Origin of the sequence: Streptomyces resistomycificus (genome assembly GCF_001514265.1) — a bacterium.
GTDB classification, from domain to species: domain Bacteria; phylum Actinomycetota; class Actinomycetes; order Streptomycetales; family Streptomycetaceae; genus Streptomyces; species Streptomyces resistomycificus.
Genome location: NZ_KQ948988.1, coordinates 230042 through 287098, shown reverse-complemented (window position 1 = coordinate 287098; position 57057 = coordinate 230042). Strand labels below are relative to the sequence as shown.

50 protein-coding genes (1 of these 50 running past the window's edge) are annotated in these 57057 nt (G+C 72.4%); 24 read left to right on the top strand and 26 right to left on the bottom strand.

Annotated elements, in window-relative coordinates:
* Nucleotides 1-63: 63 nt before the first annotated feature.
* From AQJ84_RS01180 to AQJ84_RS01170, 3 genes are read right to left on the bottom strand one after another with little or no spacing between them, the layout of a single operon-like run.
* Nucleotides 64-1350: an ABC transporter substrate-binding protein gene (locus AQJ84_RS01180; RefSeq protein WP_030045617.1), complete on the bottom strand. Its 1287-nt coding sequence runs from the start codon at nt 1348-1350 to the stop codon at nt 64-66.
* Nucleotides 1350-2183, bottom strand: coding sequence for a carbohydrate ABC transporter permease (locus AQJ84_RS01175; protein ID WP_030045616.1), 834 nt, complete (start codon nt 2181-2183; stop codon nt 1350-1352). Before AQJ84_RS01175 ends, AQJ84_RS01180 begins: the two co-directional genes overlap by 1 nt.
* A complete protein-coding gene (locus tag AQJ84_RS01170; protein ID WP_053192740.1) occupies nt 2180-3115 on the bottom strand; it encodes a carbohydrate ABC transporter permease in 936 nt (311 codons plus the stop codon). Before AQJ84_RS01170 ends, AQJ84_RS01175 begins: the two co-directional genes overlap by 4 nt.
* A gap of 241 nt (nt 3116-3356) precedes the next feature.
* Here AQJ84_RS01170 and AQJ84_RS01165 point away from each other — a divergent pair, with 241 nt between their 5' ends.
* Complete coding sequence (locus tag AQJ84_RS01165) at nt 3357-4220, top strand: phosphotransferase enzyme family protein (RefSeq protein ID WP_030045614.1); 864 nt, start codon at nt 3357-3359, stop codon at nt 4218-4220.
* A gap of 80 nt (nt 4221-4300) precedes the next feature.
* Here AQJ84_RS01165 and AQJ84_RS01160 read toward each other — a convergent pair whose 3' ends face one another.
* Nucleotides 4301-5212 (bottom strand): LysR family transcriptional regulator, encoded by a 912-nt coding sequence (locus AQJ84_RS01160; RefSeq protein WP_053192742.1) that lies wholly within the window; start codon nt 5210-5212, stop codon nt 4301-4303.
* A 94-nt stretch (nt 5213-5306) separates the two neighbouring features.
* On the opposite strand from AQJ84_RS01160, the gene AQJ84_RS01155 reads away from it, so the two are divergent.
* Nucleotides 5307-6329, top strand: a complete 1023-nt coding sequence (locus AQJ84_RS01155; protein WP_030045613.1) for a DMT family transporter — start codon at nt 5307-5309, stop codon at nt 6327-6329.
* A complete protein-coding gene (locus AQJ84_RS01150; protein WP_030045612.1) occupies nt 6275-6796 on the top strand; it encodes a YbaK/EbsC family protein in 522 nt (173 codons plus the stop codon). The genes AQJ84_RS01155 and AQJ84_RS01150 overlap by 55 nt, the downstream gene beginning before the upstream one ends.
* Nucleotides 6797-6806: 10 nt before the next feature.
* Here the strand turns inward: AQJ84_RS01150 and AQJ84_RS01145 are convergent, their stop codons facing one another.
* From AQJ84_RS01145 to AQJ84_RS01130, 4 genes are all read right to left on the bottom strand, one after another.
* Complete coding sequence (locus AQJ84_RS01145) at nt 6807-7529, bottom strand: 3'-5' exonuclease (RefSeq protein ID WP_053192745.1); 723 nt, start codon at nt 7527-7529, stop codon at nt 6807-6809.
* Nucleotides 7530-7639: 110 nt separating this feature from the next.
* The gene (locus AQJ84_RS01140; protein ID WP_037804933.1) at nt 7640-8878 is read right to left on the bottom strand and encodes an SAV2148 family HEPN domain-containing protein; all 1239 of its coding nucleotides are present in this window, start codon (nt 8876-8878) and stop codon (nt 7640-7642) included.
* A 102-nt stretch (nt 8879-8980) separates the two neighbouring features.
* Nucleotides 8981-10297 carry a copper amine oxidase gene (locus tag AQJ84_RS01135; RefSeq protein WP_053192746.1) on the bottom strand — a complete coding sequence of 439 codons (1317 nt, stop codon included), beginning with the start codon at nt 10295-10297 and terminating at the stop codon, nt 8981-8983.
* Nucleotides 10298-10353: 56 nt separating this feature from the next.
* Nucleotides 10354-11178 (bottom strand): hypothetical protein, encoded by an 825-nt coding sequence (locus AQJ84_RS01130; protein ID WP_030045608.1) that lies wholly within the window; start codon nt 11176-11178, stop codon nt 10354-10356.
* 193 nt (nt 11179-11371) lie between these two features.
* On the opposite strand from AQJ84_RS01130, the gene glgX reads away from it, so the two are divergent.
* The 3 genes from glgX (at nt 11372) to AQJ84_RS01115 (ending at nt 17866) form a co-directional block, all read left to right on the top strand.
* On the top strand, nt 11372-13489 hold the full coding sequence (gene glgX, locus AQJ84_RS01125; protein ID WP_030045607.1) for a glycogen debranching protein GlgX: 2118 nt from the start codon (nt 11372-11374) through the stop codon (nt 13487-13489).
* A 105-nt stretch (nt 13490-13594) separates the two neighbouring features.
* Nucleotides 13595-15943, top strand: a complete 2349-nt coding sequence (gene treY, locus AQJ84_RS01120; protein WP_053192748.1) for a malto-oligosyltrehalose synthase — start codon at nt 13595-13597, stop codon at nt 15941-15943.
* 672 nt (nt 15944-16615) lie between these two features.
* Nucleotides 16616-17866, top strand: coding sequence for a M14 family zinc carboxypeptidase (locus AQJ84_RS01115; RefSeq protein WP_053193828.1), 1251 nt, complete (start codon nt 16616-16618; stop codon nt 17864-17866).
* A 66-nt stretch (nt 17867-17932) separates the two neighbouring features.
* Here the strand turns inward: AQJ84_RS01115 and AQJ84_RS01110 are convergent, their stop codons facing one another.
* The 3 genes from AQJ84_RS01110 to AQJ84_RS01100 all read right to left on the bottom strand — a co-directional run bounded on the left by AQJ84_RS01110 (nt 17933) and on the right by AQJ84_RS01100 (nt 20403).
* Nucleotides 17933-18352 (bottom strand): SSI family serine proteinase inhibitor, encoded by a 420-nt coding sequence (locus AQJ84_RS01110; protein WP_030041336.1) that lies wholly within the window; start codon nt 18350-18352, stop codon nt 17933-17935.
* Nucleotides 18349-19713 (bottom strand): M14 family zinc carboxypeptidase, encoded by a 1365-nt coding sequence (locus tag AQJ84_RS01105; protein ID WP_030041335.1) that lies wholly within the window; start codon nt 19711-19713, stop codon nt 18349-18351. Before AQJ84_RS01105 ends, AQJ84_RS01110 begins: the two co-directional genes overlap by 4 nt.
* Before the next feature lie 138 nt (nt 19714-19851).
* Nucleotides 19852-20403 (bottom strand): DUF1707 and FHA domain-containing protein, encoded by a 552-nt coding sequence (locus AQJ84_RS01100; RefSeq protein WP_030041334.1) that lies wholly within the window; start codon nt 20401-20403, stop codon nt 19852-19854.
* 173 nt (nt 20404-20576) lie between these two features.
* Here AQJ84_RS01100 and treZ point away from each other — a divergent pair, with 173 nt between their 5' ends.
* On the top strand, nt 20577-22322 hold the full coding sequence (treZ, locus tag AQJ84_RS01095; protein ID WP_053193826.1) for a malto-oligosyltrehalose trehalohydrolase: 1746 nt from the start codon (nt 20577-20579) through the stop codon (nt 22320-22322).
* 109 nt (nt 22323-22431) lie between these two features.
* On the opposite strand, the gene AQJ84_RS01090 is transcribed toward treZ, so the two are convergent.
* The gene (locus tag AQJ84_RS01090; RefSeq protein ID WP_030041332.1) at nt 22432-23538 is read right to left on the bottom strand and encodes a winged helix DNA-binding domain-containing protein; all 1107 of its coding nucleotides are present in this window, start codon (nt 23536-23538) and stop codon (nt 22432-22434) included.
* Between the two features lie 78 nt (nt 23539-23616).
* The gene (locus AQJ84_RS01085; RefSeq protein ID WP_030041331.1) at nt 23617-24243 is read right to left on the bottom strand and encodes a DinB family protein; all 627 of its coding nucleotides are present in this window, start codon (nt 24241-24243) and stop codon (nt 23617-23619) included.
* 100 nt (nt 24244-24343) lie between these two features.
* On the opposite strand from AQJ84_RS01085, the gene AQJ84_RS01080 reads away from it, so the two are divergent.
* Nucleotides 24344-25360, top strand: a complete 1017-nt coding sequence (locus AQJ84_RS01080) for a helix-turn-helix transcriptional regulator (protein ID WP_030041330.1) — start codon at nt 24344-24346, stop codon at nt 25358-25360.
* Nucleotides 25361-25402: 42 nt separating this feature from the next.
* Here the strand turns inward: AQJ84_RS01080 and AQJ84_RS01075 are convergent, their stop codons facing one another.
* Nucleotides 25403-26347 (bottom strand): aminoglycoside phosphotransferase family protein, encoded by a 945-nt coding sequence (locus AQJ84_RS01075; protein ID WP_030041329.1) that lies wholly within the window; start codon nt 26345-26347, stop codon nt 25403-25405.
* An 88-nt stretch (nt 26348-26435) separates the two neighbouring features.
* On the bottom strand, nt 26436-27563 hold the full coding sequence (locus tag AQJ84_RS01070; RefSeq protein WP_053193823.1) for an aminopeptidase P family protein: 1128 nt from the start codon (nt 27561-27563) through the stop codon (nt 26436-26438).
* A gap of 193 nt (nt 27564-27756) precedes the next feature.
* On the opposite strand from AQJ84_RS01070, the gene AQJ84_RS01065 reads away from it, so the two are divergent.
* Nucleotides 27757-28512: a phosphodiesterase gene (locus tag AQJ84_RS01065; protein ID WP_030041326.1), complete on the top strand. Its 756-nt coding sequence runs from the start codon at nt 27757-27759 to the stop codon at nt 28510-28512.
* Here AQJ84_RS01065 and AQJ84_RS01060 read toward each other — a convergent pair.
* From AQJ84_RS01060 to AQJ84_RS01040, 5 genes are all read right to left on the bottom strand, one after another.
* The gene (locus AQJ84_RS01060) at nt 28505-29161 is read right to left on the bottom strand and encodes a PDZ domain-containing protein (protein ID WP_030041325.1); all 657 of its coding nucleotides are present in this window, start codon (nt 29159-29161) and stop codon (nt 28505-28507) included. The genes AQJ84_RS01065 and AQJ84_RS01060 overlap by 8 nt on opposite strands.
* Nucleotides 29162-29413: 252 nt before the next feature.
* Nucleotides 29414-31570 (bottom strand): germacradienol/geosmin synthase Cyc2, encoded by a 2157-nt coding sequence (gene cyc2 / locus AQJ84_RS01055; RefSeq protein ID WP_030041324.1) that lies wholly within the window; start codon nt 31568-31570, stop codon nt 29414-29416.
* A gap of 254 nt (nt 31571-31824) precedes the next feature.
* Entirely contained in the window at nt 31825-32994 is a 1170-nt protein-coding gene (locus AQJ84_RS01050) for a damage-control phosphatase ARMT1 family protein (RefSeq protein WP_030041323.1), read from the bottom strand.
* A 306-nt stretch (nt 32995-33300) separates the two neighbouring features.
* Nucleotides 33301-33948, bottom strand: coding sequence for a ScbR family autoregulator-binding transcription factor (locus AQJ84_RS01045; protein ID WP_030041322.1), 648 nt, complete (start codon nt 33946-33948; stop codon nt 33301-33303).
* Between the two features lie 71 nt (nt 33949-34019).
* Complete coding sequence (locus AQJ84_RS01040; RefSeq protein WP_030041321.1) at nt 34020-34922, bottom strand: ScbA/BarX family gamma-butyrolactone biosynthesis protein; 903 nt, start codon at nt 34920-34922, stop codon at nt 34020-34022.
* A gap of 181 nt (nt 34923-35103) precedes the next feature.
* Between AQJ84_RS01040 and AQJ84_RS01035 the strand changes: the two genes are divergently transcribed.
* Complete coding sequence (locus AQJ84_RS01035) at nt 35104-35745, top strand: ScbR family autoregulator-binding transcription factor (RefSeq protein ID WP_030041320.1); 642 nt, start codon at nt 35104-35106, stop codon at nt 35743-35745.
* Nucleotides 35742-36593 (top strand): SDR family oxidoreductase, encoded by an 852-nt coding sequence (locus AQJ84_RS01030; RefSeq protein ID WP_030041319.1) that lies wholly within the window; start codon nt 35742-35744, stop codon nt 36591-36593. The genes AQJ84_RS01035 and AQJ84_RS01030 overlap by 4 nt, the downstream gene beginning before the upstream one ends.
* A gap of 65 nt (nt 36594-36658) precedes the next feature.
* On the opposite strand, the gene AQJ84_RS01025 is transcribed toward AQJ84_RS01030, so the two are convergent.
* The gene (locus AQJ84_RS01025) at nt 36659-38458 is read right to left on the bottom strand and encodes a S8 family peptidase (protein WP_030041318.1); all 1800 of its coding nucleotides are present in this window, start codon (nt 38456-38458) and stop codon (nt 36659-36661) included.
* Nucleotides 38459-38889: 431 nt separating this feature from the next.
* Here AQJ84_RS01025 and AQJ84_RS01020 point away from each other — a divergent pair, with 431 nt between their 5' ends.
* Nucleotides 38890-39855 carry a lytic polysaccharide monooxygenase gene (locus AQJ84_RS01020; protein ID WP_030041317.1) on the top strand — a complete coding sequence of 322 codons (966 nt, stop codon included), beginning with the start codon at nt 38890-38892 and terminating at the stop codon, nt 39853-39855.
* Nucleotides 39856-39884: 29 nt separating this feature from the next.
* Here AQJ84_RS01020 and AQJ84_RS01015 read toward each other — a convergent pair whose 3' ends face one another.
* The gene (locus AQJ84_RS01015; protein WP_030041316.1) at nt 39885-40532 is read right to left on the bottom strand and encodes a hypothetical protein; all 648 of its coding nucleotides are present in this window, start codon (nt 40530-40532) and stop codon (nt 39885-39887) included.
* A gap of 785 nt (nt 40533-41317) precedes the next feature.
* On the opposite strand from AQJ84_RS01015, the gene AQJ84_RS01010 reads away from it, so the two are divergent.
* The 8 genes from AQJ84_RS01010 (at nt 41318) to AQJ84_RS00975 (ending at nt 48553) form a co-directional block, all read left to right on the top strand.
* A complete protein-coding gene (locus AQJ84_RS01010) occupies nt 41318-42010 on the top strand; it encodes a DUF6230 family protein (protein WP_053193020.1) in 693 nt (230 codons plus the stop codon).
* Nucleotides 42010-42462 carry a DUF6114 domain-containing protein gene (locus tag AQJ84_RS01005; RefSeq protein WP_030041314.1) on the top strand — a complete coding sequence of 151 codons (453 nt, stop codon included), beginning with the start codon at nt 42010-42012 and terminating at the stop codon, nt 42460-42462. Before AQJ84_RS01010 ends, AQJ84_RS01005 begins: the two co-directional genes overlap by 1 nt.
* Nucleotides 42463-42611: 149 nt before the next feature.
* A complete protein-coding gene (locus AQJ84_RS01000) occupies nt 42612-43409 on the top strand; it encodes an SAM-dependent methyltransferase (RefSeq protein WP_030041313.1) in 798 nt (265 codons plus the stop codon).
* 271 nt (nt 43410-43680) lie between these two features.
* Nucleotides 43681-44685, top strand: coding sequence for a substrate-binding domain-containing protein (locus AQJ84_RS00995; RefSeq protein ID WP_030041312.1), 1005 nt, complete (start codon nt 43681-43683; stop codon nt 44683-44685).
* A gap of 81 nt (nt 44686-44766) precedes the next feature.
* Nucleotides 44767-47166, top strand: a complete 2400-nt coding sequence (locus AQJ84_RS00990) for a sensor histidine kinase (RefSeq protein WP_053193016.1) — start codon at nt 44767-44769, stop codon at nt 47164-47166.
* Nucleotides 47167-47177: 11 nt separating this feature from the next.
* Nucleotides 47178-47609, top strand: a complete 432-nt coding sequence (locus tag AQJ84_RS00985) for a roadblock/LC7 domain-containing protein (RefSeq protein ID WP_030041310.1) — start codon at nt 47178-47180, stop codon at nt 47607-47609.
* A gap of 1 nt (nt 47610) precedes the next feature.
* Nucleotides 47611-47973, top strand: a complete 363-nt coding sequence (locus AQJ84_RS00980) for a DUF742 domain-containing protein (RefSeq protein WP_030041309.1) — start codon at nt 47611-47613, stop codon at nt 47971-47973.
* Nucleotides 47960-48553 carry a GTP-binding protein gene (locus AQJ84_RS00975; protein WP_030041308.1) on the top strand — a complete coding sequence of 198 codons (594 nt, stop codon included), beginning with the start codon at nt 47960-47962 and terminating at the stop codon, nt 48551-48553. The genes AQJ84_RS00980 and AQJ84_RS00975 overlap by 14 nt, the downstream gene beginning before the upstream one ends.
* Before the next feature lie 36 nt (nt 48554-48589).
* Here AQJ84_RS00975 and AQJ84_RS00970 read toward each other — a convergent pair whose 3' ends face one another.
* Nucleotides 48590-50161, bottom strand: a complete 1572-nt coding sequence (locus AQJ84_RS00970) for an aromatic amino acid ammonia-lyase (protein WP_053193014.1) — start codon at nt 50159-50161, stop codon at nt 48590-48592.
* A 36-nt stretch (nt 50162-50197) separates the two neighbouring features.
* Nucleotides 50198-51154 (bottom strand): ABC transporter substrate-binding protein, encoded by a 957-nt coding sequence (locus tag AQJ84_RS00965; RefSeq protein WP_030041306.1) that lies wholly within the window; start codon nt 51152-51154, stop codon nt 50198-50200.
* A 395-nt stretch (nt 51155-51549) separates the two neighbouring features.
* On the opposite strand from AQJ84_RS00965, the gene AQJ84_RS00960 reads away from it, so the two are divergent.
* The 4 genes from AQJ84_RS00960 to AQJ84_RS00945 are packed head-to-tail and all read left to right on the top strand — an operon-like array spanning nt 51550 to nt 55710.
* A complete protein-coding gene (locus AQJ84_RS00960) occupies nt 51550-54165 on the top strand; it encodes a sensor histidine kinase (RefSeq protein WP_225889053.1) in 2616 nt (871 codons plus the stop codon).
* Nucleotides 54162-54638: a roadblock/LC7 domain-containing protein gene (locus tag AQJ84_RS00955; protein ID WP_030041303.1), complete on the top strand. Its 477-nt coding sequence runs from the start codon at nt 54162-54164 to the stop codon at nt 54636-54638. Before AQJ84_RS00960 ends, AQJ84_RS00955 begins: the two co-directional genes overlap by 4 nt.
* Before the next feature lie 36 nt (nt 54639-54674).
* Nucleotides 54675-55121: a DUF742 domain-containing protein gene (locus tag AQJ84_RS00950; protein ID WP_030041302.1), complete on the top strand. Its 447-nt coding sequence runs from the start codon at nt 54675-54677 to the stop codon at nt 55119-55121.
* Nucleotides 55108-55710 carry a GTP-binding protein gene (locus AQJ84_RS00945; RefSeq protein WP_030041301.1) on the top strand — a complete coding sequence of 201 codons (603 nt, stop codon included), beginning with the start codon at nt 55108-55110 and terminating at the stop codon, nt 55708-55710. Before AQJ84_RS00950 ends, AQJ84_RS00945 begins: the two co-directional genes overlap by 14 nt.
* A 49-nt stretch (nt 55711-55759) precedes the next feature.
* Here the strand turns inward: AQJ84_RS00945 and AQJ84_RS00940 are convergent, their stop codons facing one another.
* Both AQJ84_RS00940 and AQJ84_RS00935 read right to left on the bottom strand, forming a co-directional pair.
* Nucleotides 55760-56428: an ABC transporter permease gene (locus tag AQJ84_RS00940; RefSeq protein ID WP_030041300.1), complete on the bottom strand. Its 669-nt coding sequence runs from the start codon at nt 56426-56428 to the stop codon at nt 55760-55762.
* Nucleotides 56425-57057: the 3' portion of an ABC transporter permease gene (locus tag AQJ84_RS00935; RefSeq protein ID WP_030041299.1), read on the bottom strand. Its footprint extends 75 nt past the window's final position; 633 of the gene's 708 nt are visible here — the last part of the coding sequence; the start codon falls outside the window, past its right edge; it ends in the stop codon at nt 56425-56427. Before AQJ84_RS00935 ends, AQJ84_RS00940 begins: the two co-directional genes overlap by 4 nt.

Here is a 57057-nt window from a genome sequence, read left to right as displayed (position 1 = left end):
CGGAGGGGACGTTAGGCGGACCGCCGAGCGGCGGGCAACGGGTTTTCTCCCTGCGGCCGGCCCTCAGCGCTGGTAACGGGCCAGGACGAGGTTGCCGTCCTTTTCCAGTCGTTCGCGCAGCTCACCGAGCCCGATCGCCCCGCTGTAGTACTCCTGGAACGCGGGGGTGGCGACCTTGTCCTTCCACTCGGGATAGCCGCGCACGGACTGCGCGGGCGCCGGGCGCAGATGCGCGGCGAGGGCGGTGCCCGTGGCCCATCCGTCCCTCGCGGTGTGCAGGGCGGGGTCCTTCAGAGCCTGGGTGCCGGTGGGCAGCATCCAGTCGCCCAGCGCGAGCCGGACCATGTTCCGCGGCCTGAGCAGGAAGTCGAGGAACGCGACGGCCTCCTTCTTGTGCGGGCTGTCCTCGGCGACGGACAGGGTCTGCGGGCTGACGCCCTGGGTGAGCCCGTCGGCGCCGGCGGGGGCGGGCAGTACCTGCCACCGGAACCCCTTCGGTGCCTGCTGGGCGATCTGCTGACGGTAGGAGAACCCGAGCGGCACCATGGCGTACCTGCCCCCGAAGAACCCGGGCAGGGTGTCCGAGCCGCCGCTGCCGAGGGTGGTGGGCGAGGCGCTGCGGTCGGTGTTGGCCTGGTCGTGGATGGTGCGCGGCACGACCTGGTCGGCGCCCTCGAAGCGGATGGTGACCTTGCCGTCCGTACCCCGGTGGAAGAGCTGTCCGCCGGTTGACAGTGACAGGTTGAGGCTCGCGGAGACGGGTTCCTTGAGCGGCCAGGCCACTCCGTAGGTGCCGTCCCCGCTGAGCTGATCGGTGATCTGCCGGAACTCCGGCCAGGTCCAGGGCTGTTCGGGGGTCGGGACGCGTACGCCGGACTCCTCCAGCCAGGTGGCGTTGGCGATGAGTACGCGCGGCTCCTGGAGGAAGGGCACGCCGTAGACGCCGTCGCCGAAGGTGGCGGCGTCCCAGCTGCGCTGGGGGATGTCGGACCTGAGGCGGGCGGGCAGCAGATCGGTCAGGTCGGCGAGGTAGCCGCCGTAGGCGAAGTCCGCGAGGTCGTCGGAGGCGTCGTGGATGATGTCCGGGGCCTCGCCGCCCTCGAAGGAGGTGAGGAGCTGGTCGTGGACGCCGTCCCAACTACCCTGTACGTACTCGACCTTGACGTCGGGATGGCTGGCGTTCCACTCCTTCACCAGTTCCTGGTTGACCTCGACGGACTCCTCCTGCCAGGCCAGGGACTGGAAGCGGAGGGTGACCCGGCCGTCGCCAAAGGCGCCGCCGCCGTCGGTGCAGCCGGCGAGCACCAGGGCCACGGCGAGGACGAGCGCGCCCACGACTTTGTTCCGCATCAGCTCTTCACCGCCCCGGTGAGCATGCCGCCCGTGATCCGCCGTTGGATGACCGCGAAGACGACCAGTGAGGGAAGGGTGGCGAGGAAGGCCGCCGCGGCCAGGGGGCCGAGGTCGGCGACGCCCTCCGCGCCGATGAAGTGGGTGAGGACGACCGGCAGGGTCTGCTTCTCCGGCGTCTTCAGCAGCACCAGCGCGAAGAAGAACTCGTTCCACGCCGTGATGAACGCGAACAACCCCGTCGCCACGATCCCCGGCACAAGCAGCGGCGCGGTCACCGACACCAGGGTCCGCAGCCTGCCGGCGCCGTCGACCGCCGCCGCCTCCTCCAGCTCGGCCGGCACCGCACGGACGTAGCCGACGAGCATCCACAGCGCGAACGGCAGCGCCCACACGACGTACACCAGGACCAGCCCCGCCAGTGAGTTGATCATCCGCAGGTTCTTGAGCACCAGGAACAGCGGGATGATGACCAGCACGAGTGGGAAGGCCTGGCTGACGACCACCCAGCCGGTCGCCGCCTTCGCCAGCCGGGTGCGCCCGCGGGCCATGACGTAGGCCAGGGGGGTCGCGATCAGTACGGCGATCACGGCGGCGCCGACCGCGGCGAGCAGGGAGTTGCCCGCGGCGCGCAGCAGCGGCTGCTCGTCGAACGCCTGCCGGAAGTTGTCGAGGGTGGGGTCCTCGGGTATCCAGCCGGGGTGCGGACTTCCCAGCTCGCGCGGCGACTTGAAGGCGGTGGAGAGCAGCCAGAGGAACGGGAAGGCGAGGAAGACGAGATACGCGAGCAGCGCGGCGTACTGGCCGATGCGGCCGGTGGTGCTGGTCCTCATGTGTCGTCACCCGCCCTGAGCCGGCCCACCAGGAAGAGGGCGAGGAGCACCGAGATCACGGCCACCATCACGCAGCCCATCGCCGCCGCGTAGCCGAACTGGCCGTATCGGAAGGCCTCTTCGTAGGCGAAGAGCATGGGCAGGCGGGTGCGGCCGCCGGGGCCGCCGCTGGTGAGCACGTAGACCAGGGCGAAGGAGTTGAAGTTCCAGATGAGGTTGAGCGCGACCATGGCGAGGGCTACCGGTCTGAGCGCCGGCCAGGTGACCGTCCTGAAGCGGCGCCAGGCGCCCGCTCCGTCCACGGCGGCGGCCTCGTGGAGTTCGCGGGGGGTGTTCTGGAGGCCGGCGAGCAGGGCGACCGTGGTGGTCGGCATCCCCGCCCAGATGCCGACGACGATCACCGCGGGCAGGGCGGTGCCGAGGCCGCTGAGCCAGTCCCGGCCGTCGCCGAGGCCGAGGTCGCGCAGGGTCTCGTTGAGGACGCCCGCGTCCGGGTTGTAGACGAGCCGCCACATCACACCGACCACGACCTCCGGCATGGCCCACGGGATGATCGCCAGGGCGCGGGCCAGCCAGCGCAGCCTCAGTTCCTGGTTGAGCAGGAGGGCGAGGCCCAGCGCCAGCAGGAACTGCGGGACCGTCACCCCGACCGCCCAGACCAGGCCGATCCGGAACGACTCCCAGAACAGGGTGTCGTGGAGCAGGTCCCGGAAGTTGAGGGCGCCGATCCACTGCGTGGGCCGGGTGCGGCCCGACTGGGAGTCGGTGAAGGCCAGCAGGATCCCGTAGAGCAGGGGGCCCACGCTCAGCACCAGGATCGGGATCAGCGCGGGCAGCACCAGGAACCAGGCGCCGTGGTCCGGCCGCCGTCGGCCCCCGCCGGCGCGTGGCGCGCCCGGCGTCGACCGCTTCGTCGCGGTCACCCGTGTCACGTGGTCGGCTCCTTTGCCGCGAACTCGATGCGTGGGCGTGGCTCGTACCGATCCGGGGCCCGGCGGGCCCCCGTCATGGTCGTGAAGGGCGTATGCGCCGTCAAGGCACCGCGCACACGCCCCGACCTGTACGAATGCGAGACTGGCCGACGGATGGCGGGAACTCGACGGCGCGTGCGGCAGCGCGCGCCCGGTAAACCGCCGTATCCGGGACATCGAGGACGGACACGGAGGCGCACGGATGGACGAGTCACAGGCGCGGGAGGTACTGGACGCGGCGGGCGTCCTGCCCGGCTCGGCGCGCGACGCGCGGCTGCTCGCCCTGGGCGAGAACGCGGTGTTCGCCGCCGGTGACCTGGCCGTCAAGGTGGGCCGCGACGCCGCACTCCTCGACCGCGCCCGCCGCGAACTGGACATCGCCGCCTGGCTCGAGGAGGCGGGCGTGCCGGCGGTGCGGGCGGCCGAGCCCGAGGCACGGCTGGTCGAGGGCCACCCGGTGACCGTGTGGCACCGGCTGCCCGATCCCCTGCGGCCCGCCGAGCCCCGGGATTTGGCCGAATTGCTCCGCTCGGTGCACGCGCTGCCGCTGCCCTCCTTCGTCCTTCCGCCCCGCGAACTGCTGGGCGGCGTGGAACGCTGGCTGCGTCTGGCGGGCGACGCGGTCGACCCGGCCGACGCGGCGTTCCTGCGCGAGCGCCGCGACGGCTTCGCGGCGGCCGCGGCCGCGTTGACCCCGTATCTGCCGCCGGGACCGATCCACGGTGACGCGCTCCCCCGCAACGTCCATGTCGGCCCCGACGGGCCGGTCCTCGTCGACCTGGAGACCTTCTCCGCCGACCTGCGCGAACACGACCTGGTCGTCATGGCGCTCTCCCACGACCGCTACGGGCTGCCGGCCGAGGCGTACGGCTCCTTCACCGAGGTGTACGGCTGGGACGTGCGCGAGTGGGAGGGGTGCGGGGTGCTGCGGGGCGCCCGGGAGACGGCCAGCTGTGCCTGGGTGGCCCAGCACGCGCCGAGCAACCCGAGGGCGCGGGCGGAGTTCGAGCGGCGGGTCGCGTCGCTGCGGGACGGGGACGAGAAGGTGCGGTGGTACGCGTTCTGAGCGCCCGAAGGCTCGGGGCTGGATGTTGTTTCGGGCGACTGCGGGTCCGCTGTGGCTGGTCGCGCGGTTCCCCGCGCCCCTCAGGAGTGTGCGTCCCGGGCTTGGATGGTTCCTGCCGCCCGTTGTAGTTCCGTCAGGGCCGTGCGGACCGCTCTGCGTGCCGCGCGTTCCGGGCGGTGCAAGGCGTCGATGTGCCGACGCGCCTGCACCCCACTGAGCGGCCTCAGGACCAGCGCGGGGTGGGGGCGCGACGTCCAGCGCGGCATCAGCGCGATGCCTCCTCCCGCGGCCACCGCCTCCGCTGCCACCGAGAACTCGTTGATGGTGTGGGCCAGGCGAAGCCTTCGGCCCGCCGCGGCGGCGATCGCCTCGATGGTCGCCCGGACCGGGAAGCCCTCGTGCACGGTGATCCACTGCTCGTCGGCCACGTCGGCCGGTGTCAGCCGTCGCCTGCCGGCGAGCGGATGGTCGGCGGGCAGGGCCACGTCGAGCGGCTCGCGCAGCAGAGTGGTCGCACTCACCGCGCGCGGCCACGGCGGGGCGTGGTCCAGCCGGTGTCCCAGCACCACGTCGTACTCCCGGGTCAGCCGCGGGAAGTCGTCCTGCGCCACGTCCTGGTCGGCGAGTGCCAGCACCGGATGTCCCGGGCCGGCGAAAGCACGCAGCAGCAGCGGGAAGAACGCCGCACCCGCGCTGTGGAACGCCGCCACCGACACCTCGCCGTCCGGCCGGCCCACGAACTCCTCGACCGTGTGCCGGGCGCGTGCCAGCGCCGTCTCCACCTCGACGGCCGCGCCCGCCAGCGCCTGCCCGGCGTCGGTGAGCACCAGCCGGCGCCCCTCGCGCTCGGTCAGCGGCACGGGGATCGAGCGCTGCAGCAGCCGCAGTTGCTGCGAGATCGCCGACGGTGTCACCAGCAGCGCCTCGGCGACCGCGGTGACGCTGCCCAGTTCGCCCAGTTCCCGAAGGATCCGCAGTTGCCGTTCGTCCACCTCCTCAGTCTAGAAGGACTCTGTAGGATCGCTAAAAGATCGTTGAAGAAAGTGGTTCTGGGCTTCAGTGGGCCCGTCGGTGCACCGTAGGCGGGTGCCTGACGCCCGCCGTACCGATGCGGTACTCCTCCTGGTCGCGTTGGTCTGGGGTTCCAGCTATCTGTCCGCCCAGACCGCCACCGCGGCCCTGCCCGTCCTGCTGGTCCTCCTCGCGCGCTACGCCCTGTCCGCCCTCGCCTGTCTCGGCTTCGTCGCGGCCCGCACCGGGTCCCGGCGCGGGCCGCGCCGGTGGACCCGCGACGAGCTCCGGGCCGGTGTGCCCCTGGGCGTCACCCAGGCCGCGGTGCTGGTCGTGGAGACCTACGGGGTCGCCCACACCACCGCCGCCAACGCGGGGCTGATCATCAGCCTGACCATCGTCCTCACCCCGTTCCTCGACCGCGCGGGCCACCCGGGCGGTCTGCCACCGGCCTTCTACGCCGCCGCCGGCCTGTGCGTCCTGGCGGTCGGGCTCCTCATGTCGGGCAACGGATTCCACGCGCCCCGCCTCGGCGACCTGCTGATGCTGGCCGCTGCGTTCGTCCGGGCGGGACATGTGGCCCTCGTCGGCCGGCTCACCGCGGGCCGGGCGATCCGCCCCCTGCACCTGACGACGGTGCAGACCCTCGTCGGCTCGGCCCTGTTCCTGGTGCCGGCCGCCCGCGAGCTGCCGTCCCTGGCCCACGCCGACGCCGCGACCTGGACGCAGCTGCTCTATCTCGCCCTGTTCTGCAGTGTGTTCGCCTTCCTCGCGCAGACCTGGGCCATCCAGCGCACCTCCGCCAGCCGGGCCGGCCTGCTGCTGGGCACCGAGCCGATCTGGGCCGCCGTGGTGGGCATCGCCCTCGCCGGCGAGCACTTCACCCCGCTCACCGGCCTCGGCGCGGCTGTGATGGTCGCCGGCACCTACTGGGGGCAGGCCGTGGAACGCGCCCACCGGGCCGGTGCCCCGCCGCACCGCACCGCACCACGACACGAGCAAGCCGAACCCGTCACCCCCCGACCCGCCCAGGAGGACGCCCGATGGCCGACACCGACACCCGGTCCGCCACCGCCCACGACACCTACGGCCGTCTGATCTCGCTGCTCGACACCGCCGCCGTCGACTACCGCCTCATCGACCACGAGCCCGAAGGCACCACCGACGCCGTCTGCGCGCTGCGCGGACACCCTGCCTCCGAGGCGGTGAAGTGCATCGTGCTGCGGGTCCGGGTCGACCGGCGCACCACACGTCACGTCCTCGCGGTGGTCCCCGGGGACCGGCGGGTCGACATGGCCGCCGTCCGGGTGCTGTTCGACGCCCGGTACGTCGGCTTCAGCGACGCGGAGACGGCCGAGCGGCTGGCCCGTGCCGTCCCCGGGACGGTGCTGCCCTTCAGCTTCGATCCCGGGCTCGAGGTGGTCGCCGACCCGGACGTGGTGGCGCGGCCCCGGCTGTACTTCAACGCGGCCCGTCTGGACCGGTCGCTGATGATCTCGGGTGCCGACTACGCGCGGCTCGCCCGGCCGCGGGTGGCGCCCGTCTCGGCTCCGCCCGCGGCGTGACGTCCCGGGTTCAGACCGGCTCGTCCGCCAACTCCCGCAGGGGCCAGGTGCCGTCCACGACCGCGTCCGCCTCGCCCTTGCGGCGCAGGAAGCTCTGGAAGTCCGCCGCCCACTCGGCATACCACTCGATCTGGCGGCGGTGCAGCTCCGCCGGGCCGAGGGCCGCGACCTTGGGGTGGCGTCCGGCTATCGCACAGGCCAGCCGGGCCGCGGCGAGGGCGTCGGCCGAGGCGTCGTGGGCGGCTTCGAGCAGCACGCCGTACTCCGTGCAGACCGCTTCGAGGTTGCGCTTGCCACGGCGGTAGCGGTCGGCCCAGCGGTCGATCGTGTAGGGATCGACGACCGGGGCCGGGTCGACGCCACCGAGGCGGTCGCGCAGGGACGGCAGGCCGTGCCTGCGCAGTTCGGCGGAGAGCAGGGTCAGGTCGAAGGCCGCGTTGTAGGCGACGACCGGCACGCCCGTCTTCCAGTACCCGACCAGGACGTCGGCGACCGCGTCGGCCACCTGGTCGGCGGGCCGGCCGTCGGCGGCCGCGCGCTCGTTGCTGATGCCGTGCACCGCCACCGCGTCCGCCGGGATCTCCACGCCGGGGTCGGCCAGCCACTCCCGGCGCCCCAACGGCTGCCCGTCCCGAACCTCGATGACGGCGGCCGTGACGATGCGCGCCTCACGCGGATCGGTCCCGGTCGTCTCCAGGTCGAAGCCGATCAGCAGCTCGCGGTGCCAGCCCATGGGTGGTTCCCCCTTCTTGGTGGTGCTTTCCCCCAGTGGTCTCCACCTTCCCATGCGCCACTGACAATCAGAGGACCGCGTTCCGCTTACCGGCGTGCGCCGGGGACAGTTCAGGACACCGGGCGTGAATCCGCCCAAGCCACCTCGAACTCCTCGCGATAGGTCGGGAAGAGACCGACCTCGTCGGCCTCGCCCGGCTTGACGAGTCGGCTCCCGCCGCGCAGGACCAGCACCGGCGCCTCCATGCCCCGCGAGCGCCGCAGATAGGACTGCACCACGGCGACGCCGTCCGCGCCGTCGCCGTCGACCAGGTACGCCGTGAAGCGGGGCGTCTCGTCGTAGACCTGGATCTCGAAGGCTCCGGGGTCGCGCAGATTGGAGCGCACCCGGCGCATGTGCAGGATGTTCATCTCGACCGCGCGGCTCAGTTCGCCCCGCTTTATACCGAGTTCACGCTCGCGCCGCTTGACCGCGCTGGAGGCGGGGTTGAGGAACAGCAGCCGCACCCGGCAGCCGGACTCGGCCAGGCGCACCAGGCGGCGGCCGGAGAAGTTCTGCACGAGCAGGTTGAGGCCGATGCCGACGGCGTCGAGCCGGCGGGCGCTGCCGAAGATGTCCTCGGCGGGGAACTGCCGCATGAGCCGCACCCGGTCGGAGTGCACGGCGACCACGTCTCCGTAGCGGTCGCCGACGAGGTCCTCGACCGCGTCGACCGGCAGCCGGCGCGCGGAGGGCACGTCGCCGGCCGTGCCGAGCATCTCCAGCAGCCGGGCCGAGGCCCGTTCGGCCTGTCCGAGGACCGCCTCGGACAGCGCCCGGTTGCGCGAGACGACGTTCCGGGTGACCTCGAGCTCGTCGAGGGCGAGTTCCACGTCCCGGCGCTCGTCGAAGTACGGCTCGAAGCACGGCCAGTGCTGCACCATCAGCTCGCGCAGCTGGGGCAGGGTGAGGAAGCTGAGGACGTTGTCGTCGGCCGGGTCGAGCAAGTAGCCCTTGCGGCGGCTGACTTCGCGTACGGCGACCGCGCGCTGGACCCACTCCTGCCCGGCGGGCCCCGCCGCGGCGACCACCCAGTCGTCGCCGTGGACGGGCTCGTAGATGGGACGCAGGACGGCGGCCACGACGGAGCGCAGCCGCTGCTCGACGAGGTTCAGCCAGATGTAGGCCCGGCCGGCCCGCTGCGCGCGTGTACGTACCTCGCGCCAGGCGTCGGCGTCCCAGTCCAGCTCCGGACCGATGGCACCGGCGTCCATCGGCCGGGCCAGGGACACCGTGCCGGGCGGGGCGTCTGTGGAGTTCCCCTCGTGACCCTCGTCACCAGGGGGCAGCTCCAGCCCTCCCGAGCCCACCCGCGCACCGCCTTCCGCTCCCCCGAGCACTCCCCGTCCCAACGATCAAGGAAGGGTACTCCGGGACCGGTCGGCGGTGCAGCCGGATGGACAGGTCGTTTCTCAACTACGAGGCTGCCAGTGGCCGTTCTGCCACGCCAGGTCGTCGGGAGTGAGCGGATTCATAGCCGTGACGTCCCTCGGGACGATGGAGAACCCCTGCCAGTGGACCGGCATGGGCTGCTGGTCCTCGTCCCGGGCTATGTGGTGGAAGCCGACGTTCATCCAGACGATCGGGTGGGTGAGGGTCTGGCCGTTGACCCACTTGTCGACGGACTTGCCGGTGCCGGCGCAGCTGCCCGGGTTGTTGCTGGCGAACAGCTGGCACTTGTTGTACTGGGTGAAGTAGAGGTCGTGCTTGGTGTAACTGCGGCCCGGGTACTTGGTGGTGGTGCCCGGGACGATCTCGTACGACCGGGCGTGCCCGTCCTTGTTCTTGCCGGCAGCGCTGACCATCCGCCACCAGCGGTAGGCCTTGGTGTCGCCGGCGGCCTCCTTCGTCACCTTGGTGCGGGTGGTCTTGGTGGTCGGGGTCCGCTGGCCGCGGGTGGTGACGGCCGAGTCGTACTGCTCGACACGGTTCTTGGAGGAGCCGTCGAGGGCGAAGTCGAGGCGCCAGAAGACGTTGTGGCTGTGACTGGTGGCGGCGGCCTTGGCGCCCTTGCCGATCGGCCAGCCGCGTCCGTCACCGGAGTCGTAGTCGTCGTAGGAGAGGCTGCCGGTGGCGCCGACGTTCATGGTGATCGTGCCGTCGTCCTGGAAGCGCCACTCGGTCATGTACTCGTACCAGCCGACCTGGTTGACCGTGTAGACGAGGAAGTCCTTGCCCTGGGCCTGGTAGAGCTTGTTCGTGAAGTTGTCCTGCATGCGGTAGGCGTGGCCGCGGGAACGGGTCGTCGTGCACAGTCCCTTGACGTTCGGGTCGTCCGGGTTGCCGTCCGGGACCTTGACGGACTTGATGGTGCCGCCGGGGCACTCGCCGGGCGCCAGTTCCATCAGACCCTGGGCGAAGTTGTAGCCCGTCAGGTCGTCGTACTCCCACTTTCCGTCGTCGTAGGGGACGTGGATCTGGCCGAGCCGGGCGCTGTTGAGGACCTTGATCGGCTTGGTCTCGCCCTTGGGCTGGTAGGAGACGTCGTCCAGGACGAGGCCGGCCTTGCCGTCGTAGCGCCAGCACATCCGCCAGGTCGTGCCGGTGGAGAGCTTCTGCTCGATGCGGTAGGCGGCGCTGCAGTCGGGCGCGGCCGCCGCGGCGGCGGCGGTTCTCGGCTGGGCGGCGGCCGGTCCCGCGCCGGTCGTCAGGCCGGCGGCGAGCGCGGCCACGGCGAGGCCGAGGGCGGCCGTCCGGCGGCGGGCATGGCTGTTTCTGTTGACGCGCATGAAGAAGTGACTCCCTCGCAGGAGGTGCAGGTTCGAAAGGGTGGACGAAGGCCGGCTCAGCGGCCGAGGTCGGCGACCTTGCGGGCGCTCAGGTCGATCACCAGGTTCCTGGTGTCGATCCACGGCCCGTTCTTGACCTTCGTGAACAGCCGCACGCAGCGGTGCTCGCCGCACTTGTCCAGTGCGGCCGGCTGGGCGCCCTCAGCGGCGCGGTAGATGCCGCCGCTCAGCGACAGCTGGTCCGGCGAGGTGAGCTCCTTGCCGATGGAGTCCTTGTAGTCCGCCTTGAGGCCCGCGCCCAGCGGGTCGGCGATCAGGAGCGCGGCCGCCTCGATGTTCTCGGCCCGGCTCGGCGGCGGCTGGACGCCCCGCTGCTCGCCGGTCTGCACGACCTTGCCGGTGTCGAGGTCGACGGTCTTGGTGACGAGGGTGTCGTCCCGGTAGTCGTAGAACGTCACGTCGGCGCGCCGGGGCGGGTCCGTGGCGTCCGCCTCGTCCGCTTCCGGCTCGGCGAGGTCGACACTGAGGCGCTGCGGGCCGCGCTCGCCCTCGACGTCCTCGCTGGCGTTGAACAGCTGCCGGTTGACAGCGATCTGTTCGACCCGCTCGATCTCGTCGTCGGTGAGCGGGTCGCTGCCCTTGCCCTTCTCGCCCTCGGCCGGGACCTGCTCCACGACACCGGGCGGGGCGGCCGCGCCCTGTCCCTGCCCCTCGCCCTGCCCCGCCTGTTGCGTGGCCTGGCCGCCCGCCTTGCCGCCGGTCGTGTCGTCGGCCCCCGCCGACCCCGGCAGGGTGATGCCGACCATCACGGCGGTCGATGCCACCGCGATGGCCGTACCGGCCACCACCTTGCCGAGATGGCGGCGCACTGCGTCGCGCACGTCTTCCCCTTGCTTCCCCGACATCCCGGGAGTTGTTATTTGCCCCGCTGGTTCGGCATACCGCCCGTATGAGACGGGGTATGCACTGGTCGCCCGGTAAGAGGGACGTAAGTCATAGGTGGTTCCATCAGTTTCGGGGACACTCGGGGCCAAGGCACCCCGGCGGCGCGAGACACCTGGAAGAGTCGTATCCATGCAGGTCTGGCCTGGAGAGGCGTATCCGCTCGGCGCCACGTACGACGGCGCCGGCACCAACTTCGCGGTCTTCACGGAGGCCGCGGACCGAGTAGAGCTGTGTCTGCTGCACGACGACGGCTCGGAGACGGCGGTGGAACTGCGGGAGAGCGACGCGTTCGTACGGCACGCGTACCTGCCCGGCGTGATGCCGGGACAGCGGTACGGGTTCCGTGCGCACGGCCCGTACGCGCCCGAGCGCGGCCTGCGCTGCAACTCGGCGAAGCTGCTGCTCGATCCGTACGCGCGCGCGATCAGCGGTTCCATCCGCTGGGGCGAGGAGGTGTACGGCTACCACTTCGACGCCCCCGACCGGCGCAACGACCTGGACTCGGCGCCGCACACGATGACATCGGTCGTGGTCAACCCGTACTTCGACTGGGGCGACGACCGGCGGCCACGCACCGAGTACCACCACACGGTGATCTACGAGGCCCACGTCAAGGGCCTCACCATGCGGCACCCGGGGCTGCCTGAGGAACTGCGCGGCACCTACGCCGCCCTCGCGCACCCGGCGATCATCGAGCACCTCACCGAGCTGGGCGTCACGGCACTGGAGCTGATGCCCGTACACCAGTTCGTGAACGACCACCGCCTGGTCGACATGGGCCTCAACAACTACTGGGGCTACAACACGATCGGTTTCTTCGCCCCGCACAACGCGTACGCCTCCTGGGGCGACCGCGGACAGCAGGTCCTGGAGTTCAAGTCGGCGGTGCGGGCACTGCACGAGGCCGGTATCGAGGTCATCCTGGACGTGGTCTACAACCACACCGCCGAGGGCAACCACCTGGGGCCGACGCTGTCCTTCAAGGGCCTCGACAATCCGCAGTACTACCGGCTGACCGACGATCCCCGCTACTACATGGACACCACGGGCACCGGGAACTCGCTGCTCATGCGGTCCCCGCACGTCCTGCAGCTGATCATGGACTCGCTGCGGTACTGGGTGACCGAGATGCACGTCGACGGATTCCGCTTCGACCTCGCGGCCACCCTGGCGCGCCAGTTCCACGAGGTGGACCGGCTGTCGTCGTTCTTCGACCTGGTGCAGCAGGACCCGGTGGTCTCCCAGGTGAAGCTGATCGCCGAGCCCTGGGACGTGGGCGAGGGCGGCTACCAGGTGGGCAACTTCCCGCCGCTGTGGACCGAGTGGAACGGCAAGTACCGCGACACCGTGCGGGACCTGTGGCGCGGCGAGCCGCGCACGCTGGCCGAGTTCGCGTCCCGGCTGACGGGGTCGTCCGACCTGTACCAGGACGACGGGCGGCGCCCGCTGGCCTCGATCAACTTCGTGACCTGCCACGACGGCTTCACGCTGCACGACATGGTCTCGTACAACGACAAGCGCAACCACGCCAACGGCGAGGACAACCGGGACGGCGAGAGCCACAACCGGTCCTGGAACTGCGGGGTGGAGGGCGAGACCGACGACCCGGCCGTCCTGGAGCTGCGGTCCCGCCAGATGCGGAACTTCCTCGCCACGCTGATGCTCTCCCAGGGCGTCCCGATGATCAGCCACGGCGACGAGGTCGCGCGCACCCAGCTCGGCAACAACAACGCGTACTGCCAGGACAGCGAGCTTGCGTGGGTGCGGTGGCCGGACGCCGACGGGCCCGGCCGGGAGCTGCTGGACTTCACGCGTGCGATCGTGCGGCTGCGCAAGGAGCATCCGGTGTTCCGCCGGCGGCGCTTCTTCCACGGGCGGCCCGTGGAGGGCACCCACGACGAGCTGTCGGACATCGCCTGGTTCACTCCGGAGGGCAAGGAGATGACCCAGCGGGACTGGGACCGGGCGCAGGCGTCGGCCCTGGCAGTGTTCCTGAACGGCAACGCGATCTCCGAACCGAGCACGCGCGGGGAGCGGATCACCGACGACTCGTTCCTGCTGATGTTCAACGCCTCGCCCAAGACCCTGGACTTCGTGGTGCCGGTCAACCACGGCCGGCAGTGGCAGGTTCTGGTGGACACCGCCCGCTCGGACGGGGTGCCGCCCGGCGCGGTCACGAAGGTGCAGGCCGGGGACCGGCTGACCCTGGTGGACCGCAGCATGGTGGTGTTGCAGCGGCCCGTCTAGGAGGGGCCGTCAGCCACGAACGGTCCCTCGAAGGCTCTTCTCACTCCTCCGAACGGAGGAGGCGGCGATGACACGAAAGGCGGCGGGGCGGGTACGTAGGTCTGCATGACACCTGAGCGAACCGAACCGGCGGTGCCGACGGCCACCTACCGGTTGCAGCTGCAGCCCGAGTTCCCGTTCTCGGCCGCGGCGGCGGCCGTGCCGTACCTGGCCTCGCTCGGCGTCTCGCACCTGCACCTGTCGCCTGTCCTGGAGGCCGTCCCGGGCTCGGCGCACGGCTACGACGTCGTGGACCCCGCGCGCGTGCGCGAGGAGCTGGGCGGTGAGGAGGGACTGCGGGCCCTGGCGCGCACCGCGCGGGAGCACAGGCTCGGCCTCGTCGTGGACATCGTGCCCAACCACATGGCGATGGCGCCGCGCCACAACCGCGCCCTGTGGGCGGTCCTGCGGGAGGGCCCCAAGTCGGCGTACGCGCGCTGGTTCGACATCGACTGGGAGGCGCAGGGCGGCCAGGTGCTGCTCCCGGTGCTCGGGCAGCCCCTCGGCGCGGAGATCGAACACCTGAAGGTCGAGGGAAGCCTGCTGCGCTACTACGACCACGTCTTCCCGCTGCGCGAGGGCACCGAGGAGCTGCCGCTGCCGCAGCTCCTGGACGCGCAGTGGTACCGGCCCGTGTGGTGGCGGCTGGCCCGTACGGAGCTCAACTACCGTCGCTTCTTCAGCATCTCGGAGCTCATCGGGGTGCGGGTCGAGGACCCGGAGGTCTTCGAGGCCACCCACACCAAGATCCTCGAACTCCTCCACGAGGGCGTGATCGAGGGCCTGCGCGTCGACCACCCCGACGGCCTAGCCGACCCCGACGCCTACCTCCTGCGGCTGCACGAGGCGACCGGCGGCCGCTGGACGGTCGTGGAGAAGATCCTCGCGGACGGGGAGCACCTGCCGGCGTCCTGGCCCGTCGCGGGCACCACCGGCTACGACGCGCTGCGGCACGTCGACGGTCTCTTCACGGACCCGGCGGGGGCCGGGGAACTCCTCGGCCAGTACCGGCGGTTCGCGGCGCCGCAGACGGACCGGGGCGGTGACTGGGCGGCGACGGTGCGACGGGCGGCGTACAAGGTGCTCACGCACGAGCTGGCGGCGGAGACCGACCGGCTGACCCGGGTGGCGAGCCGCCTGTGCGCCCTGTCGCCGGAACCCGCGCTGCGCGACCGGGCGCCCTGGGCGCTGCGCACGGCCCTGCAGGAACTCCTCGTCCGCCTGGAGGTCTACCGGCCGTACGCCTCGGGGGACGCGGCCCGGGTGGTCACCGAGGAGGCCGCGGCCGAGGCGCGGCTCGCCTTCGTGGTCCCCGAGGAGGCCGGCGCGGTCGACGTCGTGCGCGACCTGGTGCTCGGACGCCACGGCGACGGGCCCGCGCACGTGGAGTTCCGGACGCGCTTCGCGCAGACCTCCTCGGCGCTGCGCGCCAAGTCCGTGGAGGACACGGCGTTCTACCGCTATGTGCCGCTGCTGTCGGCGACCGAGGTGGGCGGCGAGCCGGGACGCCCGGCGGTCCTCGCGGAGGACTTCCACGCCTACTGCGCGCGCGTCCAGCGCGACTGGCCGGTGGGCGGGACGGTCGTCTCGACGCACGACACCAAGCGCAGTGCCGACGTACGGGCGGCGCTGGCCGTCCTCACGCAGTGCCCGCAGCGCTGGGCCGACGTGCTGGCCGAGGTCACGCGCACCGGGGAGGGTGTTCCGGACGCTCAGCTGGCCTGGGCGGCCTGGCAGACGGTGTTCGCACTGGGCCCGGCGGCCCCGGAGCGGGTCCAGGAGGCCCTGCGGAAGCACGTGCGGGAGGCCGGGCTGTACACGAGCTGGACGGAGCAGGAGCCCGCCTACGAGGAGGCGGTGGCGGCGTTCGTCGCGGCGGGGCCGTGCGGGGCGCCGGGTGAGCACGTGGCCGCCTTCCGGCGCGCTCTGGAGCCCCATGTCCGGGCGAACGTGCTGGGCACGGCCCTGGTCCATCTGACGATGCCTGGTGTGCCGGACGTCTACCAGGGCACGGAGAGCGAGTACCGGGCCCTGGTGGACCCGGACAACCGCAGGCCCGTGCGGTTCCCGCCGGAGGACCCCGGGGACAAGGGGGCGGTGACGCGGGCGGCGCTCGGCCTGCGCGCGCGGCGCCCCGACACCTTCGGCGAGTCGGCGACGTACACGCCGCTCACCGCCGAGGGTCCGGCGGCGGCCCACTGCGTGGCGTACACGCGGTCGGGAGACGTCCTCACGGCCGTCACCCGGTTGTCCCTGCGGCTGGCCGAGGCGGGCGGCTGGCGGGACACGGTGCTGCCGCTGCCGCCGGGCCGCTGGGCCGACGTGCTGGCCCCGGAGCGGGAGTTCACGGGACACGCACGCGTGGAGCAGCTGTTCGAGCGCCTGCCGGTGGCGCTGTTGGAGCGGGTGGGCTGAGCTGGGCGGGGCGTGCCCGGGTAGGCGGGTGTGGCGTGGCGTGCGCGGGTAGGCGGGTGCGGGGGTGGCGTGGGCGGGCGGGCGGGTGCGGGCGCGGCACGGCCGGTAGACGAGTGCGGGCGTGATGCGGGACGGAAGACGAGTGCGGGCGTGACGCGCGCCGCAAGACCAGTGCTGGGGTGGCGTGCGCCGCAAGACCAGTGCGGGCGGGACACGCGCCGGAAGACGAGAGCGGGGCGCAGCACGCGACGGAAGACGCGCGCGGGGGTGGCGTGCGCCGGAGGTGTGCGGGCAGGCGTGCGGAGGTGGTCTCGCGACCGGCTCACCCCGGAGCGTGCTCCCGGGGCTCCTGCCTCGGGGAGGGCGTGTGGTGGTGAGCGTCGGATCCGGCGGGCGCCGGGGGCTCGACGACGGCGTACCCACGCGGGGCGAGGAGGTGCGCCACGGGACCGGCCGGTCGCCTGACCAGCGGCGGGTTCGGCAGCACGCTACCCCGTCCGTCCGGGCTCCCTGACCCCTCTGCCGCCTCGGGCCCGGCTCGCCGCAGGCCCTGCGGCCGCTGAATGCATCCGGGCGCCCCCTGGAGCCTCCCCCGTGGCGTCCTTGACAGCTCAACCGGAGCGTGGGGTACTGCGGATTGCGAAGCCGGGCGGATGTGACGGTGTGACGGGGGTGAGTCTCCTGCCGGAGCTGCGCTACCCCACGGTGACCGAACTGGTCACGTCCGCACGGGCGCTGGCCGCCCACCGACCCGGCGTGTGCACCCTGAGACAGGTGGGCTCCTCCCGCGCCGGCCGGCCCCTGCATCTGCTGTCCGTCGGTCATGCCCGCCGTGCCGTCCTGGTGGTCGCGGGCGCCCACTCCAACGAGCCGACCGGCGGATCCACGCTCCTGGCGGTCGCCGAACGGGTGCTGCGCGAGCGGGAGTTGCGCAGCGACACGTCCTGGCACTTCCTGCTGTGCGCCGATCCCGACGGGGCCAGCCTCCACGTCACCCCGGCACCCCGCAGTCTGTTCGACTACCACCTCGGGTTCTTCCGTCCCGCCGGGCACGAGCAGCCGGAGTGGTCGCCGTCCCTGCTGCCACCGGACCGGCTGCCCCCGGAGACGCGCGCGCTGACCGGCGTCATCGACGAGGTGCGCCCCTACCTCCAGGTGACCCTGCACGGCACCGACCTGGGCGGCAGCTGGGTGCAGCTGACGAGGGACGTCCCGGGCCTGGCCGAGCCGTTCGCCAAGTCCGCGGCGGAGCTGAACATACCGGTGGAGACGGGCGCCTCGGACGCCGCGGGCTGGCCGGCCTCCGGGCCCGGCGTGCACGTCATGCCCGCTCCGGGGGCGGGTGCGGCGTATCCGAGCATGCCGGACGACGCCCGGCACAGCACCTGGTACCACGCCCACCGCTACGGCGGTCTGACCGCGGTGGTGGAGGTGCCGATGTGGGCGAGCGACCTGGTGGACGACCCCACACCGCATCCGGCGCCGGCGGCCGCGTTGCGACAACTGGCGGGCCGGCTGCTGCGGGACTCGCTGGAGGTGGAGCGGATCCTCGCCGACGCGCAGCCCCGGCTCCCGGACGTCGACGGGCCTCTGCTGCGGGCCGCCAGGTGGGGGCTGGAACTGGTGCCGGGGCTGGCCTCGGACTGGGTCCACACCCCGCCCGCCGACAACAGCAGGGCGTACGTGGGCAGCGTGGACGCCTTCGGACGCCGGCTGCCGCTGCGGGCGGCGGCGATGCTGCTGCGGGTCCTGCGGGAGAGCGAGGACCATGCGGCGCCGCGGCTCGAACGGCTCGTGGCGACCTGGAGCCACGCGTTCGCCGAGCGCTTCCGGGCCCGCTGGGTGCCCTTGGAGCACCAGGTCGAGCACCAGTCGCGCACGGTCGTCGCCGCGGCGCTGCACGCACGCGACCGGGCGGCGTGAGCGGCCGTCCGGTGGGACGCGCACGGCATCGGTGTGGCGCGCGTGCGTGCGTCACGGCACGCGCTGTCAGCCGTCCAGCGCGAAGACCGCTCCCGTGCGCGCCCCCATGACGCACGTGTTCGAGAACGTCTCCCGGTACTCCACGGGCCGGCCTTGCCACCGCCCCCGCGCGTGGGCGGTCACCGGGGCGTAGATCATCGGGCAGTAGCCTTCCCGGGACCCGAAGGCGTGGATGTCGCCGGCGGCCGTCGCGAGTTGCGCGCAGGCCTCGGCGGCGTGCCGGTGGCCCTGGGGCGGGTCGCACAGGAGCAGGGTGCCGCGGGTGTCGCTGGAGCGGGCGTCGCCCGTGGTGACCGTGACGTAGAGCCAGTCGCCCCGGGCGGACTCCTGGGGCGTCGCGTCGGCCGGGGCGGCGGTGGCGAGGAGGAGGGCGGCCGCCGCGAGCAGTCCGCCCCGTACCGCTGTCGCTGTGGTGGTGTGCGTCATTCCCGATGCATCGGCACGGTGGCCTCCGAACCCCACCCCGACTCACCCGAACGGGAGCACGCGGGCGCGTACCGGCCGGCGAGGTCGAAGGCGGCGAGCACCACCCGCGACTGGTACTCCACCTGCCGTGCCACCGGGATCCAGCGTGCTCCGCAGCCGTCGTGGTAGTCGGCGCACCACTCGTCGACCAGCCGGTCCAGTTCCGGCAGCGCGTCGGCCGGGTCGGTGCCGGAGCGGGTCAGGAGCTGGTGCAGCAGGCCCGCCGTCCGCAGGGCCAGCCGGCGTCCGGCGATGCGCAGGGCGGTCAGATGGCCGGTGCTGAGCGGCGGCAGAGGGCGCTCGCCGGCGCCGACGTCGGGGTCCCAGGCGTCGGCGAGTCCGGGGCAGACCAGGAGGTAGTCCTCGACCGGGGCGAGCAGCCGGGCCGTGTCCGGTGCGGCGGCGAGGTGCGGCCGGATCCGCGCGAGGATCCGCTCCAGGAGGTGTGCGTCGCGGCGCAGGGTGTGGCTGACGGTGCGCAGCACCGCGGCGGCGTCCGCGGGCGGGGTGCCGTCCTCCACGGCGGCCACGCCCCACATGGGTGCCTCGACGACGGCGGTCACCGTGCCGTGCCGGTGCGGGTGGAACCAGGTGGACTCGACGGCGGCCTCGGTGATCGCCGCGGCCAGGTCGGTGGGCCGGGGCGGCGGTATCCGGTAGACGGCCGGGCCGAGGTTGGGCCAGTAGAGGGTGTCGTACGGGCCGAGTTCGCGCGGTATGCCCAGGCGGGCCGCGGTGTGCGCGACGCGCTGGGCGAGGCCGGGCAGGTCGCGGGTGAGTTCGACGAAGCCGCCGCCGACGTCGACGCCGTGCAGGGAGCACTGGAAGAAGGGCCGCAGCTCGTCCTGGAGGCTGAGCAGGGTCCGGGTTTCCGGCAGTACGGCCCCGGCGGCGCCGTCGGGCAGCCATTCGGGCTGCTCCAGGAAGCCGGGCCGGAAGAAGTTCCGGAAGTAGTGGCCGAGGGTGTACGGGCCACGCAGCCAGCGTTCGTTGCGGCGCAGGCCGTCGGGGTCGAGGCAGAGCAGCAGGTTCCAGGTGGCGTCGGCGCCCGTGGTGAGGGTGGGGTCGGCGAGGGCACGCTCGGCGAGTCTGAGGACGGTGGCGCCGCCAACGGGCTCGTTGGCGTGCGGGCCGGCGACGACGAGGGCCTGGCGGCTGCCGTGACCGACGGAGAGCAGCCACAGGGGGGTGCCCGCGCGCGAGGTGCCCGCCCGGCGCAGTCGGGCGTCCTCGGGATGTCGGGCGACCAGGGCGGCCGCCCTGGTGCCGAGTTCGTCGACGGTCGGGTAGCGGAGGAGGGGCGGCAGGGCACACCTCCACAATGTGGTGCCGTCGGTTCACCTGATGTGCATGGTGTAAGCACAGTCAGTCACGAGTTGACGGGTACGTCAACACCATGAAACGCAAAGGGACTTGAGGCGAAACCGTGTGTAAAGCGTGGGCCAGAGCTAAGCGTTGACTCAGTGGGTCGACAGACGGAACGCCATCTGTCCGAACCCGACCTGGTCGCCCTCGCGGACGACGGCCGCGCCGATCACCCGCCGCCCGTTCACCGTCGTGCCGTTGGTCGAACCGAGGTCGCGCAGCACCCACATGCCGCCCTGGCGGCTGAGTTCGGCGTGAATGCGGGAGACCGTCTCGTGGGTCAGGCGCAGCCCGTTGGCGGGGTCGCGGCCGATCCGCAGGGCGTGGCCGGTGCCCGGGTGGGGCAGCAGGAGCTTGGGCAGACGCTCGGCCTGCCAGGCCCTGCGCAGCCGTACGGTGAAGCCGGAGACGGCCTCGACGGTGCCGAACACGGCCCGCGAGAGGCGGCTCTCCGTGGGCAGGTCGGCGGTGAGCGCCGCGAGTTCCTCGGAGCGGCGGGCCGAGAGCGCCAGTTCCATCCGCCGCACGAACGTGTCGTGCGAGAGCCGGCCCATGGCGGCGCCGTCACGCAGCACCTTCAGCGCCTTGTCGCGCTCCGCGTCGGACAACCGCGCGGGGTACGTGTTGAACTCGAAGGACGACGTCACGCTCGTGATTGTCGGGCAGTGAACGCCGGGTGTCCAGAAAACGGGGAAACGGTCGGCACCCGTGTGGACCTGGCGACACCTGCCGCAATAGGTCCGATTCAGCAGCGTATTGATCTCGTTTGACGCACGATGGACTGGCTACGTCACGGTGGGCAGACGAAGGGGAACCGTCCGTGCAGTTCGAGGTGTGGGCACCGCAGGCCGATCGTGTGACGCTCCAGTGCGACGGCGCCACGCGCGCGTTGGAGCGCGATCCGCAGCGCACGGGATGGTGGCGGGCGGAGGCCGAGGCGCGGGACGGCAGCCGGTACGGGTTCGCGGTCGACGGCGGTCCGGTGCGGCCCGACCCGCGCTCGCGCCGGCAGCCGGACGGGCCGGACGGGCTGAGCGCGGTCGTCGAGCACGAGCGGTACCCGTGGCGTGCCGAGTGGGCGGGGCGACCGCTGCCGGGCGCGGTGCTGTACGAGCTGCACGTGGGCACGTACACGCGCGAGGGCACCCTGGACGCGGCGGCGGACCGGCTCGGCCACCTCGCCGAACTCGGCGTCACACACGTCGAGTTGATGCCGCTGTGCCCCTTCCCCGGACAGCACGGGTGGGGGTACGAGGGAGTCTCGCTGTGGGCGGTGCACGAACCGTACGGCGGTCCCGAGGCCCTGAAGCGCTTCGTCGACCGGGCGCACGAGCTCGGCCTGGGCGTGGTCCTGGACGTGGTGCACAACCACCTGGGCCCCTCCGGCAACTACCTCCCGGTGTTCGGGCCGTACTTCACGGACACGCACCACACGCCGTGGGGCTCCGCCGTGAACCTGGACGCGCCCGGCTCCGACGAGGTGCGCGCGTACCTCCTGGACAGTGCGCTGGCGTGGCTGCGGGACTACCGGATCGACGGGCTGCGCCTGGACGCGGTGCACGCGCTCGCGGACACGCGCGCGTGCCACTTCCTGGAGGAACTGTCGACCGCCGTGGACGGCCTCGCCGGCGACCTGGGCCGGCCGCTGTTCCTGATCGCCGAGTCCGACCTGAACGACCCGCGGCTGGTCACCGCGCGCGCGGACGGCGGTCTCGGGCTGCACGCGCAGTGGAACGACGACTTCCACCACGCCCTGCACACCGCGCTGACCGGTGAGTCCCAGGGCTACTACGCCGACTTCGCGCGCGCCGGGCTCGGGGCGGTCGCCAAGACCCTCACCGGCGGGTACTTCCACGACGGCTCGTACTCGAGCTTCCGGGACCGCCGCCACGGGCGTCCCCTGGACCGCAGCCGGGTGGCGGCGCACCGGCTCCTCGGCTACACCCAGACCCACGACCAGGTGGGCAACCGCGCCCAGGGCGACCGCCTGTCCGCCGTCCTCTCCCCCGGCCTGCTGGCCTGCGCGGCGACGCTGACGCTCACCGCCCCCTTCACGCCGATGCTGTTCATGGGCGAGGAGTGGGCGGCGGGCACCCCCTGGCAGTTCTTCACCGACCACACCGACCCCGAGCTCGCCGAGGCCGTACGGCAGGGCAGGCGGCGGGAGTTCGCCGCGCACGGCTGGGCCGAGGAGGACATCCCCGACCCGCAGGACCCGGCGACCCGCGACCGCTCCTGCCTCGACTGGTCCGAGCCCGAGCGCGAGCCGCACGCGCGTGTGCTGGCCTGGTACCGCCGGCTCATCGCCCTGCGGCACGAGCAGGCGGACCTCACGGATCCGGACCTCTCCGACACCAAGGTGGCGTACGACGAGGAGCGACGCTGGCTCGCCTTCCGGCGCGGGGACGTCCGGGTGGCCGTGAACCTGGCCCGGGAGCCGGCGGCGATCCCCCTGGGCACCCGCCCCGCGCAGGTGCTCGCCGCCTGGGAGCCCGTCGAGACGCCGGGGGCGGGCGGGGTACTGCACGTGCCCGCCGAGTCGTGTGTGGTGCTCCTGCAGGACTGAGTGACCGTCTCAGGCGGGCGGCTTCGTCCCGACCGACGAGAAGCGGGGGTCGAGGCTGCCGCCGGCCCCCCAGAGGAGCCGGGGGGCCCGTCCGCCCGCCCAGTCCTGGTCAGTCGCGGGCGCCGGGAGCCGGCGAGATCCGGACGCGCTGACTGTCGTCGTCGGAGAGGAAGGACGCCAGAGTGCGTCCCTCTTCGGCGACGGCCGTGCGGTCCGCCCGGGAGAGTCGACGCAGCGGCGTGACGACGACCGTGTCCGCCTCGACGGTCCAGGTCGCGGCGACCCGGCCGTCGACCAGGACCACCCGCGCCCCGGCGACCGACAGACCGCGGTGAGCGTCGTCGATGATCCGGCCGCGGTCGTGATAGCCGAGGATCGCGTTGTCGAACGCCGGCAGGAACCGCACCGGCGCTGGCGTGTCGGGGTCGGGGCGAGGGGCGTCGGGGAGGTCCAGCAGCTCCCGGCCGCGCTCGTCGCGGAAGGCGACGAGCTGTTCGCGCGTCGCGGCCACCGCGGCCGGCAGTCCGGCGAGGCCGCACCAGGCGCGCAGGTCGGCCGAGGCGGCAGGGCCGAACGCGGCCAGATAGCGCCGTACCAGCGCCTGTCCCACCGGATCGGAGCCGTCCGGGGGCAGCGGATCGGTCTCGCGCCCCAGCCAGGACGAGAGCGGGACGTTCAGCACTCCCGCCCTCGTGCGCCACACCCCGCGCGGCGGCATCTGCACCATCGGTACCAGGGCGACCACCATCTCGCCCAGCGCCCGCGGTCCCGGTTCCGGCCAGCGGTCGGCCAGTGCCCGCGCGAGCTCCGCCATCGAGCGGGGCTCGCCGTCGGCCGTCACCGCCCGGGCCGCGGCCGCGAGCTCGTCGAGACACACCCCGTCGAGTTCGCGGCGGTAGACCCCGAGCACCCGCTGGCGCAGCATGGCGTCGTGGCGGGACCGCCAGGCCAGGGCGTCGTCGGCGGTCACCAGGTGAACGGTGCGACGCATGAGGTGGGTCCTCACCACGCGTCGCCCGGTCAGCAGGCCCGAGAGCACCGCCGGGTCGAACGCGCGCAGCCTCGACCAGAGTCCGACGAACGGCTCCTGCGGTTCCTGCGCCTGCAGACCCCCCAGGTGCGCGACCGCGTCGAGGACCGGCAGGTCGGCGCGGTCGAGCAGCAACTGCCGGGCGAGCGTCGCCCTGTTGAGGGCGCGGGTGTCGAGCACGGTCATCGGCTCACGCCCGGTTCGCGCGTTCTCACGGTGGTGCCGTTCCCTTCGGTCGTGTTCGGGGTCGGGATGCGCAGGGGGTCAGGTCGACGTCCGTCCGTCGAGCGTCTCGCGCAGGATGTCCGCGTGCCCGGCGTGCTGGGCGGTCTCGGTGATGACGTGCATCAGTACCCCGCGCACACTGAGCACCGCGCCCGGCTCGCTCCAGGGCGCGTCCGGCAGCGGCTGCGTCGCCGACAGGTCGGGCACGGAGGCGATGACCTGCTCGCTGCGGGCGGCGACTTCCTCGTAGCGTTCGAGGATCCCGGCCAGTGTCTCGCCGGGCCGCATCCGGAAGTCGCTCTGGTGGTCGATCGCCCACTGCGGGATCTCGCGTGCGGTACCGGCCTTGAGGTCCGACCACGTGACGCCGTCGGGCAGGTCGAAACTCATCGCGGACGGGCCCTGGACCACGAACCGCAGCCATGTCTCCTCCATGGACGCGACGTGCTTGACGAGCCCGCCCGGACACAGCGCGCTGACCGTCGGGCGCCGGCCCGCCTGCTCGTCGTCGAGTCCGCGAACGGTGCCGGTCAGGGCCGCACGCGCGGTCGCGAGCGCGGCGAGCAGGTCTGTCCGCTCGGCGTCGAGAGCGCCGCGGGAGTCGGGAGCACTCGGAGCGTCGGGAGCCTCGGGTGCGGTGCGGGGGGTGGTGGTCGTGGCTGTCACGGTGTCGGGCCCTTCCGGTCGTCGTCGTGGTCCGGTCGAGAACGACAGTCGCAGGAGAAGCGGTCAGGATGTGTCCGCTTCCGGGGGCAGGATCGGTCGTATGCCGAAGACGTCAGCGCGACTGCTGTCCCTGCTCTCCCTGCTCCAGGCCCGCCGCGACTGGCCGGGGTCGCTGCTCGCCGAGCGGCTGGACGTCAGCCCGCGCACGGTGCGCCGTGACGTCGACCGCCTGCGGGAGCTGGGCTATCCCATCACGGCCTTCAAGGGGCCCGACGGCGGTTACCGGCTCGACGCCGGTTCGGAGCTGCCGCCGCTGCTGTTCGACGACGAGCAGGCCGTCGCCCTGGCCGTGGCCCTGCGGATCGCCACCACCACCGGCGCGGGCATCGAGGAAGCCGCGGCGCGTGCGCTGACCACCGTCCGCCAGGTGATGCCCGCGCGGCTGCGCCGCCGGATCGACACCCTCCAGGTGACCGCCGTCGAGCGCCCCTCGTCGCGGCCGGCCCCACAGGTCGGCAGCGGCGTGCTGACGGCGCTCAGCGCCGCGGTGCACGCCCGCGAGGTGCTGCGCTTCGACTACGCCCCGCCGGGAGCCGTTGACGACCGCCGCGCCCCGGCTCCACCTCGTCGGACGCAGCCCCACCACGTCGTCACCTGGGGCGGACGCTGGTACCTCGTCGCCTGGGACCTCGACCGCGAGGACTGGCGGACCTTCCGTGCCGACCGGATCACCCCGCGCACTCCCACCGGCCCCCGCTTCACCCCGCGCGAACTGCCCGGAGGGGATGTGACCGCCTTCGTGGCCGACAGGTTCCACGGCCGTGAGGGCGGCGGCGACTGGCCCTGCCGCGGCGAGGTGCTCCTCGACCTGCCCGCCGCCGACGTGTCCCGGTACCTCCCGGACGCAGTGGTCGAGGAACTCGGCACGGACCGCTGCCGGCTCGTCCTGGGGTCGTGGTCGTGGCCCGGCCTGGCCTCGATCGTCGGAAGGTTCGACGCCGACTTCGAGGTCGTCGGCCCGGCCGAGCTCAAGGACGCCGTCGCGCGCCTGGCCCGCCGCTGCGCCGCCGCCACGACCGGGACACCCGCGTCCGCCCCGCCGCCTCCGGTCGCCTGACGCCGGTCACCTGAGGCGCTCCGCTCCCGTGCGGCAGTGGCGCTACAGGCTGTCGTCCGTCGTCTCGTCCCGCAGTTCCGTCACGCGTTCCAGCAGGATCGCCTCCCAGGCACGTCGCAGCCGGGTCCTGAGCACGGGCAGCGGGCCGTCGTCGCGGCCTTCGACGCGGTCCGCGAGCTGGATCACCGTGTCGCAGCGGGCCAGCCAGAGGCCGCGCAGACAGGGGCGGGCGCCGTAGCCGGCGAGGGTGGCGGCCCGGACGGCGGCCGGGGAGCCGACGGCGCGGGCGAGGCCGGCGATGTCCTCCGCGGGGTCGCCGACCACCGCCTCGGTCCAGTCCAGGATCCCGCGCACCCGGCCGTCGGCGCTGACCACGAGGTGGTCGCCGGTGAGACCGTGGTGGACGAGCACCGCGCTGCCGGACTGGGCGGCGAGCTGGCCCGCGGCCGGGGCAGTGAGCTGCTGGAGGCGGGCGGCGTCGAACTCGTCGGCCGCGGCGAGGCGTTGGGCGGCACGCTCGGCCTTCCGGCGCAGTGCCTCCAGGGAGCGCGGTCCGGTGCGCGGCACCCCGAGCGCCTCGGCCTGCCGGACGGGCACCTCCCGCAGTCCGGTGAGCAGTCCGGCGAGGTCGGCCTCGCCGACGGCCGACACGTCGTGGTCCTCGCCCGAGCCGCCGGGCAGCCTGGTGTCCAGTGTGTAAGCCAGCCCGGGCGCCCACTCGCCGTGGGCCACGCTGGTCGGCACCGCGACCGGCAGATGGGGGCGGACCAGGTCGCGCAGGCGCAGTTCGCGGCGTCGGCGGGCGGCGGCCTCACGATCGGGGGCCAGGCGCAGAACGTGGCGGGTGCCGACCCACCAGGTGGTCGGCTCGGCGCCCTCCGCGACGGGCCGGACGTCGGGGCCGGCGGCGGCCCTCGAACCCTCCTTGAGGAGGGTGCGGACCAGCCGGCGGACGGTGTCCGCTGTGGGTGTCGGTGCCTGGGTCATGGTCGCGCCGTCGTCGTTCCTGAGGGGGTGAGGAGTGGGAGGCGTGGGGGGCGTGGGGACTCCTGCCGGTGCTGTCGGCGCCGCCGTGTCAGTCGACCATCACCATCTCCCGGGTCGTGTCGTTGAGACGGCGGCCGCCGTCCTCGGTGACCGTGACGATGTCCTCGATGCGCACCCCGAACCGGCCGGGCAGATAGACGCCGGGCTCCACGGAGAAGCACATGCCGGGCACCAGGGGCTGTTCCTCGCCCTCGATCATGTACGGCGGTTCGTGCGTGGTGACGCCGATGCCGTGACCGGTGCGGTGGATGAAGTACTCGCCGTACCCGGCGGCGGCGATGACCGCGCGGGCGGCCCGGTCGACCTCCTGGCAGGCGACCCCGGGCCGTACCGCCCGAAAGCCCGCCTCCTGGGCCTCGCGCACGAGGTCGTGCACCCGGCGCTCCTCGTCGGTGGGTTCGCCGACGTGGACCGTGCGGGAGGTGTCGGAGCCGTAGCCGTCCTTCAGCCCGCCGAAGTCCAGGACGACCATGTCGCCGCGCTCGACGACCCGGTCGCCCACCTCGTGGTGCGGGTTGGCGCCGTTCGGGCCGGAGGCGACGATGGTGAAGTCGACCTGTGCGTGGCCGTGTTCCCGCAGCAGGCGGTCCAGGTCGGCCGCGATCTCGGACTCCCCGCGGCCGGCGAAGGGCACGTCGCGGATCTGCTCGAACGTCGCGTCGGCGGCCGCGCCCGCCGCGGCCAGCAGTTCCAGTTCCGCCGTGTCCTTGACGGCGCGGAGCATCGGCAGGGCCTCGGTGAGGGAGGCGTAGGAGGTGTCCGGCAGTGTCCTCTGCAGTCCCAGGAGGTGCATCGCCCAGGTGTTGTCGCTGACGCCGAAGCTGCCGGAGGTGTCCAGGAGCGCGGCGGTGGCGGCGTAGGGGTCCTTGCCGTCCGTCCAGTCGCGCAGGGTCAGGGCCGACGCGCCGGCCGCCTTCGCCGCGTCCGGTGCCTCCAGGGTGGGGACGACCAGGACCGGATCCCGTCCCGGGGCGAGGACCAGCAGGGTGAGCCGCTCGGTGGCCGCGGTGGGCGCGTAGCCGGTGAGCCACACCAGGTCCGGCCCCGGGGCCACCAGCAGCCCGGCCAGCCCCGCCTCGGCGGCCGCCCTCGCCGCACGCTCCATGCGCGCCCTGTAGTCGTCGGCGGTGAAGGTCGCGGCCGTACTGCCGGTCATCCGGGCCTCCCGGGGCGGGTGAAGGGGCTACGGGCAGCATCCTGCCCGCACAGCGAGGGCGGCGCGAGCCGGTTGTCGGGTCTTTGGGCCGCACCACCTCCCACCCCACCTAATGCCTGGACGTTGCGCACCCATTAATCCTAATGTTTAGATCACCTCCACCCATTAGACACACGTTCGGGAGGCGCTCGCCGTGCTCGTACTCGCCCACATCAGCGATCTGCATCTGGACGGAAGCACCCGGGCGACCGAGCGCGCCGAGCGCGTCCGTGACCGGCTGTGGCGGCTGCCGGGAAAGGTGGACGCGCTGCTGGTGACCGGGGACATCGCGGACCACGGCACGGAGGCGGAGTACGAGGAGGCCGCCCGCGTCCTCGGGCTGCGCGACGGTGACGCCCCGTTCCCGGTGCTGACCTGCCCGGGCAACCACGACAGCCGGGCTCCGTACCGCAAGGCCCTGCTCGGCCGGGCGGCGGCCGACGGGCCGGTCAACAGCATGCACGCCTTCGACGACGGAGCCGTGCTGATGTGCGACTCCAGCATCCCGGGCAGCGACGAAGGCGCCCTGGACAAGGAGACGTACGACTGGATCGAGGCGACGCTCGACGAACTCGACGGGAGCCTTCCCGCCCTGCTGGCCTTCCACCACCCACCGGCCGCCGTGCACCACCCACTGCCCGACACGTACCGGTTGCGCGGGGCGGAGAGGCTGTCCGCGCTGCTGGAGCGTCGGCCGGAGATCTCCGGACTCATCACCGGTCACGCGCACACGCCCGCCGCCACCACGTTCGCCGGGCGGCCGCTGGTCGTCGGGCCGGGGGTGACGTGGACCCTACGGCTGCCGTGGGAGGGCGAGCAGGTCGCGGACCGGGACGCACCGGTCGGGCTGGCCTTCCACGTCCTCGACGACGAGGGCAGGCTCACCAGTCACTTCCGGGTGGTCACGTGACGACCCCGGGTACCACCGTCAACTGCTGGTAGCCGCCGCTGCGATGGCGGACCGTCACGACGATCCCCTTGCCGGGCCGGGCGTCGGCGACGGCTCGCGCGAGGTCGGCCGCCGAGTCGATCCTGGTCCGGCCGAACGTGAGGAGGACGTCGCCGCGGACCAGGCCCGCCGCGTACCCCGGGCCGGGCACGTGCACGCCGACGACCAGGGCGCCCGGCTTCCCGGCGTCCACGGCCTCCAGCCCGAGGGTCGCGACGACGGGCGCGGGCGCATCGGCCGGGGCGGACACGGGAGAGCCGGGGCGGGCCGGGGCGGACGCACTCCCCCGGCCGTCACCCGACTTACCCGACACCCCCGACGTCCCCGAGACTCCCGGCACCGCGGGCCCCGGCTGTCCCGCCTCCGCCGCACCAGCAGCCTGCCGCTGGAATTCGGCGAGCTTGGTCAGGCCGATCACCGTGGCACCGACCGTTCCGAGTCCGACCCCGGACAGGACCAGGACCGTGCCGACGAACAGGGCGAACAGCAGGGCCCGCAGCCGTCGGCCGCGCCGGCGAGCGGCGTGCGGGTGCCGGGCGGCACCGGACCTGGCGCCGCCGCCGGGCTGTTGACCGGGCATCGGCTTGGGGCGCAAAGCAGTCTGTTCCATGGGTCGCCTCCGGTGGTGCGGATCGCCTCCGGCGGATGCGGATCGATCCCGGCTGCTGATCTACCCGGGGCACCGGCACTCCACGAGCCACGAACGAGTGAGACTGACCCTCGGTCAGGAGCGGGAAGCCATAGGCGTTCGGCCGCCACCCGCCCGGCCCTCGGCCGGGCCATTCGGCCAGCCCTCGCCCAGCCCTCGCCCAGCCCTCGGCCAGGCCGTTCGCCCGGCGGTCGGGTCGGGCGGCCGGGTCCGTCAGCCGAAGGAGAACACGGGCGGCCGGTCCGGGAGGAAGCCGTGGGTGCGGCGGGCGAGGTGGTCGGCCTTGTAGCGGTCGACTTCCCGATGCCAGTTCAGGATGCCCGCCATCCAGTTCTGGAGGTCGGCCACGTAGTCCCGCATCACCTCCCTGGCCTGCTCGGACAGGGCGAAGTCCTCGTACACCACGGGCAGTTCGTGCTCGGCGACGTGCTCGAACTGCTGCATGCGCTGGGTCATCAGGTCGTGGACGACGCCTAGTGCGGTCGGGTAGTCGACACCGAAGAAGTTCTGCACGACGAGGATCGCGTTGTGGACCTCGCCCTCGTACTCGATCTCCTTCTGGTACGAGAAGACGTCGTTGAGCAGGCAGGCGTAGTCGATGGCCGCGTTCTCCAGGGAGCGGACCGGGCCGCTGCGGTAGACCTCCGGCGGGACGGCGGGACCGTGGCCCATCCGGCACATGCTCAGGGTGAGGTCGGAGCCGAAGGTGGCCCGGCGCATCTCCAGGTAGTCGACCGGGTCGGGGACGCGGTTTTGGAGCTGGTTGCCCAGTTCCCACACCCAGCTCTCGGTCATCACGTTCACCGAGTCCTTCAGGGTGCGGCGCTGGTCCGGAGTCATCGCCGCCGTCGTACGCGCCCACAGGTCGGTCAGGCCGCGCTCCATGCCGTTGGCCGGCACGAGCGCCTCCTCGCCGTCCACGGGCATGCACGCCGCGAGGCGCTCGGTGGTGAGGCGGGCGGCGGCCAGGTCACGGCGGTGGCCGAAGACGAGCGGGTAGTAGTCGTCGCCGTAGGTGCCCCACGCGAGCCACTGGGAGCTGAGGTCGAGCGCCTCGGGGGTGGCGTCCGGGTCCAGACCGGCCGAGCACAGCGGCAGATCGGCCGCGGCGAGCTTGTCCTCGTCCCAGACGCCCTCCTGGAGCATGCCCATGCGGTGCGTCCACTCCCTGAGCCGGGGGCGCGCGGCCTCCAGGTGGGGGCTGAGTTCGACCTCGAAGGGCATGTAGAAGTCGGGCAGCAGGGACGGGCCGACCTTCTGGTGCGGCACGTGCGTGTACGCGCGAAGGCGTTCGGCGCCGGCCGACGCGAGCAGCGCGCCGACGTCGGCGGCGGAGGTGCCGGGTCCGGTCAGGCCCTGCCAGGGCGAGGTGGACCGTGCCCTGGCGTTCATGTACCGGCTCGACCTCATGTGCCATTCGTGGCCGCCGGACTGCCAGTCCTGCAGCCCCTGGGTGTACCTGGCGACGGCGGTCACCTCGTCCGGGGTGAGCCCCTTCTCCAGGGCCAGGGCGGGGACTTCGGTGAGCGCGGTGTGCTCGAACTGGTGGAGGCGGGAGGTGAGAACGTCGTTGACGGTGTCGGCGGCCTCCTGGGTGGTGCAGTCGAAGAAGGTCTCCAGGACGAGCACGCCGTTGCTGAGCTCGCCCTCGTCCTCGACCTCGCGCTGGTAGGAGAACAGGTCGTTGCGCAGGTGGACGCCGTCGGAGAAGGTCTCCATCAGCACCCTGAGCGGCCTCGACTCGGCCACGGACGGGGGCACTTCGGCGGTCGCGTACTCCACGAGTCCGGCCGACCAGGGGGCGCCGCCCACCTTGCGGCGCATCTCGATGTACTCGACCGGGTTGGCGATCCGCCCCTCGTTGATGTTGGACAGCTCCCACAGGGACTCGTTGAGCAGGTGCTCCGTCGCCACGGCGAAGCGGCGGCGCCAGTCCGCGGACATCGACGGCACGGTACGCGTCCACAGGTCGGCCAGGCCCGCCTCGACCGGGTTCTGCGGCTCGGGCATCGGCGTGGACAGGTCCATCGGCATGAACAGGGGCAGCCGGTCCAGGTAGGCCTTGCCGCCGGCCCGGTCCTGGGTGCGCTTGAAGATCTCCAGGAAGTGGTCGTCGAAGAAGAAGACCCACACGTACCAGTCGGTGATCAGCGAGAGGGCGGGGCCGTCGCAGTCGGGGTGGGTGTACGCGCAGAGCAGGCCGTAGTCGTGCGCGTCCAGGTCGGCCTGCTCCCAGACCCCGGACCCCTCCAGCATGCCCATCTCTCGGGCCCACTCGGTCGAGTGGGCCCGTGCCTCGTCGACATGCGGGTTCAGCCGCGCGGGATACGGCATGTAGAAGTGCGGGAGTTCGAAGGGCTGCTGCGTCATGGCCGGGCCCTACCCAGTGCCCTCGGGAGGCATCCGCGAGCCGGGACATGATCACACCATCGCGTGAATCCGGACTGAATCCTGGAGTTCTGGACGGCCCCTGTGGCGTTCACGGCTGTGGCGTCCACGGCTGTACGCGAGGACTCACGGGCGGGCCGGGCGCCTTCCGCCCTCACGCACCCACTTGGGTTACGCGGGCGACTTTCCACGGCGCCCGGGCACCGGCTCCGCCCGGCGAGCGGGGCCGCGGCCCCTCACCCTCTGGCCTGGATCAGCGCATGGGTTCCGCCGGTGCGCCAGCGCTGCCCCTCGGCGGCGACCAGTGTGGCCTCCATGTCCGCGTCCAGGCCGGTGATGACGTCGGACTTCAGGGTGCGCAGGGCGGCGACCCGGCCGGGGAAGTAGGCGGTGGCCAAAGCGAACGGTGTGGTCGGGGACCACATCATGTCGCCCACCAGGCGGCGGTAGTTGAGGTCGCCCTTGAGGAGGGTGAGCGCGGATCCGCCGAGCTCCGCGCGCAGGTCGTCCGGCATGCGTCGGTAGGGCAGCGGGGCGCAAGAGAAGGGGTGGGCGCGGACGGTGAGCCGCCCGTCGGTCATGGCGGTCCACAGGGCGCGCCCGTACGCGCCGGCCTGCCCGGGCGTGGCGGTGAGGCGGCGCAACGCGTCGACCACGTCGGCGGTCGTGGCGTCGGAGACGTAGTAGGGGTACGGCTTGATGTGCAGGACGGCCCGCTCGACGCGGCCGTGGGCGAGGAGGTGGGCGATCAGGAGCAGGTCGGGGATGAGTTCGCGACCCGCGTTGTCGGCGATCAGGCACAGCGTCCCCTCGCCGGTGAGGAGCGAGCGGAGGGTGTCGCTGTCGTCGGCGACCAGTCCCGGGGCGGCGGCCCGGCCCTCGGCGTCGGCGTCCGAGAGGCGGAAGCCTAGGTCGGCCCGGTTGCCCCACAGCGAGCCGTGCAGCAGGGCCGCGGCCTGTTCGTCCTCGGGCCGGTCCGTCAGGTCGTCGAGGGCGGCCAGTTCCTCGTCGGTCTCCCGGGAGTCCAGCTCGGCGAGCTTGAAGGGGCGGAAGGGGTCGATGCCCTGCCAGGGGCCGGGGTCGAAGTAGCCGACGGCGTCGAGGAGCCGGCGGTAGAAGTAGCTCTCGGACCACAGCCACGGCACGTCGAACCAGGAGCGGCCGCTGTACTGGTCCATGCCCCAGGTCTTCCAGCGCGCCCGGTCGGGGGCGTCCGCGGAGAGCGGCTCGATCACACCCTCGGCGCAGCTCGCGAGCAGCGCGTCCAGAGCGCGGTGCTGCTCGGGGCCGTAGGGGAAGGCCTCGCGCACCTGCCGGACGATGGCGGGATGCCGCTCGGCGAGCACACTGTGCGGAAAGGAGCCGGGTTCGTTGCCGAGGATCACGGGCGGCGGGGTGTCGGGCATACGGTCACGCTATCGCTCACCGGGGCCGGGCTCGCGGCGCCCAGGCGCGGCGGGGCGGGCCGGTTCCGTGGCGGCGCCAACAGGTCCCGCTCCCGCTTCCCCACGGGCCCGTCCCCCTCCACCCGCGTCCCGAGGGGCCCGTCAGCCTGCACCGCGGGCCGGTTCCGTGGCGGCGCCAACAGGTCCCGCCCCCGCTTCCCCACAGGCCCGTCCCCTCGCACCCGCGTCCCGAGGGGCCCGTCGGCCCGCCCCCTCTCCCCCCAGGGCCCGTCGGCCCGCCCCGGCGCCGCCCGGGACCGCTCGCGCTCAGATGATCCTGGTCTCCCGCTCCAACTGTGTGACCAGCGTCAGATAGCGGGCGCGGCGGGGTACCGGGACCATGCCGCGGATGAGGAGGTGCCACATCTCGGCGAGTCTGCGTGGCTGGCGGGTCACGGGCTCGAGGTGGCGGCTGACGACCCGGGTGCCGACGAAGGAGCAGACGAGGGAGTGGGCCGCGGCGTCGACGTCGGTGTCCGGGTGGAGGTCGGACTCCTTGACGGCGCCGAGGAGTCTGCGGGAGGCGATGTCCAGCCACTCGGTGAAGGGGTGACGGAGGGGAGCGCGCACCGCCACTCCCCCGGTGGCGAGCCGGAGGCCCGCCCGGGGGATCGGGTCCTCGACGGACAGTCGCGCTATGCCGAACGTGATGCGCACCAGGGCCTCCAGCGAGGAGTAGCCCCGGGAGTCCGTCTCGTTCGCCATCTGACGGGAGGCGCGGGACTGGAGTTCCATGATGGCGTGCGCCAGGTCTTCCTTCGCGGCGAAGTGGAAGTAGAGGGCGCCCTTGGTGACTTGGGCGTGTTCGACGATGTCACTCAGGCTGGTCGACTCGTAGCCCTGCCGGTCGAACAGGTCGGCTGCGGCCGTGATGATCGTGGCGCGGGTCTGCTCCGCGCGTAACTGCCTCGGCATCGACGGGACACTCCTGGTGCGGGAAAGAACGGGTCACGCCGTTTGTTTCGGGCTCTCTTCCCCACGATAACTCACGACTCGCCGGCGCCGACGGCGCATACGAAGACCGCCGAATCCCCCTGCTTTCCCACCACTTGAACGACACCCTCGCCACCATCCGAAACCTCGATCCAGGTGGTTTGATCCAGTTCGGCGTATCGATGGAAGGCGATGCGGAACGAAACGGGCAGGCGGGCGCCGGGAGTTCGCGCCGCCACGGCCTGGCGGGCGGCCTCCAGGAGCAGCATGCCGGGCACGTGGTCGAGCGGATGGTCGAAGAAAACGGGATGTGCGGTATCTACTCGCAGCCGCCAGCGGTCCGGCCGGTCACCCGGCGCGAGGACGACGTCCTCGGTCAGCGCACGCCCCACGACGGCGGCCGGCAGGGCGGGCGGGAGAGGCAGCCCGGCCACCGTGTCGGGGGTACGGCCGCCACGCAGCCTGCGGTACACGGACTCGCCGGTGCAGGAGAAGGCCACCCGGGCGGTCGCGACCCGGTCACCGCCGTGCGTCACCTCCGCCGTGTAGCGGGCGGCCACCGGACGACGGCCCCGGTACTGGACCTCGGTGAAGGCGACCTCGACGACCGGTTCGGCCGGTATCGCGCCCACCGCCAGGTGCGGGGGAAACGTGTCGATCTCGAACTCCTGGAGCACGAAGTGGTGGCCCAGCGGCACGTCGTACTCGGTGTGCGCGATCAGGGTCCCGCTCTGGCGCACGGTCTCGACGACGAGCAGGGGTTCGTAGGCGGACCGGTCGGCCGACACGTGTAAGCCGTGTGCGCGTGGCCACTGCGCCGACACCAGGAAGCGGTCGGCCGCGGTCCGGCTCCAGCCGGTGAGGAAGGTCTCCGCCACCGAGGCGCGGTGCACCAGTTGACAGGGGACGGTCGCCGTCAGGGACGGGGTTTCGGCAAGGTGCCGTGGTTGAGGCATGTCTCTCCCTACGGTCCCTCGAGCGGCCACTGGCGGACAGTGAGGTGTCCACTCCGGTGAGCGTTAGAGTACGAGCCGACCGGTTGGTTTTCAACGAGATCAGTCAGCAGCGTCCTATGATCGGGGTCACTGCGGCGCACGATCGCCGATTCGCTCAACTCGGCGCAGTGGAGGGGCCCTTATGGCACAACAGGAGCGCGCCATCAGGACGCGCAGAGCGATCCTGGAAGCGGCGGGCGCGGTCTTCGACGAGCACGGCTACACCTCCACCACCATCGCCATGGTGCTGGAGCGGGCGGAAGTCACCAAGGGCGCCCTGTACTTCCACTTCCCGTCCAAGGAACTGCTCGCGCAGGCGGTGCTGGACGAGCAGGTCCCCTTCGGCACGGTCCCGGAACAGCCCTGCACACTGCAGGAGATCATCGACATGACGTTCGTGGTGGCGCAGCGGCTGCTGACCGACTCCCTGCTGCGGGGCAGCGTGCGACTGACGGTTGACCAGGCGACGCCGCCCGGTGTCGACCACACCGGCCCGTTCCGGCAGTGGGGCGAGCGGCTGGTGGTGCTCATGGAACGGGCCCGGGACAAGGGCGAGTTGCTGCCCACCGTGCAGCCGCGGGACACCGTGGAGCTGCTGGTCGGGGGCTTCGCCGGGATCCAGCTGATGTCGCGGGCGCTGACCAACCGCGCTGACCTCGCGCACCGGATCTCCGTCCTGTGGTCCCACATCCTGCCCAGCATCGCGGTGCCGGGGCTGCTGCTCGGACTGGACAGCAGGGCCGACCGCGGCGTCCGCATCCTGTCCGCGGTCCCCGTGGCGTGATCCTCGTGACGGGTGCCACCGGGACCGTGGGCGGGCTGGTGGCCGACCGCCTGTCGGGTGCCGGCCCGGTCCGCCTGCTGACCCGCGACCCGCGCCGCGTCACCCGTGTCGGCCCCGGAGCCGAGGTGGTGGGCGGGGACTTCGACGATCTCACCGGCCTGCGCGCGGCGCTGACCGGCGTACGCTCCGCGCTGCTCGTCACCTCGAACCCGCTGGCGCCCGCCCACGACGAGAACTTCGTGACGGCCGCCCGTGCCGCGGGCGTGCGCCATGTGGTGAAACTGTCCGCCCAGGCGGTGACCGACCCCGGCGCCACCGACCTGATCACACGGTGGCAGCGGGACAACGAGGCGCTCCTGCGCGCGTCGGGCCTGGCCTGGACCCTGCTGCGGCCCCGCGCCTTCATGTCCAACACCCTCGGCTGGGGACGTTCCGTCCGGGCGGAGGGGGTGGTCCGCGCACCCGACGGCACCTCACGGAACGCGAGTGTCGATCCGCGGGACATCGCCGACGTGGCGGTGCGTGTTCTGCGTGGCCCTGCGGAGCACGCGGGGCGGGCGTACGCCCTCACCGGGCCCGCCGCCCTGACCGCCGTACAACAGACGTCCGTTCTGGGCGAGTTGCTGGGACGGCCGCTGCGCTTCGAGGAGCTCACGGAGGACCAGGCGTGGTCCGGGCTGTCGGCGCGGTATCCGGAACCGGTGGCGCGTGCCCTCATGGAGAGTGCCGGGCGCGGACGGCTCGGGGCGAAGGCGCGGGTGGACTCGACGGTCACCGAGCTGCTCGGCAGGCCGGCCCGCTCCTACCGGGACTGGGCCGGAGACCACCTCGCCGCCTTCGGGGGCTGACGGAGAACGGCGGGCCGGCCGGTGCCCATCCGCACCGACCGGCCCGCCCGCTCGTGACAGCTGACTCAGAAGGTCAGCTTCCAGCTGTTGAGAGTGCCCGTGTCCTGCGCGGCGGTGTCCTGGACGCGCAGCTTCCAGGTGCCGTTGGCCGTCTCGGAGGACGCGTTGACCGTGTAGGTGGTCTTGACGTTGTCCGCGGAGTCCGACGAGCTGGCGGTCTTCAGGCGGTACGCCGTGCCGTCGGGGGCGACCAGGTCGAGGACCAGGTCACCGCGGTAGGTGTGGGTGATGTCGACACCGACCTGCAGGGCCGAGGGGGCGCTGCCGCTGCGGCCGCTGACCGCGATGGGGGACTCGACGGCCGAGCCGCTGTCCGGGATCGCGACGGCACCGCTGCTGGAGAAGGTCGTCCCCGTGGTCGTACCGCCGCTGACAGCGGCCACGGTCTTGGCCGCGTCCGCGAGACCCGCGCCGCAGCCGCCGGAGCAGGCGCCCGGCAGGGCACGGGCGTTGTTCTTGATGGCCGTCTCGATCTGCGCCGGGGTGAGCGAGGAGTTGGCCGACTTCATCAGCGCGACCAGGCCCGCGATGTGCGGGGTGGCCATGCTGGTGCCCTGGTAGTAGGCGTACGACTCGGAGGACGGCGTCTTGGTGCCGGAGTTCAGCGTGGACAGGATGCCGTTGGCCGTGCCGGTGCTGGTCTGGCCGCCGGGCGCCGAGATGTCCACCAGGGAGCCGAAGTTGGAGTAGGAGGCCTTGGCGCCGGTGCGGCTGGTCGCCGCGACCGAGATGACGTTGTTGCAGTTGCCCGGCGAGTGGTTGGCCACGTTGTCGTTCTCGTTGCCCGCGGCGACGGCCACGGTCGTGCCGCGGTTCACGGCGGCGTTGATGGCGCTCTGGGTGGCGCTGGTGCACGCCCCGTCGCCGCCCAGGCTCATGTTGATGACCTTGGCGACGTTGGTGTTGGCGGGAACGCCCGAGACGGTGCCGCCGGACGCCCAGGTGATGGCGTCGATGATGTCGGAGTCGTAGCCACCGCACTTGCCGAGCACGCGCACCGGGGAGATCTTCGCGCCGTACGCGATGCCCGCCATGCCCTTGCTGTTGTTCGTGACCGCGGCGATGGTGCCGGCGACGTGCGTGCCGTGCCAGGAGGAGTTGCTGGCCGGGATGCCGGAGCCGCACTCGTTGGCCGCGTAGTAGTCGCCCGGGTCGGCCGGGTTGCTGTCACGGCCGTCGCCGTCCACCGAGACCGCGGTGTCGGCGATGAAGTCGTAGCCGCCGACGATGTTCGCGGCGAGGTCGCTGTGCGCGACGTAGCCGGTGTCGATGACGGCGACGGTCACTCCGGTGCCGGTCGTGGTGTTCCAGGCGCCGGGCACGTTCATGCCGGCCGTGGACTCGAACAGGTCCCACTGCTTGGCGTACTCGGTGTCGTTCGGGTCGGCCTTCGACGTGTTCAGGCGGTCCGGCACGACATAGGAGACCTGCGGGTCGGCCTTGAACTCGCTGACCACGTCGGCGACATCGGCCCTGGTCAGGTCGGCGCCCAGGTCGACCAGCGCGGCACCGGTGCCGAGACGGCGCTGGAAGTCGAGGTCCTCGCCGGCCTCCTTGCCCTTGGCCGCGGCGTCGGCCTCGGCGGCCTTGTTCGACTTGGCCTCGGCGGCGCCGGACTTGTAGCCGACGATGAGGCGCTCGGCCGGGGTGCCGGGGGCGGCCTCGGTCAGCGCGGCCGGGACGGCGGGGTCCTGGGCGGCGGGCTCCTGGGCGACGGCGGCCGAGGTGGTGGCGGCCGTCAGCAGGGCGGCGGAGACCGCGGCGACGGATATCAGCTTCCGTCCGGACGAGGGGGAGATGCGCAAGGGCTTGCCTTTCGTGGCCGTGCTCCAGGCAGCGCGGAGCGGCGGGGGAATCGCTTCGGCGTCGAAGCGGCGGGGGGTGGAGCCAGGAAAGTGATGAGGCGCCCGCCGGAAAGCGGCGGGAGATGCCGTGGGGGTGGGGCGTAAAGCTGCGCGCGGTGGCCGACCTGACGCGGGCGCCGGCCCCGTCCGGGGTTACCTGTGGGGCGGCTGTGGTCGAACGATAGGCAAAGGAAAGGTCACGGGGATACAGGGGAAACCCTCGATCCGGCCGTGACCCCACCCTCGACACCAGGGGGTTGACCGAGATGGTTGCGGTTTGGACCGGTTGGCGGACCCGTGAACGCGCCGGGCCGCGTTCCCGTACTGGACGGGAGCACACCGTTCACCGCGGGAAGCCGCTCGTTCCCGTACCGGCCGAGGAGACGTTCCGGATGCTCCGGACCACCGCACACCGCACCGCCGCCCTGGCGGCCTCCGTCACCAGCTCCCTGCTCCTGGCCGGATGGGCGGCCGCGCCCGCTCTGGCGCACGGGGCGCCGACGGATCCGGTCAGCCGGGTCTTCGCCTGCTCCCCCGACGGAGGCGCCCCGTCCGGGTCGGCGGCCTGCCGGGGGGCCGTAGCCGCCAACGGGGCGCCCTTCACAGCCTGGGACAACCTGCGCGTCGCGAACGTGAACGGCAGGGACCGGCAGACGATCCCCGACGGCAAGCTGTGCAGCGGCGGACTGCCCGCCTACAAGGGCCTGGACCTGGCCCGCTCCGACTGGCCGTCGACCAGGTTGACCCCCGGCGGGACGCTGACCATGCGGTATGTCTCGACGATCCCGCACACCGGCACGTTCAAGCTGTTCCTGACCAAGCCCGGCTACGACCCCACGCAGCCGCTGACCTGGTCCGACCTGCCCACCGAACCCTTCGCGCAGGTGAAGGACCCGGCTCTGACCGACGGCGCCTACCGGATCAGGGCGACGCTCCCGGCCGACCGGACGGGACGGCAGGTGCTGTACACGATCTGGCAGAACAGCAGCACGCCGGACACCTACTACTCCTGCTCGGACGTGGTGTTCCCGGCGGCGAAGAGCGCGGGGTCGGCCGGTTCGCCGTCCGCGCCCGCATCCGTCTCGGCACCCGCCGACAGCGACCGGGAGCGCGCGAGCGCGAGCCCGTCGGCCACCCCGACGCCCGCCAGGAAGCGCACGGCGCAGGCCGGGCCGTCCGCCACGGCGAGTCGTTCCGGCGCCCAGGCGGAGGCCGGCGCCGCCGCCGACAGCACTCCGGTGGCGGCCGCCGGGGACTCCGACGCCGCCCCCTCCGCACCGACGCTGGCGGGCGGCGCCGCCGCGGTGCTGGTACTCACCGGGGGCGCCGCCCTGGCACTGCGGCTACGCCGCCGCTGAGTGCGCTGTCAACTTCTTCTGTACGGCGATCAGTTGACGAAGACCGGCGCGCTGCCGTCGGTCACCGGGGCGTACTTCGCGGTGAAGTAGCCGTTCGCGAAGCAGAGCGAGGAGCCGGACGACTTCGTGAACTGCTGGGCGGTGAAGGAGATGCTGTTGTCGGCGTTGTCGGACTTTCCGGTCAGACTGGCCGCCTGGTAGACGCAGTTGATGCTGCCCAGCAGGGTGCGCAGCACGACGGTGGTCTGGATGGTGGAACCGCTGGCCGGGGTGACCGTGACGGTCCCGTCGGAGGTCACGGTGGTGGTGTAGGGCAGGTTGTTGACCGTGATGCTGGTGACGCCGAGCACGCCCACGACGTTGGCGGTGCAGTTGCTGAAGGTGTGCGCGTCGAGCGACTCGGTGGCCGCGCCCGGGGCGGCCGGGTTGTCGGTGACGGTGGCGGTGAACTGCGAGGTACCACAGGAGACACCGCTGGTGCCGGTCGCGCTGGAGTAGAGCGTGGCGTTGGTGCCACTGGCCAGCGACGCGGTGAGGACGTCGCCGACCGCGACCGCGGTGCCGCCGGCGCCGCCGGTGGTGAGGACCGTGCCGTCGGCCGCCGCGGCGGGAGAGACGGCGGGGAGGGTGAGCGCGGCGACGGCGGCGGCAAGGGTGAGGTAGGAACGCGTACGCATGGGGGTGCCTCTTTCTGGGGGTGGGGGGCGGATGTCTCCGCGGTGAGGGTGGGTGTTCCGGTGTGCGGGTGGGATCCGTGGTGGTGGTAGGGGGGTGGGTGGACCGTGCCGGGATCGGTAGGTGGACCGTGGCGGGATCGGTGGGTGCACCGTGGCTCGTGCACCGTGGCTCGGTGGGCGCACCATGGCTCGGTGGGCGCACCGTGGCTCGGTGGGCGTCGGCGCCCGCCGTTGCCGGCCCGTGACGCCTTCTCCGTACGTGACGGGCGGGCAACGGCAACCGGCCGGTGACCGGCCGAAGACCCATGGGGGCGGGCTCCGGCCGGGCCGGGCGGGAGGCGGCCCGGCACAGCCCAGGGGGGAAGAGGCCGTGCGGGTGCCGTGAAGGGTCGCGCTCGGGCAGTGAGCTGCCCGTACTGGACAGAACGTCCGGGAAGCGGCTGGATCCGGCGCCACGGATCCGGGGGAAGCCAGGGAGAGTTGTAGACCTGAGGGTCAGTCAACGTCAAGCGTTTGTACGCGAGTTGATGCGCCCGATGAGGCAGGGCGGGCCGCGTTCATCACCTGCCGCACAGGCGACGCACAATCAACACTCTTTTCCCACAACTTGCTTGACCGTGAAATGTAACCCCCGGTAACTTCCTCGATGGCTACTGACGCGTAACGAGTAAGCCCTTGCATCCACCGGGAGTGTGCGAGGGGCGTGCGCCTCCAGTTCGCTGTCCGCGCCAGGACAACGCGCCACCTGAAGCCCAACCGCATTAGCTATGCACAGGGAGCAGCACATGGCCTCGTCCTCGGACGTCAACCCGTCCGCCGGCAACAACCCCGGGAACCCCGAAAGCGGTTCCGTACCAGAAGTCCCCGAAGCCTCGGCGGCCTCCGCGAGACGCGGCCGGGTCCGTGGGCGGCGGGCCGCGATCATGGCGGTGCCTGCCGCCGCGGTCGCCGCGGGTCTCGCGATCCTCACCGCCGAGGGGGCGCTGGGCGTGCAGTTCGCCATCTCCGGCATGCCGTTCACGGTCACCGCCACCGAGCTCAACGGCACCGGCTTCGAGCAGTTCGGCGGCCTCGACCAGATGGCGCCGGGCAGCCCCAACGAGGGCGACACGGGCGGCCAGGTGCTGGTCATCACGTCCGCGATCAAGAACGCGACCCTCACCAAGCTGTGCCAGAGCGTCGACCTGGGCGGCACCAACCTGGTGATCACCGCGGGCGGAGGCAAGGACAAGGTCACCGCGAGCGACCTGACCACCGACTCCACGGAGCTGTCCGGCAACGCCGCCTTCAACAACATCGAGATCGGCAACGACGCCAGCACCCTCACCAAGGCCGGCGTGAAGGGCCCGATCGGCGTGTTCAGCCAGCAGGCCGACACCGTGTACATCGGCGACCTGCGGCAGACCAACTACGCCACCACGGCAGGCGTCTTCAAGCTGCCCGGCCTGAAGCTCGGCTTCGGCAGCAAGGGCTGCTGATGTCCGGGGCACCACAGCAGGGCATGCGGTCCGCCTTCCGGCGCTGGCGGGCCGCGCGTCCGTTCTGGGGCGGGCTGCTGCTCGCCCTGGGCGGCGCGGAGATCCTGCTCAGCGTGAGGGCGTCACTCAAGGTGATCCTGCACGTCGGCATGCAGGGCCTGGCCGGCTACCTCCTGCCGACCCTGATGCTGGTGCTCGGACTGCTGATCATCTTCAGTCCCGCGCAGCGGCTCTTCTACTCGATCACCGGAGTGATGCTGTCGCTGGGCACCTGGGTCACCTCGAACCTGGGGGGCTTCTTCGTCGGCCTGATGCTGGGCGTCGCGGGCAGCTGCATGGCCTTCGGCTGGCTGCCCGACCAGGAGCCGCGCCGCAGCCGGCGGCAGCGACGGCGGGAGGCACGGGAGGCGAAGGCGGCCCACCCCGTCCCGCCGGGCCCCGAACCCGCCTGACCCGCCACGACGGGCCCACCGCCCGGCCCACCTTCCCGGCCGCTCGGCGTCCACCCGCCGAGCGGCCTGAGCGGCCCCGGCCGACGAACTCGCACCCGTTGGTCAACTGGTCGTGATTAGAACCGAGTTGAGCATGGGAAGGGAGGTGCATGGACAGGGACATCGACACCGGCAGCGCGCACTCCGCGCGGATCTACGACTACATCATCGGCGGCAAGGACCACTACCCGGCGGACCGCGAGGCCGGTGACGCCATGTGCCGTGAGTGGCCCGCACTGCCGGTCCACATGCGGGCCAACCGCGACTTCATGAACCGTGCGGTGCGGCACCTCGCCGCACAGGCGGGGATACGTCAGTTCCTCGACGTCGGCACCGGCATCCCGACCTCCCCCAACATCCACGAGATCGCCCAGTCGGTGTCCCCCGCATCCCGGGTCGTGTACGTGGACAACGACCCCCTCGTCCTCGCTCTCTCCCGCGGCCTGCTGAACGGCACACCCGAGGGCAGGACGGCGTACCTCGAGGCGGACCTGCGCGAGCCGGCGAGCATCCTGGGCGCGCCCGAACTGCGCGCGACCCTCGACCTGACGCAGCCGGTGGCCCTGACCGTCATCGCCATCGTCCATTTCATGATGGACGAGGACGACGCGGTGGGCGTCGTGCGCCGCCTCCTCGACCCGCTCCCCTCCGGCAGCTACCTCGCGATGTCCATCGGCACCGCCGAGTTCGCGCCGGACGAGGTGGGCCGCGTCGCCCGCGAGTACGCGGCGCGGGGCATGCCGATGCGGCTGCGCACCCACGCCGAGGCCGAGGAGTTCTTCACGGGACTGCGGCTCGTCGAGCCCGGCATCACGCAGGTCCACAAGTGGCACCCGGACGACACGGCCACCGAGCCGATCCGGGACGAGGACATCGCGATGTACGGGGCGGTGGCCCGCAAGCCCTGACGGGTGCGGGCAAAAGCGCTCACCGGTGCCCGGGCGGGGCCGGCCGCGAGTCCCGGAGGGGGTGCCGGCGGCGGATGCGCCGGCCTCCCCCGGCGGACGGACCATCACGATGCGGCACCTAGAATTCACTACAAGTGGCTGATCACTTGACTACCGGCGGTCACACACGGTTGGCTCCGAGCCAGTGAAAGTTCAAGAGGTCGGCGCACACCTGCGATTCGGCCTACCTTTCGCGTTCCACTTGCTCGGCCGCACAGCGAGGTGCCCCCTCATGAACCTTCCACCCCCACCTCAGGCCTTCTCCGCATCCGTTCGTGGGGCCGCGGTGGTCGCCGCGGTCTGTCTGCTCCTCGCCGGCTGCTCCGGCTCCGACGACGCGGGGCTCGACTCGGGCGCGGGCGGAGCGGACGCCGGCGGGCTCAAGGTCGCCCTGATCACCCACGGCGGCAAGGGGGACGACTTCTGGGAGCTGGTGCAGAAGGGCGCCCGGGCCGCGGCCGCCAAGGACGGCATCGAGCTGACGTACGCGAACGACTCCGATCCGGCAGGTCAGGCGCAGCTGGTGCGGGACGCGGTCCGCGACAAGGTCGACGGCATCGCGGTGACGCTGGCCAAGCCGCAGGCGATGAGGGGCCCGGCCGCGGAGGCGACGGCGGCGGGCATCCCCGTGGTCGGTCTCAACTCCGGTATCGACGCCTGGCGCTCGGCCGGGGTCCTGCAGTACTTCGGCCAGGACGAGAGCCTCGCCGGCCGGGCCGTCGGGGATAAGCTGGACGGCCTCAAGGCCAGGCACGCCCTGTGCGTCATCCACGAGCGGGGCAATGTGGCCCTGGAGGCGCGCTGCGCCGGCGTGAAGAAGACGTTCGACGGCGAGACCGAGATGCTCTACGTCGAGGGCACCGACCAGAACGCGGTGAACGCCGCCGTCACGGCCAGGCTGCGGCAGGACCCCACCATCGACGAAGTCGTCACGATGGGCGCCCAGTCCGCGCTGACGGCCGTCAAGTCCGTCAAGGCGGCGGGCGGCAGGGCCGGGGTGGCCACCTTCGACCTGGACAAGAACCTGGTCAAGGCGGTGCGGAGCGGGGACGTACAGTTCGCGGTGGACCAACAGCCGTATCTGCAGGGCTATCTCGCCGTGGACTCCCTCTGGCTCTACAAGACCAACGGCAACACGAGCGGCGGCGGCGTGGCGCCCGTGCTGACCGGCCCGGCCTTCGTGACGAAGAGCAACGTCGCCTCGGTCGCACGGTTCGCCGCGGCCGGAACCCGCTGACCCTCCCGCACGGGGCCTCGGCCACCACCCGACGGCCCCCTCCCCGCCTCCCCCGCTTCCTCTGATCGCCCAAGGACGGCCATGTCTCGACGGACGGGTGCCCGGCGCCGCCGCCTAGGTTCCATACGTCTCTCCCTCATCCTCCTGGCGCTGGTGCCGAGCGTCACGCTCGCCGCCGTGTGGGGTCTGACGACGACACAGATGTTCTCGGAGGGCCTGCGGCTGCGCTCACAGACGGAGCTGAGCAGGTCGACCGGTGCCATGGGCACCGACGCCACGCTCGCGCTGCAGCGGGAACGCGGTCTGTCGGCCGCCTGGCTGGCCTCGCAGCCCGGCTCCCGGGCCGCCCTGGTGCAGGCGCGCAGGGAGACGGACGTGGCGGTGGCGAAGCTCGTCGGCCGCTCGGATCAGATCCAGCAGGCACCCGCCCGGATAGCGGACCGGCTGTACTCGGTGGTCGGCTCGGTGGGGAGCCTGGAGTACTACCGCGGTCAGATCGACGATCCCTCGGACATCACCGCCGAACAGGCGCTGGACCAGTACACCTCGATCATCGACGACCAGATCCACGCCTTCCAGGAACTCTCCCAGGTCGACGACGGCGACCTCACCTCACAGGCCGGGCCGCTGGTCGCGCTGGAACACGCGGCCGAGCTGGTCTCCCAGGAGGACGCGCTGCTCACACTGGCCTGGCCCTCCAACCACCTCGACGAGAAGGCCTGGACCCAGTTCGCCGAGCTGGTGAGCACCCGGCGCTGGATCGTCGAGGACCAGATCATCCCCTCGCTGCGCGGCCCGGCGAAGGCACAGACCGAGAGCATCCTGCAGAGCAAGGAGTGGCAGGCCCTCGAATCGGTGGAGGACGAGGTGCTGGCGGCCCGTCCGGCCGGCGAGGCCCGGCGGGTCGTCCTGCCCGCCGCGCGGGAGCACTGGACCACCGCGCTGGCCGAGGTCTCCGACCGGTACGGGGCCCTGATCCAGCAGCAGACCTCGGGGCTGCTCACCCGCAGCGCCGACAAGGCCGAGGACCTGCTGCTGACGGCCGCCTTCCTCAGTGCGGGCGGGCTGGTCGCGCTGCTGCTGTGCGCCGGCATGTCCTGGCGGATCACCCGCTCCCTGTCCCGGCGGCTGCGCGGCCTCAAGCGCGCCACGCTCGGGCTGGCCGAGGATCGGCTGCCCGACGTGGTCCGGCGGCTGGACCGGGGCGAGACGGTCGACGTGGACCTGGCGGCGCCCCCGCTGGACTACGGCTCGGACGAACTCGGCCAGGTCGCGCAGGCGTTCAACACGGCGCAGCGCACCGCGGTGGTGACGGCCATCGAACTCGCCGACACCCGGCGCGGCTTCCAGAAGGTGATCCTCGGCATCGCCCGGCAGAGCCAGAACCTGGTCAACCTGCAGCTCAGCCAGCTGGACGCGTTGGAACGCGAGCACCAGGACCCCGAGGTCCTCAAGGGTCTGTACGAACTGGACTCCATGGCGAGCCAGTTGCGCCGCTACGAGGAGAACCTCGTCATCATCAGCGGCGAGCAGCCGCGGCGCAGCTGGACCGAACCGGTCACGCTGATCGACATCCTGCGCAGCGCGGTCGGCGAGGTCGCCGAGTACCGGCGGGTGGAGGTGCACACCGACGAGGAGGTGTGCCTGGCCCCGCCCGCGGTGGCGGACGTGATCCATCTGCTGGCCGAGCTCATCGACAACGCCACCGTGTACTCACCCGCGCCCAGCCCCGTGGGGGTGCGGGCGGCGATGGTGGCCAAGGGGCTGGCCGTCGAGGTCGAGGACCGGGGCCTGGGCATGTCCGAGGACGACTACGCCTCCCTCAACGCCCAGTTGGCGGGGCCGTCGAAGTTCGACGTGGTGGCGCTGGCGGGCGACCTGCGGCTGGGCATGTTCGTGATCTCCCGACTCGCCCACCGGCACGGCATCGCGGTCACGCTGCGCCCCTCGCCGTACGGCGGAACGACGGCGATCGTACTGATCCCGCACGACATCGTGGTGCGCGAGGCGGACGGGGCGGGCATGACGGACGGGGCGGACGGGCAGGAGGCCGAGCCGGTGAAGGCCGGGCCGGCTGCCCGTACGGTACGGCCCCTCCCGGCCGCGCGGACCGCCCCCGCCCCCGTGGCCGCCGCCGCTCGCGCCACCCGTGCCGACGGACTCGCGCCGCTGCCCCGCCGGGTGCCGCAGACCAGCCTGGTCGACGAACTCCGCGAGGACGCGGCGCCCGACGTCGAGGACACCTTCGAGGACTTCACCGCGGAACGCGCCGCCTCCTCCCTCGCCGGATTCCAGCGCGGGACGTGCCGGGCACGGGAAGAGGACGAGCAGGTCGACGACGAGAAAGCGCACGACGAGAAGGCGCACGACGAGATGGTTCACGCCGAGCCGGCGCCGTACGACGAGAACGAACCGGCCGTGCGGAAGACCCCCGCCGCAGGTCAGGCCGTCACCCCCACTCCCCACACCGACCGCTCATGAAGGACACCGCCATGACACGCCCCACCCCCGCCACGGACACCCAGCTGGACCAGTTGCTCACCGGACTCGTGGACCGGGTCGCCGACGTGAACCACGCCGTGGTGCTCTCCGAGGACGGGCTGGTCGTCAGCAGGTCCACCGGTTTCGTGCGTGACGACGCCGAACGGCTGGCGGCCACCGCGTCCGGGCTGATGAGCCTCAGCAAGGGCGTCAGCATGGACTTCCGGGGCGGGCCGGTGCGCCAGGCGCTCATCGAGATGGCCAACAGCTACCTGATACTGACCTCCGCCGGGCCCGGCGCCCACCTCGTGGTGCTGACCGGGCCGAACGCCGACGTCGGCGTGGTGGCGTACCAGATGAACATGCTGGTGAAGAAGATCGGCGAGCACCTCAGCGCGGCGCCGCGTGCTCATGTGGGCCCATCGACCGCCACCGGCGAGTGAGGTGAGCGGAAGCGACGCGGCGGGGCGGCTGGTGCGGCCCTTCGCCCTGACCGGCGGACGGACCCGGCCCAGCCGCGCCGACTTCACCCTCATCACGACGGTGACCGCGGTGGACCCGCCGCCGGAGCGGGCCTCACGGCCGCAGCCCGAGCAGACGCGGATCCTGCGCCGGTGCCGAAGGCCGGTGGCCGTGGCGGAGTTGGCGGCGCTGCTGGACCTCCCCGTGAGCGTGGTCGTCATCATGCTGTGCGATCTGCTGGAGGCCGGACTGATCACCGCCCATCCACCGCATCCCGTCTCCCGCACCCCGGAACTGGACCTGGACCTGCTGCAGAAAGTGAGGGACGGCCTTGGCCGGCTCTGATCCCGCCGTCCGGGCGGCGCCCGTCGCGCCCGACACCGTCAAGATACTGATCGCCGGAGGGTTCGGCGTCGGCAAGACCACGATGGTCGGTTCGGTCAGCGAGATCGTTCCACTGCGCACCGAGGAACCGCTGACCGCGGCGGGTCTGGACGTCGACGACCTCACCGGCATCGAGGAGAAGGCGGCCACGACCGTGGCCCTGGACTTCGGGCGCATCACCATCAGCGAACGGCTGGTGCTGTATCTCTTCGGTACCCCGGGTCAGCAGCGGTTCTGGTTCATGTGGAACGACCTGGCCGTCGGCGCGCTGGGCGCGGTGGTGCTGATCGACGTGCGGCGGCCGGAGGCGAGCTTCGCGGCCGTCGACTTCTTCGAGCGCCGGGACATCCCCTTCGTCGTCGGCGTCAACGGCTTCCACGGGCAGCACCCCTACCCGCCCGACGAGATCCGGGAGTCCCTGGCGCTGCCGGAGCACGTCCCGGTGCTGCTGTGCGACGCGCGTGAGCGGGAGTCGAGCCGGGACGTGCTGATCGCCCTCCTGGACCGTCTGATCGCCGAGGCGGGAGCGGCGGCTCGCTGAGGGTCGGCCCGGTCCTGCGACGGGTGCGGGCCCGGTCTACAACTCCGCCAGCGCCGACAGCAGTTCCGCCGCCGCCGTCACGTCACCCCGCAGCGGCCGGTCCTCGGTGCCGGACGGGAGGGCCGCGGCGGCCGTGGTGAAGGCGGGCAGTGGCGGTGGCTGCGAGGTCATCCGCAACGCCCTGACGGCGGTGACGAGTTCGCAGGCCAGGACGGTCCCGTACACCTCCACCGCGCGCAGTGCCTGCCGGGCGGCCTGGGAGGCGAAGCTCGCGGTCTCCTCCAGGCCGTGCGACAGGACCGCGTGACCGGCCGAGGCGGGGACGGCGCAGGAACGCAGCTCGGCGAGCGCGGAGTTGGCCGTGTACTCCAGGATCATCGTGCCCGAGCTGCTCGCCGGGCCCGCGGCGAGGAACGCGGGCAGGCCGGTGAGGTCGGGGCGGCCCAGCGCGGCCAGCCGGGCCGCGGAGAGCTGGGCGGTCTGGAGTACGGCCAGGTTGAGACCGTCCAGGGCGAGCCCCAGGGGTGCCGCGTAGAAGCCGCCGTGGTGGTAGGCGGCCGTCCCGTCGGGGGCCGTCAGGGGGTTCTCCGACGGGCAGTTGATCTCCACCTCGACGATCCGCCGCAGGGCGTCGGCCGCGTCCAGGGCGCAGCCGTGCACCTGGGGAAAGGCGCGGAAGCCGTACGGGTCCTGGATGCGGCGTGGTGCGCTGTGCGGGGTGCCCCGCAGCCGCCGCACCTCGGCCGCCGCGTGGGCGGCGCCGGGATACGGACGCAGCGCGTGCACCGGGGCCGCGTACGCCTCCGGTGATCCGGCGACGGCGGCCAGGGACAGGGCCGTCACGGCGTGCGAGGCCTTCAGGAGGACACCGAGGTCGTGACAGGCCAGTGCCGCCTGACCGAGCGCGAGCGCGTTGCTGCTGAGGAGGGCGAGGGCGTCGCCGGGTTGCAGGGTGACCGGAGCCGGGAGCCGGCACCCGGGAGCGACCGGCTGCGGAGGCGCTGTCGTGCCCGAACCCCGTGTGGGGGTGGTCGGCCGTTGTCCGGCCGGGGGCGGCGTTGTCCGCGCGGCGTCGGTCAGCCAGGGGGATTCGCCGATCAGTGTCAGACCCGTCTGGGCCAGGGCCGTGAGGTCGCCGGTGCCGAGGCCGCCGTACTCGTGGACCGCGGGGTGGACGCCGAGCCGCAGTGCCTCGGTGAGGGCGTCGACGAAGGCGGGCTGGATGCCGGAACCGCCGGCGAGCAGCTGGTTGGCGCGCACGGCGAGCATCGCGCGGACCTGACGGGGCGGCAGGAGGGCGCCCGCGCCGGCCGCGTGGCTGCGCAGCAGGCGCAGGCCGTGTCCCGCCTCGTCGTCCGCGTCGACCGACACCGAGCGGTGGGCGCCGACGCCGGTCCCGCGGCCGTAGAGGCGTCCGGCGGCGGCGAGGCGTCGCGTGGTGCGCCAGGACCGCCGGGCCCTCGCCCGCGCCTCGGGCGGCACGGCGGGCACGGCGGCGTCGTCCGCGAGCCGCACCAGCGTGCCGAGGTCGAGGCTCGTTCCGTCGAGGACGGCGCGGGTGCCCTCCGTGCGGGGCTCCCGCGCCGACTCCTCGGCTGTCGTGTCCAAGGTGCTTGACGACGGTGCGTGGCGACGGTGTCGGCGTCAGTCCAGGCCGACCGTCTTCAGCCAGGCCTTGGCGACGTCGAGCGGGTCCTTGTTCTCCAGCTGCACCTGGAAGTCCATCTCCAGCAGCGCCTTGGTGTCCAGCTTGGCCGAGACCTCGTTGAGGGCGGCCACGCCCTCCTGCGAGAGGCCGGACTTGTAGACCAGCGGGGTCACGTTGGCGAAGCCGAAGAGGTTCTTCGGGTCCTGGAGGACGACGAACTTCTCCTTGGTGATGGTCGGGTCCGTCGTGAAGATGTCCGCGGCCTGCACGGTGTTCTTCGTCAGCGCCGCCTGGGTCAGCGGGCCGCCCGCGTCGAGCGCCTTGAACGACTTGAACTCCAGCCCGTACTGGGACTTCAGGCCGAGCAGACCCTGCTGCCGGGTCTGGAACTCCGGCGAGCCGCCGATGACCAGTTCCGGAGCGATGTCCTTGAGGTCCGCGAGGGTGGACTGGGCCGTCAGGTTGTACTTCTTCGCGGTCTCCGCGTTGATGCTGACGGAGTCCTTGTCCTCGGCGGGTGCCGAGTCCAGCAGCGTCAGCTTCGAGTCGAGCTTGGCCTTCGCGGCCGCGTTCACCGCCTGCGCGGTCTTCTGCTCCGCCTTCGGGTCCAGGTAGGCGAGCAACGAGCCGTTGTACTCCGGCAGAACCGTGACGGAGCCGTTCTTCAGCAGGCCGTAGGTGGTCTCGCGGCTGCCGATGTTGGGCTTGTAGGTGACCTTGACGCCCTTGGCCTTCAGCGCCTCGCCGTAGATGTCGGCGAGCAGGATGCTCTCGGCGAAGTTGTTGGAGCCGACGACGACGGTGCCCCCCTCCGCCTTGTCCCCGGCCAGCGGGTCCGACGCGTCGTCGGAGGAGGAACATCCCGCGAGCAGGGCCGTGGCGGCGGCGAGCGCGACGGCGGCCGCGGCGGGACGTGTCCTGAAGGACCTGCTGTGTGCGGTTGTAGAAGTCACGATTTCCGTTCCGGACTCTGGGGGATGGCGCGGAGATGGCTGTTCGGAGATGGTCGATCAGAAGCTCTCCACTGATCCAATCCAGCCGGTTCTCGGTCAGTCAAGAGTGGCCTGGTTACCAATTGGCTTCAATGCGTTGCCCATTGTGAAGACGGTATGAACGGGCAGGCACCGGGCCCACCCAAGCGGAGCGGGTCGTAATGGATTCTTGACTCAGGGTGGCACGAACCGGTGTCCGAAGAGGCTGTAGTCTCCCGGAAGTTGGCGCCGGTCACAGTGGCGTGCAGGGGCCACACAGGTGTCGTCCCGCACCGGCATCGGGGCGTTCGAACCGACTTGGGTGCCCCTGGCGCACCGGTCCGAAAGCGATCACGAACGGTCACGAAGGAGGCCTGGTGTCCACGAACGAGCCCCGTCGTGGCGTGCGGGGGTTCGCCGACCGCTGGCCGTTCCGCCGCAAGCTCAACGTCCTCGTGGGCGTCCCGCTGGCCGTGGTCGCCGTACTGCTCTCGTACCTCATCGCCGGCCAGGTGGACCAGGCGCGCGACGCGGACTCCGCGGCCCGGCTGGTCCGGGACAGCGCGCAGGTCGCGGAGCTGGTGGACCGGGTGGAGACCGAGCACCAGCAGGCGGTCCTGCTGTCCGTGCGCTACGAGTCCGCCGACAGCGGGTCGATGCCCATCCCCGCCGCCTACCGCAAGGCGCAGGCCACCGTCGACGCCCAGGTGGAGACGGTGCGCGAGACCTTCGGGGACCGGCTGCCGGACACCGAGGCACAGGCCCTGAAGGAGATCAACGGTCTCAGCAGCCTGCGGGACACCGTCGAGCAGGGCTACCTGCCCGCCGACAACATCGACCCCGCCTACACCAACGCCGCCAAAGGGCTGATCGACGGCCTCGGTCTCGACCGCAACCCGGCGCTCGCCGCCACCTTCACCGGCAACCTGCTCGACTCCCTGCTGCGCGCCGACGCCGCCCACAGCGCCTTCGAGACAGCCGTGTTCTCCGCGCGGACCGGCGACAGCAACGCCCTGATCGAGCTCATCAACGCGATCGGCTCCTACGAGCTGTACACCCAGCAGGCCGACCGCTTCGCCAAGTTCGCCACCGAGGCCCAGGCCGACGAGCTCGGCGGCATCGAGCACAACAGCTCGCAGGCGGTCATCGGCCAGCACTTCGCCGAGCTGCAGATCGACCCCGGCAACCTCCAGGCCGGCTCGCCCGAGAAGATCCACCGGGCGTTCACCGAGGCCCTCGACTCCTACCCCTCCTACCGTGAACAGGCCGAGATCCGGCTGAAGATCACCTCGTCCCTCATCGGCCAGATCGCCGACCGCGCCGACGCCGCGTCCAGCGAGGCCGCCTGGCGCGCGGTCCTGCTGCTGGGTCTCACCCTGTTCCTCTTCGCCGTCTGGATCACCTTCGCGGTGCTGGTGCGCCGCTCGGTCGTGCGGCCGGTGCAGGCCCTCACCGGTGCCGCCCGCGAGGTGGCCGACGTCGCCGGCCGGGAACTGGCCCGGGTCGCCGACGAGGACACCGAGGACGACGAGCCGATCCGGCTGCGCGAGGTGCCGGTCACCGCGAAGGACGAGATCGGCGCCCTCGCCGACGCCTTCAACCACGTCCAGACCACCGCGTCCGCGCTGCTGGAACGCCAGGTGGTCAGCCGCCGCAACGTCGCCGAGATGTTCGGCAACGTCGGGCGCCGGGTCAGCAACCTGACCACGCGCCAGCTGGCGCTGATCGACGCGGTCGAGCGGGGCGAGACCGACCCCGCGCTGCTGGAGCGGCTGTACAGCATCGACCACATCGCGGTGCGTCTGCGCCGCAACGCCGACAGCCTGATGCTGCTCGCCGGCATCCGGGAGACGGTCCTCGACTCCGGGCCGCTCGCGCTGACCAACGTCGTACGGGCCGCGCTCGGCCAGATCGAGGGCTTCCAGCGGGTGCGGCTGCACGCGGGGACCGAGGTCATGGTGGAGCCCGACATCATCGGCGACCTCACGCTGATGGTGGCCGAACTCGTGGAGAACGCCGTGTCGTTCTCGCCGGCCGGCAGTGCCGTCGAGGTGACCGTGCGCAGCGGTGCCGAGGGCGCGCTGGTCGTCGTCGCCGACCACGGGCTCGGCATGAGCGCCGAGCGGCTGGCCGAGGAGAACGCCCGCCTCATCCGCCGTGAACGCCTCGACCTCGTACCGACCAAGGTGCTCGGCCTGTTCGTGGTGGGCACGCTGGCCCGCCGCTGGGACGTGGACGTGGCACTGTCCCGTACACCGGGCGGCGGAGTGACCGCCGAGGTGACCATCCCGTCCTCGCTGCTGCTGACCGCGAGCCCGGTGGCGGTCACGGCGGGAGCGTCCGGCGGTTCGGCGCCCCGGGCAGGGGCGGCGGGCCCGGCCCCGTCGCCGAACGCGGCCGCGGTGCCGAGTGCGGCCGCCCCGGCCGCTCCGACGACGGACTCCGCCGACCCGGCCACGGGCGCCGCGGCCTCGACCACCGAGCCCGTACGCGCCACCCGCGCCGCCTCCCCGAGCGCCGCAGCCCCGGCCGGCGACGGGCCCGCCCCGCTCCCCCGCAGGGTGCCTCGGCGCGAGGCCGACCCGGAGGGGACCGTGGCGGCCGAGCCGGACGGTGAGTCGGCCGACGCGTCCGCTGCCGCCGCCCCCTTCATCCCCAAGGCCCGCGCCGGTGAGAGCGAACCGTCCGAGCCGGTGGCCCCCGAGGACGCCTCCGGCAGTCGCCCCCTGCGTCGCCGCGTCCGCGGCGCCACGCTGCGGACGACCTTCGGTGCCGACCCCGACCAGCAGACCGCCCGGCAGGCCGCGCCGCGCGTCGCCGACGCGGACGCGGTCCGGGCCTCGCTCGACGAGTTCGAGGCGGCCGTGGAACGCGCCCACCGCGACAGCCGGAACGACACCCCGCCCACCCCCCAGCCCGTGCACCGCAACGCCGCGACCGCACCCCACCCCCCGCACGAACACCACCACTCCCCGGAAGGAGCGGAGCAGTGAGCACGTCGACAGGAGACACTCCGACGGGCGGCACCACGCCGACCGAACTGCAGGCCGCGGCAGCCGACTTCACCTGGCTGTTGAATCGTTTCGCGACCGAGACGGCGGGCGTCGTCGACGCCATCGCCGTGTCCTCCGACGGTCTGCTCATCGCCGTGTCCGAGCTGCGCGAGCACGCCGACTCCGAGCGCCTCGCGGCGATCGTCTCCGGCATCACCAGCCTGGCCGCCGGCGCCTCCGGCAACTACGGACTGGGCGGCCTCAACAAGGTCATCATCGACCTGGAGGGCGGCCACGTCCTGGTCTCGGCGATCGGCAGCGGCGCCGTCCTCGGCGTGGTCACCGACAAGGAGGCCAAGCTCGGCAACATCGCCTACGAGATGACGCTGTTCGCCAACCGGGCGGGCAGCGCCCTCAGTCCCCAGCTGGTCCTCCAGCTGAAGAACAGCGTCGGCGCCACGTCGAAGCGCTGACCGGGCGCCCGCCCGGCCGAGGAGGAAGAACGACCCATGGCGGACGGCCGCACTCCCAGCGGTGCCGGCGAGGACGGCAGCACGCCCCCGGGCCCCGACCCGGCGGGCCCCGCCCCCGCCGTACGGCCGTTCCTGGTCACCGCCGGCCGGGTGGCGCCCAGCGCGAGCGGCCGGACGATGCCCGTGGAGACCCAGGTGGTGGCCACCGCCGAGGGTCTCTCCGGGCTCGACCTGCTCTCCTTCGAACAGCACGACATCGTCGCCGCCTGCCGCCGGCCGCAGTCCATCGCGGAGATCGCGGCCCGGCTGAAGCTGCACCTGAACGTGGTCCGGGTCCTCTCCGAGGATCTGCGCGTGGCGGGGCAGTTGACGGTGCACGTGCCCGACTCCGGCGTCACCCATGACGCCTCCGTCCTGCGAAGGGTTATCGATGGCCTGCGGGCCATCCCCGACTCCCGAGGGGTTCTCCGTGACGCCGACTGAACCGGCCACCCGTCCCGGGGCCGCCGAGGCCCCGGTCCTACGACCACCGCTGCCGGTCAAGATGGTGATCGCGGGCGGCTTCGGCGTGGGCAAGACCACCGCCGTCGGCTCCATCTCCGAGATCGAGCCGCTGACCACCGAGGCCGCGATCACCGAGGTCGCGGCCGGCGTGGACGACCTCAGCCACACCCCGCGCAAGACCACCACCACGGTCGCGATGGACTTCGGCTGCATCACCATCGACCCCACCCTGAAGCTGTACCTGTTCGGGACGCCCGGGCAGGAGCGGTTCGGGTTCATGTGGGACGACATCGTCGAGGGCGCGGTCGGCGGGCTCGTCATCGTGGACACCCGCCGTCTCGACGACTGCTACGCGGCCGTCGACTACTTCGAGCACCGGCAGATCCCGTTCGCGGTGGCCGTCAACGCCTTCGACGGGCGCGTCGAGCACACGGTGGAGGAGGTGCGCTGGGCGCTCGACGTCAGTGAGCGCGTCCCGGTCGTGGTGTTCGACGCCCGCGAGCGCGGCTCGGTGCGCGACGCCCTGCTGGTCGTACTGGAACAGGCCCTCGCGCGCACGGAGGGCTGAGACGACGAGGGGCCCGGGACGGTGTGCCGTCCCGGGCCCGCTTCCCGCGCTAGCCGCTCCTGCGCACCCCGGCCGACACCGCGAACCGGGTGAGGGCCCAGAACACGGCGAGCGTCACCAGCGCCAGGCCGGCGACCAGCGTGGCGCCGCCCACGACCTTCTCGTAGTTGCGCTGGTAGAGGCCGTCGACGATGTACCGGCCGAGGCCGCCGAGGCTGACGTACGCGGCGATGGTGGCCGTGGAGACGATCTGGATGGCTCCCGAGCGCAGACCGCTGAGGATCAGCGGGAGGGCGGCGGGCAGTTCGACCTGGAACAGCACCCCGGCCTCGCTCATGCCCATGCCCCGGGCCGCGTCCACCGGCGACGGGTCGACGGAGCGCATCGCCTCGTAGGTGGTGACCAGGATCGGCGGGACGGCGAGGATGACCAGCGGGATCATCACGTTCACCAGGCCGAAGCCCAGCAGCAGGGTCATCAGCACCAGCAGGCCGAAGGTGGGCAGGGCCCGACCGGCGGTGGCGATCAGCGAGAGGGCGTTGCCGCCGCGCCCGGTGTGGCCGGTGATCAGGCCGACCGGCAGGCCGATCGCGGCGGCGAGCGCGAGTGCTTCGAGGGTGTACTCGATGTGCTCCCCCACCCGCGTGGGGATGCCGTCGTAGCCGTGCCAGTGGGCGCTGTCGCTGAAGAAGGCGTTGATGAAGTGGAGCAGGTTCACCGGGCTGCGTCCTCCAGGGCGAGGACGGCCGGGTCGGGCCGGCCGGCCTTCGGTTTCGTGCGGGTCCGGCGCGGCATCCACGGCGTGAGCAGGAGACGCAGGCCCACCAGCAGGCCGTCGGCGAGGATCGCCAGGGCGGCCATGGAGAGCACGGCGTTCACCGCGAGTTCGGGCCGGTTGTAGATGTTCGCGTCGTTGAGCAGGTTGCCGAGGGCACCCTGGTTGCCGATCAGCGTGCCGACGCTGACGAGGCTGATGCTCGACACGGTCGCCACCCGCAGCCCCGCGATGATGGCGGGCACCGCGATCGGCAACTGGACCTGGAGGTAACGGCGTACGGGCCCGAAGCCCATGGCGGTCGCGGCGGCCAGGGTCTCCTGTGGCACCGAGCGGACGCCGTCGACGATCGCCGGGACCAGGACGACGAGGCTGTACACGGTGAGCGGGATCATCACCGTGAGCTCGGTCTGGCCGGTGTAGTCGATGAGGAGGACGAAGAAGGCCAGCGACGGGATGGCGTACAGCACGGTCGTCACCCACAGCACCGGCGGGTACAGCCAGCGGAAGCGCACGCACAGCTGGGCCAGCGGGAGCGAGACCACCAGCCCGGCCAGCACCGGCAGCAGGGC

What these genes read in the sequence shown, in the direction of transcription:
- AQJ84_RS01180 (WP_030045617.1), bottom strand. Translation starts at nt 1,350, where the DNA reads ATGCGGAACAAAGTCGTGGGCGCGCTCGTCCTCGCCGTGGCCCTGGTG.
- AQJ84_RS01175 (WP_030045616.1), bottom strand. Translation starts at nt 2,183, where the DNA reads ATGAGGACCAGCACCACCGGCCGCATCGGCCAGTACGCCGCGCTGCTC.
- AQJ84_RS01165 (WP_030045614.1), top strand. Translation starts at nt 3,357, where the DNA reads ATGGACGAGTCACAGGCGCGGGAGGTACTGGACGCGGCGGGCGTCCTG.
- AQJ84_RS01150 (WP_030045612.1), top strand. Translation starts at nt 6,275, where the DNA reads ATGGCCGACACCGACACCCGGTCCGCCACCGCCCACGACACCTACGGC.
- AQJ84_RS01145 (WP_053192745.1), bottom strand. Translation starts at nt 7,529, where the DNA reads ATGGGCTGGCACCGCGAGCTGCTGATCGGCTTCGACCTGGAGACGACC.
- AQJ84_RS01135 (WP_053192746.1), bottom strand. Translation starts at nt 10,297, where the DNA reads ATGCGCGTCAACAGAAACAGCCATGCCCGCCGCCGGACGGCCGCCCTC.
- glgX (WP_030045607.1), top strand. Translation starts at nt 11,372, where the DNA reads ATGCAGGTCTGGCCTGGAGAGGCGTATCCGCTCGGCGCCACGTACGAC.
- treY (WP_053192748.1), top strand. Translation starts at nt 13,595, where the DNA reads ATGACACCTGAGCGAACCGAACCGGCGGTGCCGACGGCCACCTACCGG.
- AQJ84_RS01110 (WP_030041336.1), bottom strand. Translation starts at nt 18,352, where the DNA reads ATGACGCACACCACCACAGCGACAGCGGTACGGGGCGGACTGCTCGCG.
- AQJ84_RS01090 (WP_030041332.1), bottom strand. Translation starts at nt 23,538, where the DNA reads ATGACCGTGCTCGACACCCGCGCCCTCAACAGGGCGACGCTCGCCCGG.
- AQJ84_RS01080 (WP_030041330.1), top strand. Translation starts at nt 24,344, where the DNA reads ATGCCGAAGACGTCAGCGCGACTGCTGTCCCTGCTCTCCCTGCTCCAG.
- AQJ84_RS01075 (WP_030041329.1), bottom strand. Translation starts at nt 26,347, where the DNA reads ATGACCCAGGCACCGACACCCACAGCGGACACCGTCCGCCGGCTGGTC.
- AQJ84_RS01070 (WP_053193823.1), bottom strand. Translation starts at nt 27,563, where the DNA reads ATGACCGGCAGTACGGCCGCGACCTTCACCGCCGACGACTACAGGGCG.
- AQJ84_RS01060 (WP_030041325.1), bottom strand. Translation starts at nt 29,161, where the DNA reads ATGGAACAGACTGCTTTGCGCCCCAAGCCGATGCCCGGTCAACAGCCC.
- cyc2 (WP_030041324.1), bottom strand. Translation starts at nt 31,570, where the DNA reads ATGACGCAGCAGCCCTTCGAACTCCCGCACTTCTACATGCCGTATCCC.
- AQJ84_RS01050 (WP_030041323.1), bottom strand. Translation starts at nt 32,994, where the DNA reads ATGCCCGACACCCCGCCGCCCGTGATCCTCGGCAACGAACCCGGCTCC.
- AQJ84_RS01045 (WP_030041322.1), bottom strand. Translation starts at nt 33,948, where the DNA reads ATGCCGAGGCAGTTACGCGCGGAGCAGACCCGCGCCACGATCATCACG.
- AQJ84_RS01040 (WP_030041321.1), bottom strand. Translation starts at nt 34,922, where the DNA reads ATGCCTCAACCACGGCACCTTGCCGAAACCCCGTCCCTGACGGCGACC.
- AQJ84_RS01035 (WP_030041320.1), top strand. Translation starts at nt 35,104, where the DNA reads ATGGCACAACAGGAGCGCGCCATCAGGACGCGCAGAGCGATCCTGGAA.
- AQJ84_RS01020 (WP_030041317.1), top strand. Translation starts at nt 38,890, where the DNA reads ATGCTCCGGACCACCGCACACCGCACCGCCGCCCTGGCGGCCTCCGTC.
- AQJ84_RS01015 (WP_030041316.1), bottom strand. Translation starts at nt 40,532, where the DNA reads ATGCGTACGCGTTCCTACCTCACCCTTGCCGCCGCCGTCGCCGCGCTC.
- AQJ84_RS01010 (WP_053193020.1), top strand. Translation starts at nt 41,318, where the DNA reads ATGGCCTCGTCCTCGGACGTCAACCCGTCCGCCGGCAACAACCCCGGG.
- AQJ84_RS01005 (WP_030041314.1), top strand. Translation starts at nt 42,010, where the DNA reads ATGTCCGGGGCACCACAGCAGGGCATGCGGTCCGCCTTCCGGCGCTGG.
- AQJ84_RS01000 (WP_030041313.1), top strand. Translation starts at nt 42,612, where the DNA reads ATGGACAGGGACATCGACACCGGCAGCGCGCACTCCGCGCGGATCTAC.
- AQJ84_RS00995 (WP_030041312.1), top strand. Translation starts at nt 43,681, where the DNA reads ATGAACCTTCCACCCCCACCTCAGGCCTTCTCCGCATCCGTTCGTGGG.
- AQJ84_RS00990 (WP_053193016.1), top strand. Translation starts at nt 44,767, where the DNA reads ATGTCTCGACGGACGGGTGCCCGGCGCCGCCGCCTAGGTTCCATACGT.
- AQJ84_RS00985 (WP_030041310.1), top strand. Translation starts at nt 47,178, where the DNA reads ATGACACGCCCCACCCCCGCCACGGACACCCAGCTGGACCAGTTGCTC.
- AQJ84_RS00950 (WP_030041302.1), top strand. Translation starts at nt 54,675, where the DNA reads ATGGCGGACGGCCGCACTCCCAGCGGTGCCGGCGAGGACGGCAGCACG.